The 57,671-nt window shown below is 37.6% G+C and carries 55 protein-coding genes, 1 rRNA gene and 1 pseudogene (1 of these 57 running past the window's edge); 28 read left to right on the top strand and 29 right to left on the bottom strand.

Features of this window, described 5'->3' with window-relative positions; all coding sequences use genetic code 11:
- The first annotated feature begins 107 nt into the window (after positions 1–107).
- Positions 108–222, top strand: a 5S ribosomal RNA gene (rrf, locus tag CXF71_RS04480).
- Positions 223–1,236: 1,014 nt separating this feature from the next.
- On the opposite strand, the gene dusA is transcribed toward rrf, so the two are convergent.
- Positions 1,237–2,202 carry a tRNA dihydrouridine(20/20a) synthase DusA gene (gene dusA / locus CXF71_RS04485; protein WP_101231783.1) on the bottom strand — a complete coding sequence of 322 codons (966 nt, stop codon included), beginning with the start codon at positions 2,200–2,202 and terminating at the stop codon, positions 1,237–1,239.
- A gap of 199 nt (positions 2,203–2,401) precedes the next feature.
- Between dusA and CXF71_RS04490 the strand changes: the two genes are divergently transcribed.
- Positions 2,402–3,325, top strand: coding sequence for a manganese-dependent inorganic pyrophosphatase (locus tag CXF71_RS04490; RefSeq protein WP_101231784.1), 924 nt, complete (start codon positions 2,402–2,404; stop codon positions 3,323–3,325).
- 64 nt (positions 3,326–3,389) lie between these two features.
- On the opposite strand, the gene fadA is transcribed toward CXF71_RS04490, so the two are convergent.
- The 3 genes from fadA to CXF71_RS04505 form a co-directional block, all read right to left on the bottom strand.
- On the bottom strand, positions 3,390–4,550 hold the full coding sequence (fadA, locus tag CXF71_RS04495) for an acetyl-CoA C-acyltransferase FadA (protein ID WP_101231785.1): 1,161 nt from the start codon (positions 4,548–4,550) through the stop codon (positions 3,390–3,392).
- Positions 4,551–4,565: 15 nt separating this feature from the next.
- Positions 4,566–6,734: a fatty acid oxidation complex subunit alpha FadB gene (gene fadB / locus CXF71_RS04500; RefSeq protein ID WP_101231786.1), complete on the bottom strand. Its 2,169-nt coding sequence runs from the start codon at positions 6,732–6,734 to the stop codon at positions 4,566–4,568.
- A 289-nt stretch (positions 6,735–7,023) separates the two neighbouring features.
- Complete coding sequence (locus CXF71_RS04505) at positions 7,024–9,246, bottom strand: bifunctional diguanylate cyclase/phosphodiesterase (RefSeq protein ID WP_101231787.1); 2,223 nt, start codon at positions 9,244–9,246, stop codon at positions 7,024–7,026.
- 292 nt (positions 9,247–9,538) lie between these two features.
- Here CXF71_RS04505 and CXF71_RS04510 point away from each other — a divergent pair, with 292 nt between their 5' ends.
- Positions 9,539–10,438: a TIGR03899 family protein gene (locus CXF71_RS04510; RefSeq protein WP_101231788.1), complete on the top strand. Its 900-nt coding sequence runs from the start codon at positions 9,539–9,541 to the stop codon at positions 10,436–10,438.
- A 169-nt stretch (positions 10,439–10,607) separates the two neighbouring features.
- Positions 10,608–10,994, top strand: coding sequence for a MerC domain-containing protein (locus tag CXF71_RS04515; protein WP_101231789.1), 387 nt, complete (start codon positions 10,608–10,610; stop codon positions 10,992–10,994).
- Between the two features lie 30 nt (positions 10,995–11,024).
- Here the strand turns inward: CXF71_RS04515 and glnG are convergent, their stop codons facing one another.
- The 4 genes from glnG to glnA form a co-directional block, all read right to left on the bottom strand.
- Positions 11,025–12,425, bottom strand: a complete 1,401-nt coding sequence (glnG, locus tag CXF71_RS04520) for a nitrogen regulation protein NR(I) (protein WP_101231790.1) — start codon at positions 12,423–12,425, stop codon at positions 11,025–11,027.
- A complete protein-coding gene (gene glnL, locus CXF71_RS04525) occupies positions 12,422–13,537 on the bottom strand; it encodes a nitrogen regulation protein NR(II) (RefSeq protein WP_101231791.1) in 1,116 nt (371 codons plus the stop codon). Before glnL ends, glnG begins: the two co-directional genes overlap by 4 nt.
- A 159-nt stretch (positions 13,538–13,696) precedes the next feature.
- Positions 13,697–14,215 (bottom strand): DUF4124 domain-containing protein, encoded by a 519-nt coding sequence (locus tag CXF71_RS04530; RefSeq protein WP_101231792.1) that lies wholly within the window; start codon positions 14,213–14,215, stop codon positions 13,697–13,699.
- Positions 14,216–14,439: 224 nt separating this feature from the next.
- Positions 14,440–15,846: a glutamate--ammonia ligase gene (glnA, locus tag CXF71_RS04535; RefSeq protein ID WP_101231793.1), complete on the bottom strand. Its 1,407-nt coding sequence runs from the start codon at positions 15,844–15,846 to the stop codon at positions 14,440–14,442.
- 422 nt (positions 15,847–16,268) lie between these two features.
- Between glnA and CXF71_RS04540 the strand changes: the two genes are divergently transcribed.
- Both CXF71_RS04540 and CXF71_RS04545 read left to right on the top strand, forming a co-directional pair.
- Complete coding sequence (locus tag CXF71_RS04540; RefSeq protein ID WP_101231794.1) at positions 16,269–17,393, top strand: DUF481 domain-containing protein; 1,125 nt, start codon at positions 16,269–16,271, stop codon at positions 17,391–17,393.
- An 87-nt stretch (positions 17,394–17,480) separates the two neighbouring features.
- A complete protein-coding gene (locus CXF71_RS04545; protein WP_232771380.1) occupies positions 17,481–18,575 on the top strand; it encodes a DUF481 domain-containing protein in 1,095 nt (364 codons plus the stop codon).
- A gap of 18 nt (positions 18,576–18,593) precedes the next feature.
- Here the strand turns inward: CXF71_RS04545 and CXF71_RS04550 are convergent, their stop codons facing one another.
- On the bottom strand, positions 18,594–19,706 hold the full coding sequence (locus tag CXF71_RS04550) for a hybrid-cluster NAD(P)-dependent oxidoreductase (protein ID WP_101231796.1): 1,113 nt from the start codon (positions 19,704–19,706) through the stop codon (positions 18,594–18,596).
- Positions 19,707–19,816: 110 nt separating this feature from the next.
- On the opposite strand from CXF71_RS04550, the gene mpl reads away from it, so the two are divergent.
- From mpl to CXF71_RS04565, 3 genes are all read left to right on the top strand, one after another.
- Complete coding sequence (mpl, locus tag CXF71_RS04555) at positions 19,817–21,241, top strand: UDP-N-acetylmuramate:L-alanyl-gamma-D-glutamyl-meso-diaminopimelate ligase (protein WP_101231907.1); 1,425 nt, start codon at positions 19,817–19,819, stop codon at positions 21,239–21,241.
- A gap of 71 nt (positions 21,242–21,312) precedes the next feature.
- Complete coding sequence (gene def, locus CXF71_RS04560; RefSeq protein WP_101231797.1) at positions 21,313–21,813, top strand: peptide deformylase; 501 nt, start codon at positions 21,313–21,315, stop codon at positions 21,811–21,813.
- Between the two features lie 36 nt (positions 21,814–21,849).
- Positions 21,850–22,500, top strand: coding sequence for a flavin prenyltransferase UbiX (locus tag CXF71_RS04565; RefSeq protein ID WP_101231798.1), 651 nt, complete (start codon positions 21,850–21,852; stop codon positions 22,498–22,500).
- 86 nt (positions 22,501–22,586) lie between these two features.
- Here the strand turns inward: CXF71_RS04565 and CXF71_RS04570 are convergent, their stop codons facing one another.
- The 4 genes from CXF71_RS04570 to CXF71_RS04585 form a co-directional block, all read right to left on the bottom strand.
- Positions 22,587–23,051 carry a chemotaxis protein CheX gene (locus CXF71_RS04570; RefSeq protein ID WP_101231799.1) on the bottom strand — a complete coding sequence of 155 codons (465 nt, stop codon included), beginning with the start codon at positions 23,049–23,051 and terminating at the stop codon, positions 22,587–22,589.
- A gap of 122 nt (positions 23,052–23,173) precedes the next feature.
- Positions 23,174–23,701, bottom strand: a complete 528-nt coding sequence (locus CXF71_RS04575; protein WP_101231800.1) for a DUF6702 family protein — start codon at positions 23,699–23,701, stop codon at positions 23,174–23,176.
- Complete coding sequence (locus CXF71_RS04580) at positions 23,701–26,079, bottom strand: M1 family metallopeptidase (protein ID WP_101231801.1); 2,379 nt, start codon at positions 26,077–26,079, stop codon at positions 23,701–23,703. The genes CXF71_RS04575 and CXF71_RS04580 overlap by 1 nt, the downstream gene beginning before the upstream one ends.
- A gap of 172 nt (positions 26,080–26,251) precedes the next feature.
- On the bottom strand, positions 26,252–26,692 hold the full coding sequence (locus CXF71_RS04585) for a transcriptional repressor (RefSeq protein WP_101231802.1): 441 nt from the start codon (positions 26,690–26,692) through the stop codon (positions 26,252–26,254).
- Positions 26,693–26,941: 249 nt separating this feature from the next.
- Between CXF71_RS04585 and CXF71_RS04590 the strand changes: the two genes are divergently transcribed.
- The 6 genes from CXF71_RS04590 to rplI all read left to right on the top strand — a co-directional run bounded on the left by CXF71_RS04590 (position 26,942) and on the right by rplI (position 31,200).
- Positions 26,942–28,018 carry an acyltransferase family protein gene (locus CXF71_RS04590; protein WP_101231803.1) on the top strand — a complete coding sequence of 359 codons (1,077 nt, stop codon included), beginning with the start codon at positions 26,942–26,944 and terminating at the stop codon, positions 28,016–28,018.
- A 140-nt stretch (positions 28,019–28,158) separates the two neighbouring features.
- Positions 28,159–29,514, top strand: coding sequence for a hypothetical protein (locus CXF71_RS04595; RefSeq protein ID WP_101231804.1), 1,356 nt, complete (start codon positions 28,159–28,161; stop codon positions 29,512–29,514).
- 181 nt (positions 29,515–29,695) lie between these two features.
- Positions 29,696–30,127, top strand: a complete 432-nt coding sequence (rpsF, locus tag CXF71_RS04600) for a 30S ribosomal protein S6 (protein ID WP_101231805.1) — start codon at positions 29,696–29,698, stop codon at positions 30,125–30,127.
- Between the two features lie 33 nt (positions 30,128–30,160).
- Positions 30,161–30,448 (top strand): primosomal replication protein N, encoded by a 288-nt coding sequence (gene priB, locus CXF71_RS04605; RefSeq protein ID WP_232771381.1) that lies wholly within the window; start codon positions 30,161–30,163, stop codon positions 30,446–30,448.
- A 54-nt stretch (positions 30,449–30,502) separates the two neighbouring features.
- Positions 30,503–30,730 (top strand): 30S ribosomal protein S18, encoded by a 228-nt coding sequence (gene rpsR, locus CXF71_RS04610; RefSeq protein WP_011041278.1) that lies wholly within the window; start codon positions 30,503–30,505, stop codon positions 30,728–30,730.
- 17 nt (positions 30,731–30,747) lie between these two features.
- Positions 30,748–31,200 carry a 50S ribosomal protein L9 gene (gene rplI / locus CXF71_RS04615; protein WP_101231807.1) on the top strand — a complete coding sequence of 151 codons (453 nt, stop codon included), beginning with the start codon at positions 30,748–30,750 and terminating at the stop codon, positions 31,198–31,200.
- A 411-nt stretch (positions 31,201–31,611) separates the two neighbouring features.
- On the opposite strand, the gene CXF71_RS04620 is transcribed toward rplI, so the two are convergent.
- Both CXF71_RS04620 and CXF71_RS04625 read right to left on the bottom strand, forming a co-directional pair.
- Entirely contained in the window at positions 31,612–32,802 is a 1,191-nt protein-coding gene (locus CXF71_RS04620; protein WP_101231808.1) for a BamA/TamA family outer membrane protein, read from the bottom strand.
- Positions 32,803–32,893: 91 nt separating this feature from the next.
- Complete coding sequence (locus CXF71_RS04625; protein ID WP_101231809.1) at positions 32,894–33,838, bottom strand: LysR family transcriptional regulator; 945 nt, start codon at positions 33,836–33,838, stop codon at positions 32,894–32,896.
- A gap of 168 nt (positions 33,839–34,006) precedes the next feature.
- On the opposite strand from CXF71_RS04625, the gene CXF71_RS04630 reads away from it, so the two are divergent.
- Both CXF71_RS04630 and CXF71_RS04635 read left to right on the top strand, forming a co-directional pair.
- Positions 34,007–34,588 (top strand): DUF4136 domain-containing protein, encoded by a 582-nt coding sequence (locus CXF71_RS04630; RefSeq protein ID WP_101231810.1) that lies wholly within the window; start codon positions 34,007–34,009, stop codon positions 34,586–34,588.
- A 74-nt stretch (positions 34,589–34,662) separates the two neighbouring features.
- Positions 34,663–35,421 (top strand): hypothetical protein, encoded by a 759-nt coding sequence (locus tag CXF71_RS04635; protein ID WP_101231811.1) that lies wholly within the window; start codon positions 34,663–34,665, stop codon positions 35,419–35,421.
- Between the two features lie 95 nt (positions 35,422–35,516).
- Here CXF71_RS04635 and CXF71_RS04640 read toward each other — a convergent pair whose 3' ends face one another.
- Complete coding sequence (locus CXF71_RS04640) at positions 35,517–36,686, bottom strand: BamA/TamA family outer membrane protein (protein ID WP_157826692.1); 1,170 nt, start codon at positions 36,684–36,686, stop codon at positions 35,517–35,519.
- A gap of 116 nt (positions 36,687–36,802) precedes the next feature.
- Between CXF71_RS04640 and CXF71_RS04645 the strand changes: the two genes are divergently transcribed.
- Positions 36,803–37,765, top strand: coding sequence for a phospholipase A (locus CXF71_RS04645; RefSeq protein WP_101231813.1), 963 nt, complete (start codon positions 36,803–36,805; stop codon positions 37,763–37,765).
- A 124-nt stretch (positions 37,766–37,889) separates the two neighbouring features.
- Here the strand turns inward: CXF71_RS04645 and yrfG are convergent, their stop codons facing one another.
- Entirely contained in the window at positions 37,890–38,567 is a 678-nt protein-coding gene (yrfG, locus tag CXF71_RS04650) for a GMP/IMP nucleotidase (RefSeq protein WP_101231814.1), read from the bottom strand.
- A gap of 125 nt (positions 38,568–38,692) precedes the next feature.
- Between yrfG and nudE the strand changes: the two genes are divergently transcribed.
- From nudE to CXF71_RS04665, 3 genes are all read left to right on the top strand, one after another.
- Positions 38,693–39,244: an ADP compounds hydrolase NudE gene (nudE, locus tag CXF71_RS04655; protein WP_101231815.1), complete on the top strand. Its 552-nt coding sequence runs from the start codon at positions 38,693–38,695 to the stop codon at positions 39,242–39,244.
- Between the two features lie 47 nt (positions 39,245–39,291).
- A complete protein-coding gene (gene cysQ, locus CXF71_RS04660; protein ID WP_101231816.1) occupies positions 39,292–40,113 on the top strand; it encodes a 3'(2'),5'-bisphosphate nucleotidase CysQ in 822 nt (273 codons plus the stop codon).
- 462 nt (positions 40,114–40,575) lie between these two features.
- A complete protein-coding gene (locus CXF71_RS04665) occupies positions 40,576–41,376 on the top strand; it encodes a DUF1338 domain-containing protein (protein WP_101231817.1) in 801 nt (266 codons plus the stop codon).
- 102 nt (positions 41,377–41,478) lie between these two features.
- On the opposite strand, the gene CXF71_RS04670 is transcribed toward CXF71_RS04665, so the two are convergent.
- The 6 genes and pseudogenes from CXF71_RS04670 to CXF71_RS04690 all read right to left on the bottom strand — a co-directional run bounded on the left by CXF71_RS04670 (position 41,479) and on the right by CXF71_RS04690 (position 45,522).
- Entirely contained in the window at positions 41,479–41,724 is a 246-nt protein-coding gene (locus tag CXF71_RS04670; protein ID WP_101231908.1) for a YheU family protein, read from the bottom strand.
- 62 nt (positions 41,725–41,786) lie between these two features.
- On the bottom strand, positions 41,787–42,161 hold the full coding sequence (locus tag CXF71_RS21910) for a flagellin (protein WP_442871916.1): 375 nt from the start codon (positions 42,159–42,161) through the stop codon (positions 41,787–41,789).
- A gap of 6 nt (positions 42,162–42,167) precedes the next feature.
- Positions 42,168–42,395: pseudogene (locus CXF71_RS21915) on the bottom strand (flagellin); the annotation flags it as partial.
- Between the two features lie 188 nt (positions 42,396–42,583).
- The gene (locus CXF71_RS04680; RefSeq protein WP_101231819.1) at positions 42,584–42,721 is read right to left on the bottom strand and encodes a DUF3149 domain-containing protein; all 138 of its coding nucleotides are present in this window, start codon (positions 42,719–42,721) and stop codon (positions 42,584–42,586) included.
- 77 nt (positions 42,722–42,798) lie between these two features.
- Positions 42,799–43,539 (bottom strand): tetratricopeptide repeat protein, encoded by a 741-nt coding sequence (locus CXF71_RS04685; RefSeq protein WP_101231820.1) that lies wholly within the window; start codon positions 43,537–43,539, stop codon positions 42,799–42,801.
- Between the two features lie 57 nt (positions 43,540–43,596).
- Positions 43,597–45,522, bottom strand: coding sequence for an ATP-binding cassette domain-containing protein (locus CXF71_RS04690; RefSeq protein ID WP_101231821.1), 1,926 nt, complete (start codon positions 45,520–45,522; stop codon positions 43,597–43,599).
- A gap of 201 nt (positions 45,523–45,723) precedes the next feature.
- Here CXF71_RS04690 and CXF71_RS04695 point away from each other — a divergent pair, with 201 nt between their 5' ends.
- Positions 45,724–45,927 carry a YheV family putative zinc ribbon protein gene (locus CXF71_RS04695; RefSeq protein ID WP_101231822.1) on the top strand — a complete coding sequence of 68 codons (204 nt, stop codon included), beginning with the start codon at positions 45,724–45,726 and terminating at the stop codon, positions 45,925–45,927.
- A gap of 146 nt (positions 45,928–46,073) precedes the next feature.
- On the opposite strand, the gene CXF71_RS04700 is transcribed toward CXF71_RS04695, so the two are convergent.
- Both CXF71_RS04700 and CXF71_RS04705 read right to left on the bottom strand, forming a co-directional pair.
- Positions 46,074–46,343 carry a SlyX family protein gene (locus tag CXF71_RS04700; protein ID WP_101231823.1) on the bottom strand — a complete coding sequence of 90 codons (270 nt, stop codon included), beginning with the start codon at positions 46,341–46,343 and terminating at the stop codon, positions 46,074–46,076.
- The gene (locus tag CXF71_RS04705; RefSeq protein WP_101231824.1) at positions 46,325–47,308 is read right to left on the bottom strand and encodes a WD40 repeat domain-containing protein; all 984 of its coding nucleotides are present in this window, start codon (positions 47,306–47,308) and stop codon (positions 46,325–46,327) included. The genes CXF71_RS04700 and CXF71_RS04705 overlap by 19 nt, the downstream gene beginning before the upstream one ends.
- A gap of 167 nt (positions 47,309–47,475) precedes the next feature.
- On the opposite strand from CXF71_RS04705, the gene CXF71_RS04710 reads away from it, so the two are divergent.
- Both CXF71_RS04710 and CXF71_RS04715 read left to right on the top strand, forming a co-directional pair.
- Positions 47,476–48,243: an FKBP-type peptidyl-prolyl cis-trans isomerase gene (locus CXF71_RS04710; protein ID WP_101231825.1), complete on the top strand. Its 768-nt coding sequence runs from the start codon at positions 47,476–47,478 to the stop codon at positions 48,241–48,243.
- A gap of 152 nt (positions 48,244–48,395) precedes the next feature.
- Entirely contained in the window at positions 48,396–49,655 is a 1,260-nt protein-coding gene (locus CXF71_RS04715; protein ID WP_101231826.1) for a glycosyltransferase, read from the top strand.
- A gap of 343 nt (positions 49,656–49,998) precedes the next feature.
- Here the strand turns inward: CXF71_RS04715 and CXF71_RS04720 are convergent, their stop codons facing one another.
- Positions 49,999–50,475: an acyl-CoA thioesterase gene (locus tag CXF71_RS04720; protein WP_101231827.1), complete on the bottom strand. Its 477-nt coding sequence runs from the start codon at positions 50,473–50,475 to the stop codon at positions 49,999–50,001.
- Positions 50,476–50,847: 372 nt separating this feature from the next.
- Positions 50,848–51,384, bottom strand: a complete 537-nt coding sequence (locus tag CXF71_RS04725) for a DUF2780 domain-containing protein (RefSeq protein WP_232771382.1) — start codon at positions 51,382–51,384, stop codon at positions 50,848–50,850.
- A gap of 671 nt (positions 51,385–52,055) precedes the next feature.
- On the opposite strand from CXF71_RS04725, the gene hemE reads away from it, so the two are divergent.
- From hemE to CXF71_RS04745, 4 genes are all read left to right on the top strand, one after another.
- Positions 52,056–53,123 (top strand): uroporphyrinogen decarboxylase, encoded by a 1,068-nt coding sequence (gene hemE, locus CXF71_RS04730; RefSeq protein ID WP_101231829.1) that lies wholly within the window; start codon positions 52,056–52,058, stop codon positions 53,121–53,123.
- A gap of 526 nt (positions 53,124–53,649) precedes the next feature.
- Positions 53,650–54,009, top strand: a complete 360-nt coding sequence (locus CXF71_RS04735) for a GntR family transcriptional regulator (RefSeq protein ID WP_101231830.1) — start codon at positions 53,650–53,652, stop codon at positions 54,007–54,009.
- A gap of 2 nt (positions 54,010–54,011) precedes the next feature.
- Positions 54,012–54,869, top strand: a complete 858-nt coding sequence (locus CXF71_RS04740; RefSeq protein WP_101231831.1) for an ABC transporter ATP-binding protein — start codon at positions 54,012–54,014, stop codon at positions 54,867–54,869.
- Positions 54,869–55,777 (top strand): ABC transporter permease, encoded by a 909-nt coding sequence (locus CXF71_RS04745; protein ID WP_101231832.1) that lies wholly within the window; start codon positions 54,869–54,871, stop codon positions 55,775–55,777. The genes CXF71_RS04740 and CXF71_RS04745 overlap by 1 nt, the downstream gene beginning before the upstream one ends.
- Before the next feature lie 110 nt (positions 55,778–55,887).
- Here the strand turns inward: CXF71_RS04745 and CXF71_RS04750 are convergent, their stop codons facing one another.
- Together CXF71_RS04750 and metJ are read right to left on the bottom strand one after the other, a co-directional pair.
- On the bottom strand, positions 55,888–57,168 hold the full coding sequence (locus tag CXF71_RS04750) for a sensor domain-containing diguanylate cyclase (RefSeq protein WP_232771383.1): 1,281 nt from the start codon (positions 57,166–57,168) through the stop codon (positions 55,888–55,890).
- A 270-nt stretch (positions 57,169–57,438) separates the two neighbouring features.
- On the bottom strand, positions 57,439–57,671 hold the 3' portion of the coding sequence (metJ, locus tag CXF71_RS04755) for a met regulon transcriptional regulator MetJ (protein WP_101228919.1). 97 nt of this gene lie beyond the right edge of the window; 233 of the gene's 330 nt are visible here — the last part of the coding sequence; its start codon lies off the right edge, out of view — the gene reads right to left on this strand; its stop codon occupies positions 57,439–57,441.

Here is a 57,671-nt window from a genome sequence, read left to right on the forward strand (position 1 = left end):
ACAACAATGTAAAATCACGTACTTACGTGTTACTTGAACCAGAATAAAGAACAAAAAACGATATTTATAGCTCAATAGAGCAAGCTTTCTTGATTGTCCCCTTTTTGTTTAGCGACAATAGCGCTGTGGCCCCACCTGAACCCATTCCGAACTCAGAAGTGAAACGCAGTTGCGCCGATGGTAGTGTGGGAGTTCCCATGTGAGAGTAGGACATTGCTAGACTTCTATCTAGAGAAGCCCGATTCGAAAGAGTCGGGCTTTTTGCTGTCTGGGATTTAATAAGTTTTACGTCTCGTACGTTAAAACACGGAATACAGTGGTAGTGTGACTGTTATTAAACATGCCCATGGAGAGTACGACATTCTCCACTTCAATTTAGGTTAGGCAGGGTTTCTATCTCTGAAATCTATTCATATTCTATTAGGAGAATTAAAGGCAACAAAAAATTGCTTTAAGCTTATGCTAGTGGAAAGTAACAGACGATATACTTTATATAAATAATTGGCAGTTAGGAGTAAGTCGATTTACTTCCTAGATTAGAAAAGTCATCAGAATTAGTTCTGTCAGATAATTCAGGTTAGAGGATAGTTATAACTTTTATCACGGTAAAGAACAATGGGCTATGAATCTTCCAATGTATTGCTTTAGGTTTGTGAAGATCAATCTATAAGTGATTAAGTGATTAAGTGATTAAGTGATTAAGTGATTAAATGGTTCATATACCACAGTTAATGATATAAATTTAATCACTGTCATTGGTGAATCGTATAATCACAACTAATTAGTCATACGACTGTTAAATAGATAAGGATCGGAATTTAGGTTTTAGATTCAAAAGCACCAACAAGCATTGAAATAAGAAGCATAGCTGAAGCCGGTATCATTGTTAAAATAAATAATGTATTTAAATCTAGCATGGTATTTCCTTGTATCTTTCGCAGATGAATGTGCCTAAAAGGGATGCGAAAATGTTTGTAGTTATTACTAAGTTGCAATAAGTGTTACAAAGGTTGTGCCAAAGTTACAATTAATTGTTAAGTTATTGAAATACATATAAATATAGTTTTTCATTATAGTAACTAAACAAAAGTTAGTAAGAGCCTGATAGAATGCTGGCTAGAATGACTATTTTGTGGTTTAAAGTGCACTTAATTAGGTGAAAGTGACAAGGTAGGCAGTTATAAAACTCTCAATATCGGGACAGCTATTCCCGATATTGAGATCATAGATCGATGATTACAACAAGGTGACTTTATTAAAAGCATCAAGCAGTACTTGACCGTCAGCTCCATCTTTACCAGCACACTCACTTAAGTGCTGCCTAAATTTTCGTGCGCCTGATAAACCATTACAGAGGCCAAGCATGTGGCGTAAAATATGCCAGGCTCTACCTCCACTTTTAACCGTTGCGTTAATATAAGGGATCATTAACTCTATAACTTCTGTTCTTGTTAACTTAGCTCCATCTGATTGATATATATCATTGTCTGCATCGCTAAGCATATATGGACTGTTATATATCTCTCTACCTATCATAACCCCGTCAATATATTTGAGATGTTCATTAGCTTCTGTGAAAGTCTTGATACCGCCATTAATTGATATATCTAACTTTTCAAAAGCACTTTTTATTTGATAGACACGTTCATAATCTAAAGGCGGGACATCGCGGTTCTGTTTAGGGCTCAATCCGGTTAACCATGCTTTTCTAGCGTGAATAATGAAGTGTTGGCAGCCAGCTTGTGCAACTTGTTCAATAAATGTATGTAAGAACTCATATGAATCTAGATCATCAATGCCAATGCGTGATTTCACGGTGACAGGGATTTTTGTTGCTGATTGCATTTTATTCACACAATCGGCAACAAGGGAAGGATCAGCCATTAAGCAAGCCCCAAATCTCCCATTTTGTACTCTATCTGATGGACAACCGACATTTATATTCACTTCATCATAACCATGTTGTTCAGCTATTTTGGCACATTCGGTCATTGCATTAACATCACTGCCGCCAAGCTGCAATACTAATGGGTGTTCTGAATTGTTGTAAGCAAGATAATCGCCTTTACCATGTAATATGGCACCAGTAGTTACCATCTCTGTGTATAGGACGGTATGTTTTGACATCAATCGATAGAAATACCGACAGTGCCTGTCAGTCCAATCGAGCATAGGTGCGACTGATAGTTTATGTGAAATCATAATAAAATGTCTTTTAGAAGTTGAAGCTAATGAATTAGTGATATAAACCCAATTATAATTTAATCCAAGCACTTAAACAAAGCTATTGCGTTGTTGTAGCAGTTAGTCATTTATAAGATATTACTAAGCAAAGGTGAACAACATACACAATTGAGTTTTACTTTGGTAGAATATCGATAATTTAAAGGAGAGCACTTTCATGCCAAATTACGTTGTAGGTCACAAGATACCCGATTCAGATTCTATCTGTTCAGCTATCGCATTATCATACTTAAAAACTACCTTAGGCGAACACACTGTTCCGGCACGCTTAGGTGAATTGACACCCGAAACAATGTTTATCCTAGATAAATTTGGTTTTGAGCAACCGGAGCTTAAAACCCGTTATGCTGGAGAGGGGGTATATATTGTAGATCACAGTGATATTGAACTTGCTCCAGATGATATCGCTCAGGCTACAATATTAGGCATTATTGATCATCATAAACTTGGCGATTTAACAACGACATCCCCACTTGAAATATGGGTACGCCCAGTTGGTTGTACAAATACTATCATTAAGATGATGTATGATTTTCACAATGTTGAGATACCAAAAAATATTGCAGGTGCCATGTTATGTGCCATCTTGAGTGATACCGTTATTTTTAAATCACCAACATGTACAACTGCAGATATTAAATGTGTAGAAGCATTAGCAGAGATTGCAGGTATAGAAGATTTTAAAGAACTTGGTATGGACATGTTCAGGGTAAAATCTGCAGTCTCAGGTACTCCAATTAGGGATCTAGTAAAGCGTGACTTTAAAGACTTTAATATGAATGGTCATAAGGTTGGTATTGGTCAGCTTGAAGTCATTGATTTAGCGGTTTTTGATGATATAAAAGATGAGCTATATGCTGATATTGCAGAACTAAAAGCTGAGGGTGGACGTCATAGTGTTTTTTTACTATTGACTGATATCATGAAAGAAGGCTCAGAGTTATTAATAGCTAGTGATAGCGCTACGTTAGCCGAGCAAGCATTTGGTGTTACACCTAAAGGTGGCAAAGCATGGTTAGACGGTGTGTTAAGCCGTAAAAAGCAAGTTGTTCCACCGCTACAAGATATCTTCCTTAAGTAGTTATTAATTGATTTAAATAAAAAACCCAGCAGTTGCTGGGTTTTTTATTGGCGGTAATTAAATCTTACACACGTTCAAATACTGTTGCGATACCCTGGCCTAAGCCAATACACATAGTAGCTAAACCAATGTTAACATCTTGCCCTTCCATTAAGTTAATCAAGGTACCTGATATACGTGAACCAGAACAACCTAAAGGATGACCAAGCGCAATAGCACCGCCATTTAAGTTGATTTGATCCATTTTATCTTCTACTTTTAGCGAGCGAACACAAGATAATGCTTGTGCAGCAAAAGCTTCGTTAAACTCAAATAACTCAATATCTTGAATTGATAGACCAGCACGTTTTAAAGCTTTCTTAGTCGCAGGCACAGGACCAAAGCCCATGGTTGCAGGATCGCAACCAGCAACGGCCATACCACGAATTTTAACGCGAGGTGTTAAGCCTAACTCTTTTGCTTTATTAGCAGACATAACCAGCATTGCTGAAGCGCCATCTGATAATGCTGAAGAAGTCCCAGCAGTTACTGTACCATTTACTGGATCAAACACTGGACGTAGTGCTGATAAGCTTTCTGCCGTTGTTTCAGGACGAATTACTTCATCATGTTCAACTAACGTTAGGGCGCCTGTGGCATCATGACCTTGTGTGGCAACAATTTCATTATCCCAGCGACCGGCTAAATGTGCTTCATGTGCTTTCTGATGCGAGCGTGCACCAAAAGCATCTTGCATTTCACGGGTAATGCCGTGCTGTTTACCTAATAATTCAGCAGTTAAGCCCATATTGCCAGATGCTAGGGCAATATGTTTATTGAGTGCAGGATCGAAATCAACGTCATACATCATGGGTACATGACCCATATGCTCTACACCGCCGATAAGGAATACATCGCCCTGACCAGACATGATGCTAGTACTTGCTTGATGTAACGCTTCCATAGAAGAGCCACATAAGCGGTTAACCGTTACGCCACCAATAGACTTTGGTAAACCAGCAAGTAATGATGCATTACGTGCAATATTAAAACCTTGTTCTTTAGTTTGCTTCACACAGCCCCAAATAACATCTTCAATGTCTTCTGGGTTTAAGGCAGGATTACGTACTAAAATTTGTTTCATTAAGTGTGCTGATAATGCTTCAGCACGTACATTTCTAAACACACCGGCCTTAGAGCGACCCATTGGAGTTCGTATGCAGTCTACAATTACAACTTCGTTCATTTTATTCTCCTCGGCTTAAGCTGATTTAACATCAGTAGTGAAGTAAGATTTACCTGATTTCGCCATTTGACGTAGGCCATCAGTCACTTGATAAATTTCACCTAAATCAGCATATTTATCAGCCATCTCGATGAAGTTATTTAAACCAAGTGTTTCTAAATAGCGAATTGCACCACCTCTAAATGGAGGGAAGCCGACACCATAGATTAAGCCCATATCTGCTTCAGCTGCTGTATCAACTACGCCTTCTTCTAAACAACGAACCACTTCATTAACCATAGGGATCATCATGCGAGCAATAATTTCTTCACTGCTGAAGTCTTTTTTGTCTGCACAATGTTGTCCAAGTAATTCGTAAGCTATAGGAGCTGGAACTTTCATTGGACGACCACGCTTATCTTTGATGTGATCATAAAAGCCTTTACCATTTTTCTGACCTAAACGGTCATTAGCATACAAAGTGCTTACTGGATCATTATCAATTTTTTTCATACGCGTAGGGAAACCTGCTGACATAACACCAGTACAGTGATCTGCAGTATCGACACCAACAACATCAAGTAGATAGGCTGGGCCCATTGGCCAACCAAATTGTTTTTCCATTACTTTATCTATAGCGGTAAAGTCGGCACCTTCAAGTACTAACTGACTAAAGCCAGCAAAGTATGGAAACAAAACACGGTTCACATAAAAACCAGGGCAATCATTAACAACAATTGGAGACTTACCCATTTTCGCGGCATAAGCAACAACAGCCGCGACTGTTTCATCTGAAGTATCTTTACCACGAATTACTTCAACTAATGGCATTTTGTTAACTGGGTTGAAAAAGTGCATGCCACAGAAATTTTGAGGGCGTTTTACACTTTTGGCTAATAAATCAATTGATATAGTTGAAGTATTTGAAGTAAGAATAGCATCTTCACTGATTACACCTTCAACTTCAGCTAAAACCATGCCTTTAATTTTAGGGTTTTCAACAACTGCTTCAACAACAATATCTACATCTTTAACACTGTCATAACTTAAGCTTGGCGTGATGTTGTTTAATACACCAGCCATTTTCTTAGCATTCATACGACCACGTTCAACTTGCTTAGTTAATATGCCCGTCGCTGTAGTTAAACCTAGATCAAGTGCTTGATCATTAATATCTTTCATAATGATCGGTGTGCCCTTATAAGCTGATTGATAGGCAATACCACCGCCCATAATACCAGCACCTAGCACAGCAGCTTTCTTGACAACTTTTGTTGCAAGTTTACCTGCTTTTTTGGCTTTACCTTTAATGACTTGGTCGGCCATAAACAAACCAATTTGTGCCGTTGCCGCATCAGTTTTTGCTAATTTGGCAAAACCTGCATTCTCTGCAGCCATTGCACCAGTGCGATCTAAGCCAGCAGCTGCAATGAGTGTATTTATCATGACCATTGGTGCTGGATAATGCTTGCCTGCTTTAGCGGCAATCATACCCTTACACGTTGTCGATGACATGATCAGTTCTGTTGGAGATAACTTTAATGGTTCTAATTTAGGCTGACGTTTCGCGCGCCAATCTAGCTTGCCACTAATTGCTAATTTAAGCATGCTAATAGCTGCAGTGCGTAAATTTTCAGGATCAACAACTGCATCAAGAAGTCCTTGTGCAAGTGCTGCTGCCGGTTTAAATGCTTTACCTGTAGACATCCAAGTTGCTGCATTATCAAAACCGATAATGCGCGGTAACCTAACAGTACCACCAAAACCAGGCATTAATCCTAGTTTAACTTCAGGTAGGCCGATACTGGTATTAGTATCAGCAACACGATAATCACATGCTAAAGTCATTTCACAACCGCCGCCTAAAGCAATGCCATTAATAGCGGCTATAGTGGGTAGTTGAATATCTTCAAATGAGTCGAAAACATCAGAGGCACTTTTTGCCCAAGAGGCTAATGTGTCTTCTGGTTGATTAAATGAAGATAAAAACTCAGTGATGTCTGCCCCAACAATAAATGTTGATTTAGCAGAAGTAACCATAACGCCTTTAGCATCACTGCAGTTGTTAATTGCTGCAACTACAGCTCTATATTCTTCAAAAGTTGCTTGATCAAACTTGTTTACTGATCCCTGAGCATCGAACTTAAGTTCTACGATGCCGTCTTCGAGTAATTGGGCTGAAAGGCTGTTGCCTTGATATATCATGCCTAGTCTCCTCATCTGGTTGTGGTATATTTGAATAATTATTTACTGTGATTATTTAATGATAAATTATCGCTGTTTATTATTTCACTTATAATAGTAGTCGACTGAGTGTGCCTTGAAAAAAAGTTAAATGCAATAAAATTAAAACAAGTGTTTTAATTGTGTGTTTGTTTTAAGTCGTTGGACATACACAGAACAAATAAAAAAACACTCAACCAATAAATTGGAGGAGTGTTTTAATGAGTAATCAAATGTATGAAACGAGGCAAAAAATTACCTTCTATGATTGTTAACTCTGTTTATTAAGAAAATTGATGAATTCTTCTGACGGCATGGGTTTAGCATAATAGAACCCTTGCACTTCATCACAGCCTAATTCAATTAAGCGCTCTTGCTGCTCAATTTCCTCAATACCTTCAGCAATGACTTTAAGTTGCATTTTCTTACCTAAATTAATGATAGTTTCAGCAATAACTGACTGACCTTCTTGATTAATATCGGTAACAAATGCTCGATCAACTTTTAGTCGATCTAAAGGAAGTTTTTGTAAATAGCTTAATGAAGAGTATCCTGTACCAAAATCATCAAGCGCTATACTTATTCCTTGAGATTTTAACTTGGTTAACGCATCAATGACGATCTGTGGCTCATCCATTAAAATGTTTTCTGTTATTTCTAATTCAAGTTTACTTGGCTTAATTTGATGCTGAGTTATTGTATTTATTATGTTATCGACAAAGTTATCTTGTCTAAATTGTGGGATAGATACATTAACTGAAATACTAAGGTCGGCAAAGTTTGTTTCGAGCATTTTGAGCTGCTTACATGCTTGGTTAATAACCCAATCCCCGATTTCAATAATTAATCCTGAATATTCGGCCAAGGGAATAAAAACAGCAGGAGAAACAAATTTTCCATCTGCAGTACGCCAGCGTAACAAAGCTTCAGCACCAATAACTTTACCTGTAGTTAATGATAATTGTGGCTGATACCAAAGTTCAAGACAGTTATTTGAAAAGTCATTACGCAGTTGGCGAATCATGTTTAGACGCCATTGCATTTGATCTTCTATATCAGAGTGGTAATAGGCAAAATGCTCTAAACGATTCTTTTTGGCTATATTCAACGCAATATTAATTTGATTTAGCACTTGTACGCCACTGCTTTGTGCATGCTCTTTAGTACATAAGCCAAAGCAAGCATTAATGGGAAGATGCTGTTCACCGGCCGCAAAAGGTTGATGAAATAGAGCTATTAAACTTTCAGGGGTTAAACAATCAGCAGGACCTATAATACCGAAAACGTCTGCACCTACACGTGCAAAATGACAGTCAAAATCTATGGTTTGCATTCGCTGACCTACCGCTGAAAGCAGTTTATTCCCAATATCTTGTCCTAATGCATCGTTGATATCACTGAAGTGATTTATATCTATTAAGGCAGCAACTTGGTTTTTAGAATCATTTTGAGCAAAATCATCTAGTAAGCGGACAAACTCTAGACGATTTGGCAAGTTGGTTAACGAATCTTTATAAGCAGCATTAGTGAGCTTTTGAAATAGGTGGACATTTTCATACCCAACAGCGACGCCAGTTAAAAATACATTCAATAGTTGAATTTGTATTTCGGTCAATGGGCTAGCAAGGCGCACATGAATCACAGCACGGTAATCACCCTTAGCAACATAAAGGTTAAGGCTGTCATCGAGATACTGATGTTTTTGCTGTAAGAAGCAAGATTTTACTTGTTTACTTGCTTGGTCATTTTCTAACATATCAAGTTTTTGATTAATTAGGTTATCCTCAAAACCTATTTGCGCTAGTACATAAAAACTCAAGTCATCAATATTATCAATGATGCCTTGACCCCTGGCGCAAAAAACTGCCGATATTTCATCACCTATGAGGGTATTTAATTGTAATAAAACACCTTGGCTGTATGCTGAAAGAGAATGCTGTGATGATAATTCGGTAGCACCGGAAACTATTTTCTCAAGACCTCGGCGGTTTTCATTGACTGTAGCTATTTGTTGAAAAGAACGAATAGCCGCAAAAACAGTGGTCACAAGTTTACGGCGAGTTAGCTCAGTTTTTGTTTTATAATCATTGATGTCATATTCTTTTATAACACTTTCTTCGGGAGCGTAGCCGGGTTGTCCTGTACGTAAAACAATACGAATATCTTTTCGCTGTAATGTCTCTCTTATATATTTGACAACATTTAAACCGGCATCATCAGTTTCCATAACAACGTCGAGTAGAACCAGCACAATATCTTCATGCTCTTCAATTAGTCGACATGCATCCTTACCTGAGTATGCATGCAAGTACTCAAGACGACGGCCTAATACGACAAGATCAGATAATGCTAACTGGGTAACTGAATGAATCTCTGGATCATCATCAACAATTAGCACTTGCCAAGTTTCATTACTGCCACAGGCTAAAATCTCGTCTTCATCACTATCATCGATAAATAAAAAGTCATCGTGTGAATTTTCTGATGCTTGCATACTGCCCTCATAACTAAGTGTATTTTCTATAAATATACATAGTTAAAATTGAAATCTGATTTATTTAATATAACTATAACCTAATACTTCTTTTTTACACCATTGAACGGGATAATAAAAGCCTGTTTAGTAATATTTTATACGATTTATCTAACTGAGTTATACTAAATTGAATTTAATAATGCATTGTTGGCTTTCACGTGCCTTTGGCATAGTGTAATAAAGCGTTTATTCATAAGTACTAGCAACTATTTATGCTTTATTTTAGGGATACTGAAAAGGAGTTAGTAAAGTGAGTAAAGATAAATCAGAAGTGTTAATACTTGAAAAGGATGTTCAAAAAGCAGGTGACGAGACGGCAATTGTTAAGAGTAATAAATCAAGTCAACACTCAGCAGAGATAGGTGTCTCACAACAGTTTATGAAGCTTGCTAAAAGGTTCGTAATAGATGGTGCTTTGTTACCAGAAGAAAAACAAATGCTAATTGAAGACCGAACCGTGAAGCGAGCTAGGTTGAGTCAATTACGAAAACAGCAAAATATAGAAAATATTATGCAAAAAACGCTTGGGTACTGTGCCAATTTTGATATCGGACAAAGAACAGATCATGACTGGTTAAGTCGATATATTGCCTTGTCGGAGGATGTAAGTAACCCTACGATGCAAGATTTGTGGGCAAAAATCCTAGCGGGAGAACTTACCAAACCGGGCTCTTTCTCATTTAAAGCGTTACAAATTTTTCGAGATATGAGTATTTATGATGCGAAACTATTAGCAAAAGCTTGCTCATTAGCAATAAAGGACCCAAACAAAAAAGGGATTCGTCTTGTTTGTGGTGTATATCAACAGCCAGGTCTACTTAATTTTTTTTCAAAGGAGCGTCAGCAATATTGTAACTTAAGTCATTTTGGTCTGAATTATGCTGATTTGTTAGCTTTAGCTGAAAATCATCTTATTTATATCCAGGAAAGTGAATCTAGTTTAATAAGTAAGGGAGAAGTTCTTCAGTTCACTTATAACAGTTTACCTTTAAAGTTAACGGCTAAAAAAGCTAATATCAGTCTGCAATTTTATAAATTTACCCCTCTAGGGACTGAACTTGCTCATTTGATAAGTGATAAAAGTAATGAGGAGTTTTTTGACTATTTAAAAAATAAACTGAGTTATTACTTTTTAATAGATAGTGACTAATGAAAAGTCTATTCAGATGAACAGTATCAAAAAATGAATCTGTTTTAGGGGATTTGCAAGTAATCATAAAATTTACTAATGTTATATTATATCAATTGTGATATTATCTCATTTTACAGGTTGTAGCTAACCCGTTAATCGTAAATTAACCCACAATCACGGAATTATCATGTTAGATAGAATAGGTATCACCGCAACTTCTTTATGTGCATTACACTGCATCTTACTGCCTATTTTATTACCTATGCTACCATTGTTGGGTTTAAGTTTTTTAGCCGACCACGCTTGGGAACATGTTTTTCTTTTAATGACGGCTGCTCTTGGTACCATTGCTTTATTCTCTGGGTTTAAACGTTACCACAAACGCATTTACCCTTTTTATTTACTTTATTTAGGTGTTGCCCTGTACTGGATAAAGCATGACTTTTCTCCGGAATTAGAAATGTACTTTATCATTGGTGGCGCGAGCCTCATTATTGCGGCCCACTTCATTAACATTAAACTGTGTAATAACTGCAAGCAATGTGATGATGACCTTTGTGCTAGCGAAGCTTAGTAACTAGTTCAGCGTTAAATACTGAGTTTATTAGTTACCAAACTCTTTTAATTTTCTCGTTAAGGTATTCCTTCCCCAGCCTAATTTCTTTGCAGCCTCTTGCTTATGGCCTTGAGTAAATATTAGTGCCCGATCCAGCATTATTTTTTCAAACTCAATTTGAGCGTAATCTAAAATAGCTTCTTTACCCTTTATTAATTCTTGATCCATCCAAGTACTGAGTACTTCTTGCCAAGCATTGGTATCATGATGTAAAGGTACAGATTTCTCTGTTAATTCATTAGGTAAATCTTCAATAAGAATTTCTTGACCACTTGCCATTACCGTTAAAAAACGACAAATATTCTCTAATTGCCTTACGTTGCCAGGCCAATGGCAGTTATTCAGGAAATTACTGGCCTTTTTGCTTAATGTTTTAACCTCAACACTGAGTTCATTAGCTGCTTGTGCTAAAAAATGTTGACTCAGTTGTGCTATATCCTCTTTACGCTCTCGAAGACTAGGTAGATGGATACGAATAACATTAAGACGATGAAATAAATCTTCTCTAAACTCCCCTTTATTAACACGTTCTTCGAGGTGTTGATGAGTAGCTGCAATAATACGCACGTCAACTTGAACCGGTAGATGCCCACCAACACGATAAACCTGGCCATCAGAAAGTACGCGTAACAGGCGTGTTTGAATATCTAATGGCATATCACCGATTTCATCTAAAAACAAAGTACCGCCATGCGCTTGTTCAAACCTTCCTTGTCGAACAGCATTTGCACCGGTAAAAGCACCTTTTTCATGACCAAACAACTCAGATTCAATAAGGTCTTTTGGAATAGCTGCCATATTTAAGGGAATAAAAGGCTCATTAACTCGAGGGCTATGAGAATGCAGTGCTTGGGCAACCAACTCTTTTCCGGTACCCGATTCACCATTAATTAACACACTAATACTAGAGCGTGAGAGACGACCAATCGCTCGAAAGACTTCCTGCATGGCAGGAGCTTCACCAATCAAACCAACAGCTAAGGGAGCATTAGGTTGCTGCTTATTTTTCTCATTTTGCTCTCTTGCATGAGTGAGAGCACGCTTGCTCAGATTGATGGCTTCATCAATATCAAATGGCTTAGGCAAGTATTCAAATGCGCCTCCTTGGTACGCATTAACAGCGCTATCTAAATCTGAATGAGCTGTCATGATAATCACAGGGATATGATTATGGTGTTTTCTTAATTTCTTTAATAGCTCCATCCCTCCAATATTCGGCATACGAATATCAGAAATAATTATTTCTGGTTTTCCATGGTCTAATGCAATTAATAAGTTTTCAGCGCTTTCAAAAGCAGCACAGCTTATATTTGCATTGGCAAAGGCTTTCTCAAGTACCCATCTAATTGAGCTATCGTCGTCAACTATCCACACTTGTTCGGTGATCATAATTCATTCTCTTGTGATAAAGGTGCTTGATGTAAGGGTTGTTGTGTTAATGGTAATAGAATTGTAAATTTAGTATGACCAGGTCTGCTATGGCACGATAGTTTACCGTGGTGTTGGTTTATCAATGTTTGTGAAATAGATAATCCCAAACCTGTGCCGTTAGATCGTCCAGATACCATAGGATAAAAAAGAGTATCCTGAATTTTGCTTGGGATACCAGGGCCGTTATCAATAATACTAATTTGAACAGCTAATTTTATTCGCTTGCCATGAATCGTCTTATTACTAGCAATTCGAGTTCTTAGGGTAATACTATGACTTTCATCAATGGCTTGAATCGCATTGTTGACAATATTAAGCACTGCTTGTTGCAGTTTTTCTTGATCACATTCCACTGCGGGCAGGGAAGGGTCATAATCGCGTAATAAATTAATTTTTTGATCATTTGAATAACTGACCAATTGGCATACTTTTTCGAGTATCCCATGAATATTTTGTGCTTGTATTTGGGGCAGTTGGTTGGGACCAAGTAGACGATCAACTAAATTAGTTAGCCTGTCAGCTTGTTCAATGATCATGCTGGTATATTCTTGTTGATCATTACTCAATTCTTTACTGAGTAATTGTGCTGCACCTCGGAGACCGCCAAGAGGATTTTTTATTTCGTGAGCCAACCCTTTAATAAGGTCACGTGCAGCAAGCCATTGCTGGTGCTGAAAAACCTCTAAGCTAATTTGTTTTTGTTGGTCTATCTGTTTAAACTCAAGTAATACATGTGGCGTTCTTTCAAACTCGACAGAAGATGCAGTTACTTCAGCAGTAAATCGATGACTTTCATTTAGCTCGATTACAATGTCGCTGTCAGTAAACTCTTGACCTGTGGCAAGAAGCTGTTTTAAACGCGAGCTATTAATACTAGTACTAGCAAAAATTATTTCAGATTCTGTATTATATAAACGGTATAAACTTTTATTTAATAATGCTTCAGCAGCAGGGTTTAAATAAACGATAGCGAGTTTTTCATTGAGAATAATTACCGCAGTCACCAACTGGTTAGCGAGTGATTGCTGGTAAGATAATTTTTGATCTTGTATGTAACTACGGCTGTGCATAAAAATCCTTAGGAAGATAAACTCTACGCACTGTTTTGGTGCGCACAGTGCAAGTTTACTAAAGAAAGGTTTTATCTGCAGTGATATTTTTTTTGGCAAAAACGTATTAACTCTTCTATACCTCTTTAATAATAAGGGTAAGAAGTGATTTGTGCTAAGTTAGTGCGTTGAAGCTCTATGCATATAAAACGTAACTGATTCTGATGATGCAATAACCTTGCCTTCTTCATCAAGTAGTAACATTTTTATTTTATGCTCGCCTCGCTCAATATCTCTAAGAGAAAACATTGAATGTTTCTGTGGCTTTTTGTGGGGTTTACCATCAAGTAGTAATTGCACTTCTAGTCCAGGCTTAAATCTGGGCTTGATACCACCAGCAATATATATAGAACCGGTATTATCACGGATAGTGGCATTGTTTTTAGGTGTATTTATAACTACTTCGTATTTTTCTATCATTTCTTGAGGAGTTATATCGAGTACTTCGGTATCAATAGAGGTACTTGATTGAATGATATTTCCAGGCTTAGTCTTTACTTCTTCAGCACTAGCCCTGGGAGAGTCAGAAAAAACCAACACACCTTTTTCATTACGCCATACATAAATTTTGGCCGTTTGGGGGTGCACAGGAGCAGCTAACGTGATACCTAATAGTGTAAGTAGTAATAACTTGATCATAATTCCTTATATTTTCCTGTGCTTTGGGTATTCAACATCCGCATTATTCCATAGCGTGCGCTCATTTGAGTATATATCTATAATATATACAAAAAAATGTTTTTTATTATTTTTCTATCAATAAGTGATTATTTGGACTGAAATGTAAATAACTTGTGTTTTTATTTGGGCTGAACGCATAAAAAAGCTCACCGGAGTGAGCTTTTGATAAAACAGTGGTTTAATTAAACGCTGTAGTACAATTCAAACTCTACAGGATGAGTTGTCATGTTTACACGTTGTGATTCAGCACGTTTGATAGCAATGTATGCATCAATCATATCTTTATCCATAACACCACCAGCTGTTAAGAATTCATAATCAGCTTCTAAACTTTCAAGCGCATCATCAAGTGATGTAGCTACTTGTGGAATAGAGGCAGCTTCTTCTGCTGGTAAGTCATATAAATCTTTATCCATCGCATCACCAGGATGGATTTTGTTTTTAATACCATCAAGACCAGCCATTAATAATGCAGTGAAAGCAAAGTAAGGGTTTGCCGCAGGATCAGGGAAACGAGCTTCAATACGCATTGCTTTTGGTGATGGAACAATCGGAATACGAATTGATGCAGAGCGGTTACGTGCAGAATATGCAAGCATTACCGGCGCTTCAAAATGTGGAACTAAACGTTTGTAAGAGTTAGTTGCTGGGTTAGTAAAAGCATTTAATGCCTTAGCATGCTTGATAATACCGCCAATATAGTAAAGCGCCATTTCAGATAGACCGCCGTATTTGTCACCAGCGAATAAGTTTACACCGTCTTTAGCAAGAGATTGGTGTACGTGCATACCTGAACCGTTATCACCGACTAATGGTTTCGGCATAAAAGTCGCTGTTTTACCATAAGCGTGAGCAACGTTATGGACAACATATTTGTATATTTGTACTTCATCAGCTTTTTTAACCAGGGTGTTAAAGCGACAAGCAATTTCGTTTTGACCAGCGGTTGCTACTTCATGGTGATGTGCTTCAACAACTAAGCCCATCTCTTCCATAACTAAACACATAGCTGAACGTATGTCTTGTGATGAATCTACCGGTGACGTTGGGAAGTATCCGCCTTTAACGCCTGGACGATGACCCATATTGCCTTCTTCGTATTCAGTACCTGAATTCCAAGCAGCTTCTTTATCGTCAATTTTGTAGAAAGAACCACTCATATCAGTACTAAAGCGTACGTCATCGAATAAGAAAAATTCTGGCTCAGGACCAATTAATACCGTATCAGCAATACCAGTGCTACGTAAATACTCTTCAGCGCGTTTAGCAACTGAACGAGGATCACGGCTGTAACCTTGCATTGTGCTCGGCTCTAAAATATCACAACGAATATTTAATGTTACAGCATCTGTAAAGGGGTCTAAAACTGCAGAGTCAGCGTCTGGCATCATCACCATGTCAGATTCGTTAATGCCTTTCCAGCCTTCAATTGAAGAGCCATCGAACATTTTACCATCTTCAAAAAAGTCTTCATTTACTTGGTGATGAGGAATTGAAACGTGTTGCTCTTTACCTTTTGAATCGGTAAAGCGAAGGTCAACAAATTTGACATCAAATTCTTTTATTAAGTCGAATACTGCTTGTGACATTTTGTGTCTCCTGTGAGGTTAATTTTATAAAAATTTATACATTATTGAGTAAATTGTAAAATGGATGAGGTTATAAAGGTTGGTTATTACCATTATTCATCTATTATTGTTCGTTTAATTAGCTAAAATCGTGCCAATATAAAGCCCTTTGATTAATAAGCTTTTTTATTATTTCTATAATTATGGTTGCACCTATGTAGTGCTTTTGTGCCTTATATTGGTGCGTTTGATAGTGTTACAAGAAACCTACTATAGAATATATTAAGCGGCTTGCCCTTAATAATGTATATTTTTTTTGTATTATTATGTTTAAAATATCTACGAGGATAAATTTCTACTCTTTTTTAGGTAAACCCGCTCATGTTAGTTTTATCTATATTTATAAGTTTCTGTTAAAGAAACATCTGAAAGGTGACGTTTTTATGAAAAAATTGATAGCTACTACGTTAGCTAAAGCTTTTATTATCCTCGTTTCTCTAGCGCTACCAATAATTGGTTATGCTACGGAAGATAAGAGTAAGTGGCAGAAACCAACCCCCGTTTTTAAGCAAGATTTTGACTGGGTAAAGCTAAAGTCTGATGAATGGCTCAAAGGCGATATCGTATCTATGTATGATGAGAAGCTAGAGTTCGAAAGTGATGAACTGGATATGCAAACAATCGATTTGGAGGATGTTGCTGAGTTACGTAGTAAACAATGGCAAAGTATTCGAATGTTTGATGGAACCATTGCTGAAGGTTATTTAGTAATAAAAGAGGGGCAATTATCTTTAGTCAAACATGGTGTGACCACCCACTTCGAATTGAGTCAACTTTTATCTATTGCATCATCGGGAAAAAATGAACGAGATTTATGGGACGGCTACTTTAATATAGGTATTAATTTACGTGAAGGCAATACAGTACAATTCGATTATACATTGTCGGCTGGCGTGCAGCGACGAAGCTCGAGTAGTCGATTTAAAGCCGATTATACAGCAGATTATAGTCGCTATGAAGACCAAGACACTGAAGAAATGAAAGTTACCGCCGACAGTGAGCGATTAACATCCTCTTATGATTGGTTTTTCAATCCTAAAATTTACTTTAGAGCTGCAGATTTAGAATACATAACTGATGAATTTTTGAACCTCGATTACCGTATCCATTACGGTATCGCATTAGGCTATCATATTATCGATACTGGTCGAACTAGTTGGGATGTAAATCTCGGTCCAAGCTATCAAATGAGTAAATTTATTGATGTTCAAGAAAATGAAAGTGACAATGAAAACTCTGTGGGGCTAACACTAGGAACAGATTTTACCTTTGAAGTTACGGGTGATATTGACTATGATGCTTCATATAATGTGCAGGTAATTGATGAAGCATCAGGTGGTAATATTCACCACTTTCAAACAGGCTTAGAAATTGAGCTTACCAATGACTTCGATCTTGATATGACCTTGTATGCCGATCGCACTGAAAACCCAAAAGCTGATAGTGGGGGTAATATTCCAGAGAAAAATGATTATCGTTTAGTCGTCAGTTTTGGCTATGACTTTTAATTAATGCGGGTTAGTTTTATAGTTTGTATTTCATCTAGTACAAGCATTTTTTATTGTTAGTTTTGTTTGAGTAGCCACGATCATATTGTGAATAAGTATTTATTATTAATTATCGCCTCAATTAGCTTTTCGAGCTACGGGCAGCAAAGCTTGGAGCAGACTGATATCTGGAGTCCTCCACTCCCTGTTTTTTCACAGCAATTTGATTGGCTGAAATTACGATCAGGGGAATGGCTCAAAGGTGATATTGTTTCCATGTATGACGACGAGTTGGAATTTGAAAGCGAAGAATTTAATACCATTATTTTTGATTGGGAAAATGTAACAGAGTTGCGTAGCCGTTTTGACCAACAAATACGTTTTGCTAATGGAGAAGTAAAACAAGGATTCCTTATTGTTAAAGACAATCACCTAGTTTTAATCAGTGGTGGCACAGAGCAACATTATCCCTTATCAGAACTTTTATCGATAACTTCTTCTTCTGATGACAGAAAAGAACTATGGGATGGTAAAGTTAGCTTAGGTATTGATGTTAATAAAGGGAACGTAAATCAATTAGATTATTTGGCTAGTGCAAAAGTTCAACGAAGAACGCCTTTTACTCGCTTTAGAATCGACTTTAGTTATTACTATAGTAAGTCTACTGCCGATGAAAATGAGCAAGTTATTACCGATACTAGTCGTTTAACTTCCAACCTGGATTGGTTCTATAGCAGTAAAGTCTTTTTTCGAGTATTTGACTATGAACACTTCTCTGATCTTCAGCAAAATATTAAGTACAGAGATACTCTAGGACTCAGTTTAGGTTATCACTTAATGCAAAATAAACGCCTGCAATGGGATGTAACCCTCGGGCCTAGTTATCAACAAACCGTGTATTACAATACGACTGACGAAAGTGACCAAAGTAGTGGTGTTGTCGCCTTAGGTACTTTATTTGATTATAGTATTTCAAGTCGCATAGATTATATTTTTGATTATCAATTACAATTTGTTGAAGAAAACTCAGGTAAACGCAATTCACATTTAAAAACAGGATTAGAATTTGAATTTATAGACGATTTTGAGTTAGATTTTACATTTTATATAGACCGAGTGGCTAAGCCTGTTGCTTCAGCGGATTCGGTACCACCAGAATCGAATGATTATAGATTAATACTTAGTATCGGATATGACTTCTAGGAGAAGTAAACGTAGCCATTACTCATGACTAATTTCAACATCAGTTAGCGCAATACAACTACAAAGTAAAATATAGCCTTGTTGCTGTTCACTTGCAGATAAGCCATCGGTTGAATTTTGATGAACCTGTCCGCTGATCAATTTGGCTTTGCAACTACCGCAACAGCCGCCGCGACATGAGTAAGGTAAAATTAAACCCGCAGCTTCGCCTTGCTCAAGCAGTGAATCTTGCTTATTACCTTGGTACTGCTTATTCCAGCGACTAAAGTGAATCGATATTTTTGTTTTACTATTTTGAGGTCTCACGGGTTGGCTTTCTATCACCGGAGTAGCTATTTTATTATCTTCTTTCATACCAGGGGATTTTTCCTTTGAATACTCATGATCGCCGAAGCTCTCATAATGGTAATTTTTTTGTTGTAAACCTAGTTTACATAACAACACTTGGACTGTTTTTCTAAATGATTTTGGGCCACAGACAAAGGTTTGGTAATCGCTAAGTTGCTCTATACTATGAAGCATCTGTTCATTTAAACGCCCTTTAAACCCAAGCCAGTGTGAACTGCTACTTTGAGTGAGAGTGTACATTACTTGGCAATCACCATGCTTTCTCGCTAGCTTACTAATTTCAGCTTGTGCAATCAAATCCTTTTCCTGCTTTGCACTATGGACAAATATCACTTGGTTTGAACAGTTCTTAGCCACCATAAAACGTAACATAGAAAGCATCGGTGTAATGCCACTACCCGCACTTATCAGTAATACTTTGTCAGGTACAGACTCACTTAAGTAAAAACTACCGGCTACCTGTTGGACAACAATAGATTGACCTACCTTAAAGTCATCATGAAAATAGTTAGAGACTGTTCCTTGTGGAATACGCTTTATAGTGATGCTGACATAATCAGGGGTTGCAGGTGAAGAGGATAGGGTATAACAACAGTTTTTCATTTCACCGGCAATATCAAGAGTAAAATTTAGGTGCTGGCCAGCGCAGTAATTAAAATAGCCTTGTGTTTGTGAGCTAGGAATAGAGAAAATGAAAGTCTTTACATCATGAGTCTCTGTTTCTATTTTTTGACAAACCAATTGAAATGTTTGTTTAGTTGACGTTGTGCTAGAGAGCGCCATTTATTACTTTACTCAACTAAGTTTTAAGAGTCTGTTTACAGATAAATCTTAGTTATTAAGGTATGATATCGCCAATTATAGCGCTTCTTTATGTTTTGATTATTATATTTATGACTAATAAAATTCAACATCTTCATATCTTGGGCATTTGTGGCACCTTCATGGGAGGAATTGCTGCAATTGCTAAACAACTCGGCTTTAAAATCAGTGGCTCTGATGCCAATGTTTATCCGCCAATGAGTACTCAATTAGAGCAATTAGGCATTGAATTAATGTCAGGTTACCACGTTGAAAACTTCTCTGATGATATCGATTTAGTTATTGTTGGTAATGCCATGTCTCGGGGCAATACTATGGTGGAATATATGCTTGATCGCAATATTCCCTATACATCTGGTCCCCAATGGTTACTCGACAATGTGTTAAAAGATCGCTGGGTTCTCGCTGTATCAGGTACGCATGGTAAAACCACAACAAGTAGCATGCTGGCGTGGATTTTAGAATATGCCCATATGTCTCCTGGTTTTCTTATTGGTGGGGTGCCGCAAAACTTCTCTAGCTCTGCTCGTTTAGGTGATGCACCTTTCTTTGTTATTGAAGCAGATGAATATGACAGTGCATTTTTTGATAAACGCTCTAAATTTGTGCATTATCGACCACGTACTCTAGTCATTAATAATTTAGAATTTGATCATGCAGATATTTTTGATGATCTCAGTGATATTCAAAAACAATTTCACCACCTCATTCGCATGGTACCCAGTAATGGTTTGATTTTATCGCCCGCCAATGAGGAGGCTATTAGTGAAACGTTAGCCATGGGGTGTTGGACACCTACGGAATTTTCTAATAAAGAGTCTCAACAACACACAGACCTAGAAATGGGCTGGCAAGTTGAAAAATTAAATGCGCAAGGTAGTGAGTTTATCGTTAAATTTAACGGTAAAAAGCAAGGTGTTGTTAAGTGGGATCTTATTGGTGATTTCAATATTGATAATGCGGTGATGGCAATAGCTGCTGCACGTCATGCCGGTGTGCCAAGTTCTGTTTCTACGGAAGCCTTGGCCGAATTTATCAATACTAAGCGCCGTTTTGAACTGCGTGGCACAGTTAATAATATTAGTGTCTATGATGATTTTGCTCATCACCCAACAGCCATTGCAAAAACATTAGCAGGTGTACGTGCTAAACTTTCACAAAAAGATAATGAACAAGCACAAGTTGGGCGTATTTTTGCGGTATTAGAGCTTAGATCGAATACCATGAAGTCAGGAATACATAAAGAATCACTACCTCAATCCTTTATTGACGCGGATCAAGTCTTTATTTATCAAGATGAGCAAATAACTTGGTCAGTGAGTGATTTAATTCATCAATGTAAACCAACTTGTCAAGTTGAAGAAAATTTTGAAAAATTAGTTAAGGATATAGCTCAACAAGCCCATGCGGGCGATATAATTGTTGTTATGAGTAATGGTAGTTTTGCCGGCATACATGACAAGTTATTGAACCGTTTGGCGAATATAACCGTATAAAATAAAGCCTGTTTAAATAAAATAGTTTTACCAATTTAGCTTAATCAAAATAGTAAAGAGAACTTAGCATAATGACTGTATTAACAATACTTACCGCACCAAATGATAAACTTATAGACCAAGCAGTACCTGTATCTGATGTAAGTCAAATTCAGGTGTTAATCGATGACCTACTTGAAACTCTGTACGATACTGAAGATGGGATCGGTTTAGCCGCAACACAAGTTGGACGTAGTGAAGCCGTAGTGGTTATTGATATTTCTGAGGATCGTGATGAACCACTTGTCTTAGTAAATCCGGTGATAACTCACGGTGAAGCAACAGCGAAAGGGCAAGAAGGCTGTTTATCTATACCTGGCTACTATGCGGATGTTGAGCGTTTCACCCACGTTACGGTAGAAGCATTAGACCGTAACGGGAAAGAACTTACTATCACGAGTGATGAGTTTCTGGCCATTGTGATGCAACATGAAATAGACCATTTGAAAGGTAAGTTATTTATTGACTATTTATCGCCGTTAAAACAACAAATGGCACTTAAAAAAGTTAAGAAAACGATTAAAAATGGTTAGGAATAGTCACAGACTAAACCGTGAGTGTGCGAACTAATGATACGAAATTCGAATAAGGAGGGTAAGGTGAAAAATGAATTTAATGGTAAAATAACCCTCGCCATAACCGGTGCCTCAGGTGCTTCTTATGCCTTACGTCTAATTGAATGTTTAATCTCAGCAAACTATCAACTCTATATTTTGTGCTCAAGTGCTGGTCGTATTGTCTTGGATACGGAAGTGGGGGTAAAAATCCCTGGAGCTCCTGAAGCTGCCAGTAAGTTTCTTACTGAAAAGTATCAGGCAAAAGATAAACAAATAACGGTTTTTGGTAAGGAGCAATGGTTCTCTCCCGTTGCTTCGGGCTCTTCAGCACCAAAAAAAATGGTTGTTTGTCCGTGTTCTACCGGAACTATGGCTGCTATTTGCCATGGCATGAGCGACAATTTAATTGAACGTGCAGCCGATGTAGTAATAAAAGAACGAGGTCAGTTAATTTTAATGGTAAGGGAAACCCCTTATTCAACCTTACATTTACAGAACATGTTAAGTCTCTCTCAGCAAGGAGTCACTATTATGCCAGCCTCCCCTGGGTTTTATCATAAGGCTGAGACTATTGAAGACCTCATTGATTTTATGGTAGGTCGTGTATTAGATCACCTTGGTATTGAACAAGATATAATGCCACGCTGGGGTTATAACATTTAAAGGTAATATTTTGGACATAAAAAAAGCGACGTCAGTCGCTTTTTTTATGCGTTAATTACGGGTGTAATGCACACGGTTATTTTTATCTACTCATCAAAACTGAATTCAATATAAGCTCGGCCTAATTCACTTTTAAGTGGAATAATAACGATAGGTCCTTTAGCTTTATGATGAATAGAATGGTTTTTTCCAGAAACAACAATAGGGGTAGCCATATCAAATTCAATGCCTTTTTCACTGAGCATACGCTTTGCGCCGCCAGTAACCATATTTGTTATTTCACCGACTAAATCAATAATTTCTTCATTAACTACATCAGGTGCTTCACCGACCATCTTTTTCATGGTGGCTAATGCTAAGCCTCCTTCAAAAGTTATTGATAATGAACCCTTTGCTTGATCACTGACCATACCAATTAGACCTGAAACATCCCCTAAGGCGACTTCATTTTTTTTAAGTCGCGGTTTTTCTGGAATTAATTCCATTTGAGCCATCGTTGACATGACATTAAGCATTGAAGATAAAAATGGATTGATAAACTCTACATTCATGAAGGTTCCGAATCTTAACTGTTTAGATAAAGTGCTTAATCTGATTCTGCATGCTTATTTTACAAATGTAAATCAAATAGCGTGATAGTTGTATAATTTGTGTAGTAAATAGCTAGGCGACTTTACTCGTGAACCAATTGGGAAGTAATTTTTTCTTCTTTACTCCTGTGGTCAAAAGTTAAGCTCCCAAAAAAAGCTTTACCTTGAAGATCTACACCTTGAAAATTAACTGTATTGACTTGCTTAGGGTAAGTATCGGTGAGTATTGCATTTTTTACCACCATTTGTGATAAAAAAGTTTGCTGTGTACTTTCTTGGTAGGCTATTATTTTTCCTGAAATGACTTCAAAACCAAGCCAATTGAGTGGTACTTTTATCTTATTTTGCGTTAAGGTAAATTGTTGTTCAAAATACTGCTGAATATATAAGTCATAATTTTTATGCTCTGCTGAAAAGTGAATCTGTTTACCCTCAGCAATAGCATTTTCAATGTCATGGCCAGTATATTGATGAATTATTTCAATACGTTGAGTTTTTGGGTTGACATTTAGGTCGCTCACCCCAAAAAAATAGGTGTGACCTGTAGCTGAAGCTACAAGTCCCACATAAAAGTAGATAGCAATGATGTACTTGCTAAACACTTTACTCATTATTGGCCTTCTTCTTTATGTTCTTTCTCATCGTTGATTTTCTCAACTGAAATATCTTTAAGCTTCTTATTATAATCACGCATCATATCTTTCTTCTTTTCTTTATAAAGTTCAAAACGAGATTGAATAGGGCGTGCAGGCCAGTAGTTATTATTTACGTTCACGTCAGCAGTTTCCCAATTGGCATCTAGCGCAATTGCGGTAATTTCTTTCTGACGTATTAATAGCTTAGATACATTTTTACTATCTCTACGCCAAATTTCAGCGGGAATATACACATGCTCTGTTGTGCTATCAGCATAAGTAATATCAAGTAAAATTGGCATGACTAAACCACCATGATTGGAAAAGTCTATTACATAGAATTTACTGTCATTAACTAACAAGTCTTTTTGCCAAGGTTTTAACTCTGCGTGTGCTTTATTATATTTATTGCGATCAGCATTGGTGGCGGTAAACTTGTCATGCTCATTGTAAAAGTCTAATAATTCTGGCTTATCTTGCGTACGAACCCATTGGTCTTTGTTGCGTAAATCACTGATGAATTCAGGCTGTTCGTTATCTAACGCACGTTCCCAAGCTTCTTCCACATCAGGGTTTTGGCTATTTGGGCGATATAAATAAACATTATCAATCGCTAAATCAACGTGATCAGTGGTGTAGAACCAGCCACGCCAGAACCAATCTAAATCAACTGCTGAGGCATCTTCCATAGTACGGAAAAAATCAGCTGGCGTAGGGCGTTTAAACTTCCAACGTTGAGCATATTCTTTAAAAGCAAAATCAAACAGCTCACGACCCATAATGGTTTCACGCAAAATATTTAATGCCGTTGCGGGTTTGCCATACGCGTTATTGCCAAATTGTAAAATAGACTCAGAATTGGTCATGATAGGTACTTGGTTGGTGCTTTTCATATAGCTGGTAATCTTTGACGCATGGCCACGACGAGATGGATAACCTTCTTCCCATGATTGCTCAGCAAGGAATTGTAAAAAGGTATTCAAGCCCTCATCCATCCATGTCCACTGACGTTCATCAGAATTAACAATCATAGGGAAGTAGTTGTGACCAACTTCATGAATAATAACGCCAACTAAGCTGTATTTAGTTCGACGAGAATAGGTTTTATCACCCGTTTTTTTATCTACAGTAGGACGAGGACCATTGAAGGTGATCATTGGGTATTCCATGCCACCTACAGGACCGTTAACTGAAATAGAAACAGGGTAAGGGTAATCAAAAGTATATTTACTGTATTGCTCCATTGTATGAATTATGGCTTCAGTAGAATATTTCTCCCAAAGAGGGTTACCTTCGTTAGGGTAAAACGACATGGCCATAGTATCGCTACTACCTTGTTGATAACCTTGCGCGTCCCAAATGAACTTTCGGCTTGAAGCAAAGGCAAAATCACGAATGTTTTTAGCTTTAAAGTGCCATGTTTTTGTTTTACTACTGCGTGATTTTTCATTCGCTAATGCTTCTGCAGGCGTAATGATTAATACAGGTTTTTTAGCTTTTTTAGCTTGCTCCAAACGTTTTATTTGCGTGCTAGTGAGGACTTTATTTTCATTTTGTAAAACACCTGTAGCTGCCACAACATGATCGGCAGGTACGGTAATTTTTACATCGTAGTCACCAAACTCTAAGGTGAACTCACCACTGCCCAAAAATTGTTTGTTTTGCCAGCCCATTGCATCGTAGTATGCCGCTGCTCTTGGAAACCAACTCGCAATTTCATAAAGGTAGTTATCATCTTCTTTAAAGTATTCATAACCAGAACGACCACCTAGCACTTTTTGCTCATGTAGTTGGTAATGCCAATTAATCTTTATTTCGACACTGGCACCAGACTTTAATGGTTTAGGTAGATCAATACGCATCATAGTGCCATTGATTACATAATTTATCGGTTTATCATTACTTGCCGTTACTTTAGTGATCCCATAACCACCATCGAAAGCAGGTGTTTCAACCAAGGCGCGAAAACTATTAAAAGTGACTTTATCCTTGCTTGGCGCAGTATTTGTCATTTTGTAAGCTGAATCACGCTTCATCCGATTTTGGTCAAGCTGTAACCATAAATAGCGCAAGGTGTCAGGAGAATTGTTTTGATAGTCCATTACTTGTGCGCCAGTTAAACGCTGATTTTTATCATCTATGGCAATGGAAATGTCATAATCAACTTTTTGCTGCCAATACTGATGACCGGGTGCACCTGAAGCAGTACGATAAATATTTGGTGTCGGTAAAACTTCTTCTAATTGACGAAATTTATCGTCGAAGGCAGCTTTACTTGCCTGGCTATCTGCTGACAGTAAGCCAGAACAAGCCAGTACTAAGCCAATTAAGGCAGTAGAGGTTGAATATTTCATAATTTTCCAAAGTGAGAGTGACACACGCTTTTAACGTTTTTTGTAGAATGTATACAATATTTAATACTGATATGGGTTTTATACCATAATCAGAAACACCTTGTTACTTGTAAGGGAAATATTTGCGATAAAAAGTAGCATTAATAAGATTAACGGCGGGACTTGAGGGCGATTAAGCTTTATTACAGTTTTTACAACGACCGTGTGCTTCAACAATTTGATGACTGATGGTAAAGCCATTAGCGTCTGCCATTGTGCGTAGAGCTAAATCAAAGTTGTTAGATTGTATTTCTTCAACATGACCACATTCATCGCAAATTAAGAGTTGTACAGGGTGATTACATTCACCGAAATGGTGACACATGATAAAGGCATTAATTGATTCTATTTTATGGACGAAACCTTGCTTAGATAAGAAATCTAAAGCACGATAAATAGTCGCAGGTTTTGCAGCAGCATCTAACTCTTTCAGCTCGGCTAATAAATCATAGGCGCCAACGGCTCCTTGACGATTGGCCAACAACAAAAAAACTTGTTCTCTAACTTTAGTAAAACGCGCGCCTTTTTTTTGGCAAACGAGTTGTGCTTGTTGTAGTAAGGATTCTGCCGTCATGGTGCTATTCGTTATTTCTAGTCTAAGAACGTATCAGTTTTCCAGTGTATCATAGCTATTTATCGGGGCGTAAATATTTTTAACTTAGAGTATTCATATAGCTAGTATAGTTTGCTAGGTCGTGTTTAAGCATCTAGTTATAAACAATTCGCCATTTATTTAACCTTACCTTACAATGACGCATATTTACCAGAAAGACAGCGCTGTCTTTCTGGTTTTTCTAATAATAGAATTTGGTAGGAAATTAACATGACTCGTTACCTCGCGCTCGATGCTTTTAGAGGCATTACCATAGCTTTAATGATTTTAGTGAATACGCCAGGAACATGGTCGCATGTATATACTCCCTTATTACACGCAGAGTGGAATGGTGCAACACCTACAGATTTAGTTTTCCCGTTTTTCCTATTTATTATTGGCTCCGCCATGTTTTTTTCCTTCAAGAAAAGTAACTTCGCTGCCAGTTCTGAGCAATTTAGTAAAATAATTAAACGTGGCTTTATCATGTTTCTTATTGGCTTTATGCTCAATGTTATTCCATTTACCACTAATGTTGAAGATTGGCGCATTATGGGCGTCTTGCAACGTATCGGTATTGCTTACGCGGTAGCAGCCTGTTTAGTTTTAATCTTTAACCGTACAGGTATACTTATTGCATCAGCTATCATTTTGTTAGCTTATTGGGCATTACTGCTTAGTGTTGGAGACGGAGCCTTAACCATTGATGGTAATATTATTCGCCAATTTGATTTAGCTGTATTTGGTGCTAACCACATGTATACCATGCGTGGTGTTGCTTTTGAGCCAGAAGGGTTATTAAGTACTATTCCAGCCATAGTGAATATGCTGCTTGGTTTTGAATTGACGCGTTATTTAACCAGTATTGAAGATAAAAGAAGTAGCGTTATTAAGTTAACGCTTATTGGGGGATTAGCGATAGGCTTTGGTGTATTATGGGGTTTAGTCTTACCGATTAATAAGTCGTTATGGACACCGTCTTATGTCATTTATACCACCGGTTTTGCTTGTCTATTACTGGCAGCATTTATCTGGTTAATTGATATCATGAAGCAAGTGACATTAGCAGAGCCTTTACTGGTTTATGGCACCAACCCTCTATTTGTCTATGTGTTGTCATTTTTAGTGGTAACAGTGTACTTGAACATTAATATTGGCGATGTCTCCATGTATGCATGGTTATATCAACAACTGAGTGAAGTGTTTGCACCTAAATTAGCCTCTTTTATTTTTGCTTTTTCGCATGTGGCATTTTTCTGGTATGTTTCGTTAAAGCTTTATCAACGCAAAATATTTATCAAAATATAATGGTAATATTCAACTATTAAGATTAATTTTTTACCTAAATTAAGGGCTGAAAAAAACTATCAAAAAACCTTATTTTTGTTATGCTTATCATATGATTTTTAATTATGAATCATCATAAAAATAAGGAGTCGTTTTTAAGAGTGAATAAAGCTAAACTCAGCCAAGATGAAAACTTGTCTTTTAAAGTTAGTCACCGATTATTACCGCAAGCCTATCAGCGTATTGATTTGTACTTCTCACTGCCGGTTGAAATGGGTATAAACCCCAGCACCCTAAACGAAGAAGAATTTTTCTACTCGAATATTAAAAACCATAGCGCCTATTACGCTGCTCAATTACACTTGCCATTAGTGAGAAGTCGCTTTATTAGCCAAAATAAAGGTGGACAAAGTGACTATCGATTAAACCTTAACTTATATTCCTATCAGGTTAAGAAGGCACTCGATGCAGATATCAAACAAACATTAAAATTAAAAGCGGCAGAAGAATTTTATCCTGCGGCGATTGAATTAGCAGAACAAACTATCACGCTGACCAAAAAATTAAGGCGATATACCCCTTCAGATAAAAAACTGAATTCATTTTTTGAGAATGCAGATAACTATTTAAGTTGGCACATAGAGCAGTCTTTCTTAAAATTACTGACCAAGGGCCCGAAAAGTGCGGAATTTACCGCGGAAAGAGAGCTGCTGTTAAATTTATGTCGAAGTGAAAATGAATATCGCATTGACAATAAATATAACTCACAAGTTACTCTTGATGATGCTAATCGTATCACTAATAAAATGCGCCTTTTACAACGTTTAATAGAATATGGAGTGGTTTTTCAACGGAAAACTCGCTACTTAAATGTTAATTTGAAACGTTTTGTCCGCGGCATTGTTACTGCCGTCATCATGGCTTTTGTCATGCTATTAGTATTAAATGCACGCACTAACTTTACCGAAGTCACGGTTGCTCTAGTGGCTTTTTTAGGGCTTATTTATGGACTACGAGAAACCTTTAAAGAAGACTTAACCAGCTTGATATGGCGTAAAATTCAAAAAGGTCGACCAAAATGGCAAAATCTCTTTACTCATAGCGTCACTAAAAAACGTATTTTGAGTCAAATACTTTGGTTGGAATATATAAAAAACAAAGACTTACCGGAAAAAGTTAATGATATGTTTCAGCTGCGCGGACAGCAAAATAAACAGGATGCCCAATTATTGCATTTTCGCTGCGATAATAAGGTAATGGCTAAAGAGTTCTTACCTGGCTATGATGAAATTCAGCAACAAACATTTTTTAATTTAACGCCCTTTGTTCGTTTTCTGAAAAAAGGGGCGGGTCGACTATATAGCTTAGAAGGGCAAAAAATATCAAATCAAGCGGTAGAACGACGTTATCAAATTAACCTTATTTTACGCCATAGCTGTCAGGGTGAAGAATCTTTACAGCGTTTTAAAATTACTTTAAATCGCTCAGAAATAGTCAATATCGAACCAATAAAATAGCTGAACTGCTAGGGTGCAGTCTATTGTTCCCTATGCAAGTCAGTATCACTTAGTTATTGCTTGCTTTTACTGGCCACTTTCCCTACAATACGCCTCCTTAATTCAGCCTGAACTTTTGTTCCTTGTCTCAACTGGTGTTGGCTGAGCCAGATTATGAGACTACAACCGTAAGGAGCTCGTAATGCGTCATTACGAAATCGTATTTATGGTTCACCCTGATCAGAGTGAACAAGTGTCTGGTATGATCCAGCGCTACACAGACTTGATCAATGCTGCTGAAGGCAAAATCCACCGTCTTGAAGACTGGGGTCGTCGCCAATTAGCATACCCAATCAATAAACTACATAAAGCACACTATGTTCTTATGAACATTGAAGCGCCACAAGTAGTTATTGATGAGCTTGAAACTGCTTTCCGTTATAACGATGTTGTTATCCGTAACATGATTATGCGTACTAAAGATGCAGTAACTGAAGCATCGCCAATGGCTGCTGCTAAAGAAGAGCGTCGTGACGATCGCCGCGAAGTTAAGAATGATGTTGCTGCTACGCCAGTTGAAGCTAACGAAGACTCTGTTGAAGAGAATTCTGAAGAAGCTGCTAGCGAAGAATAGTCATCTGTGATTGTCTCGCAAGAGAATTGCCTAGTGTTGATCGGTGAGGTGGTGAGAACCCCTAAACAGTCAACCAGCCCTGCAGGTATTAGTCATAGTCAGTTTTCAATAGACCACAAGTCTATACAAAATGAAGCTGGCATGAATCGACAAGCTTTTGTTCGAATACAGGTAGTTGCCACAGGTGATTTATCACACTTAACTCGTGAATTGGTTGCGGGTAATGTAATAAAAGTGACAGGTTTTATAAATCGTCACGAATCTAGAAACGGGAATCCGCTTTTAGCATTACATGCTCAGCAAATTGAAATGATTAATTAGGCTTTATTAACTAACGAAATCGTTAATTAAATAAAACCGCATTAGGAGAACTCCATGTCTCGTTTTTTTAGACGTCGTAAGTTTTGTCGCTTCACAGCGGAAGGCGCAACATCTATAGATTATAAAGATATTGCAACTTTAAAAAATTATATCACTGAAAGTGGTAAAATTGTTCCTAGCCGTATCACTGGTACTGCTGCTAAATATCAACGTCAATTAACTCGTGCGATCAAACGCGCTCGTTACTTGTCATTGTTACCATACACCGACTTACATAAGTAAGCTAATAGGGGTTTAAAATGGAAGTAATACTTCTTGATAAAATCGCCAAATTAGGCGGCCTTGGTGACAAGGTATCTGTTAAATCAGGTTATGCACGTAACTACTTATTACCACAAGGTAAAGCAGTATTTGCATCACAAGCTAACGTTGAGCACTTTGAAGCTCGTCGTGCTGATATCGAAGCTAAATTAGCTGAAACATTAGCTACAGCGCAAACTCGTGCAGCGAAAATTGTTGAGTTAGCTGAAGTTACAATCGCATCAAAATCTGGTGACGAAGGTAAATTATTCGGTTCTATTGGTACTCGTGATATCGCTGATGCGATCACTGAAGCTGGCGTTGAAGTTGCAAAAGCTGAAGTACGTTTACCATTAGGTGCTATCCGTGAAACAGGTGAATTCGAAATCGCAATTCACTTACATCACGATGTTGATACTAGCATCAAAGTTGTAGTTATCGCTGCAGCATAATTTATAGCTAAGCAATTGCTTAGGTTATAAAACAAAATACCGCATTCTCCTAGAGGCTGCGGTATTTTTTTATCTGTATTTTTATATAAATCGTTATTGATAGTTAATGCGCCGCAAGCGCTTGTGTTTATTCTAATACCAATTTGATTAAATTTCTTCCCAACTCAGAGCTCTGCTCGATGTTCAATAACAAGGCAAATTTGTTTCGGTTTAGTCATTCTAAATCAAATAAACTTAACGATGTTAGTGAACATCGAGAAAGCTCCCAGAGGGCGAGTTTAAAAGGTTTACATGCTGCGTTATTGATTTTGATAAGGGAATAACCATTATCTTCAATCAATGCCTTGCCTCTAAGCCTTTTAATTCTCGCTGAATGGGAAAGAACTTAATCAACTTGGTATAACCAGTTATTTACCAAGCAGAGCCAGCTTGGATATAAAAAACTGTATCTTCAGGTCCTTTGGCAATATCTATCCCCATATTAAAATCGTAACGCCTAGCAATTAGGTAGCGAAATCCCGCGCCTTTACTAACACGGCTTTCACTGTCGGCGAAATCAGAAAAATTATCGCTAGCTTTTCCTATTCCTGCAAATGCACTCACTTCCCAACGTAAATTTATTCGATAGGCTACTTCAAGTTCAGACATGGCAACCGATTGGCCTTGGTATCGCGCGGCTGGAATACCACGCATGGAAATATACGGTGTTGCATAAGGCGGTAATACCTGTTCAGAGTCTACATAGTTAGCTTCAATTCTAATTGAGGTACGCCACTGTTCTGTAAATTTAAAATAGTTCAAGGCGGTCAATTCAGTTAGCGTGTAATCTATATCAGAGCCAATAGCGTCATCAAACCAAAGGTAATTAAGCTCATATTTAAAGCCGTCTGTTGGCGAAAAGAAATTATCTCTTGAATCATATTCTAATGTTAAGCCCGCACCGGAAGTCACTATGTTGGTCGAAAGCACTTTAGCGAAGTCGTCTTGATATTCTATGGGCAAAAGCTCATCAAGGTTACCAATACTGACTTGTGCATCAATGTAGCGATGCAGTGGTCCTAAATAAAAGGCACTATCACCGAGTTTAAATTTCAATGTTTGCATGATGGCTGTTGCTTTAGTATTTATTTCTATCGGCCTAGGTAAGGTAACGTCACCAAAACCATAAAAATCAATATTTACATCGCCGTAACCACCACCACCCATATAGCGAATTGCACCCTTATTGAAAAAACCAAGATGACCACCACCGACAAAGTAAGAGTCATTGCCTGTATAAGCGGCTAATGCAGCAGAAATACTTGGCGGCATTAAACTGTGCGATGCTTTATCATTGCTTTCATCCTGCATTGCTTTTAATCGTGTAGCTTGTTCTTCTTCGGATTCATGAAAAAACAAGCCCATCATGCCCAAACCCCCTTCTACTGAAGGATCGGTAATGATAATAGGCACAGGTAAAAAACCATAAGCATTTTCTGAAAGGTAACGTGAAGCATCAAGATTTCCATCCAGCTGATCGGTAAAAATCCCAGAAGCCGCAAGCGAACTTGCTGATAAAAGTGAGAGACAAATAGACGTGGCAATTTTTTTTAATAGGGTCATGGCTTACTCTTTGATAATATTACTGTTATCTCTAATGCTAAGACAGAGCGAGATGCTTGTTGTTACAATGAGATGTATTGTAAATCATTGATTAACAAATGATTGATTGCAAGGTGTACTGCTGTATTTTATCTCTCAACCATTGATGTGCGACACTATTTAAGGTGCGCTTATGCTGCAACAAAAATAGCTCCACCATATTATTCTCTGCTTGGTCGAATTGATAAACACTGACGAGGTCGTCTTTATAAACAGAAGAATTGGCAAAGAAACTGGGGGCTATCAGTAAGGTATCAGATGATTTTAATAATTCAACTAAGATACTTAACTGGCTTGTTTTCAATTGTATATCTCGCTTAAAGCCTTGTTTAAGTAAAATGCTATCAATAGGATTAGTAAATATAACTCCCGAGTCTTCATTTACATTTAATTCAACAAAGCGATAAGCTAAACAGTCAGCTAAGGTCGTTTTTTGTTGTATAGCTAAAGGATGAGTTTGTCGCGCAAAAATCGATAATGATACTTTTCCTAATGAAGTAGCGATAAAAGCAGTATCGTTGGGCTTTTCAACATGAATAGCAAAATCTAAAAAACCTGATTCAAGTGATTTATTTGAACTCACCTTTGCTGAGTATTCAGATAATTGCACTGCAGGTGCTTCATTGTTGATAGCCTGAACTAAGGGTAAGAAAATAGCATGACTGGTCAGCGAAGGTAATGATATAGAAAAATGTTTATCACACGTCTGCGGTGAAAATTCTTCATCATGCAGTATTGATTCAAGTTTCTGTAATAAATCAGGTAATAACACTTCAATGTTAAGTGCCTTTTCTGTTGGTACTATACCCGTTGAGGTTCGATGAAAGAGTGGATCCTCGAAAAGATCTCTTAAGCGTTGCAAGGTTCTACTCATGGCTGATTGTGATAAATAAAGACGCTCAGCAGCTCTACTGACATTTTTTTCTTTTAATAATACACTCAGTGAGACCAATAAATTGAGGTCGACCCGTGCTAACTTCTGCTCTAATAAAGCCATATATTTATTACCCCATACCCTGTAGTAGTAAGAGTATACATCATTACATTAAATATGCGTATTGCGCATAATTATCATGATTATAAGTTGTTTGAACACATAGGTGGATGGTCATATACTTTTTCCATGGTCTAGTCATTAGACATTCTTTGCAAGCAAGAGGTTATTATGAAAAATTTGACAGCAGTGAACAAAATGAATAGCAATATTACTAAATTAGTTACTTTATCATCCATATTATTACTTGGCGCATGCTCGAGTAGTTATACACCAGAGACAGACCAAAGTAACTCATATGATTTTTCAACAGTTGATACTTATAGCGTTATTGGTGATGAACAACTTAAAAACCCTATGTTCAGTGATATCGACAGAGGGCGATTCGATGCAGCAATAGATATATCAATGCAGCAGCATAATGTTAAAGAAGTTAGTGCAGAAAAAGCTGATGTACTAGTAAGCTACTTTGTTGTCACTAAAGATAAAGTCAAAGTGAATGCTAGTTACAGTGGTAGCTATAGTAATTGTTATCGTTGCGGATACGGTAATGGCAGTGGAGTTACCCATATTACTACCCGTAACTATGTAGAAGGTACTTTGGTGGTAGATATCATTGATAATGACACCAATAAAAGCGTTTATCGTAGCATGTTAACCAAGCCACTAAAATCATATGAAACAGCGACGGAGCGTGAACAAGCTATAAATAAGGTCGTTAGCGATATGATGAAACAATTACCTTTAGGTTAAATAGCAATGTACAGCGGTTGGTCTACTCTTATCTACACAGCGGTAAATAAATTGTTATCTAGAAAGGACTTTGCATGAATAAACTATCCATAATATCTACAGCCCTCGCTGTTTCATTTTCTGTAAGTGTAAGTGCGAGTGACTGGGCGTTTCAGTTTGAGCCTTACCTGATGGCAACTCAAATACAAGGTAATGCCAGCATAGGTCGAGTGGTAGGTGCCCCTGTTGATGTTGATTTCAGCACCATTCTAGATAATTTAGATATGGCTGCTATGTTACATTTCGAAGCTCACCATAAAGCCGGGTGGGGTGTTGTTATGGATTACGGCTTTATGGACTTAAGTAACAAAGTCACTAATAATCGTGATGGCATGGTACATATTGCTCTGAGACAAGGAGTATTGGAATCACTTGGCTTATATCGAATGCAGTATGGGGGATATACGGTAGATTATTTTGCGGGTGTACGTTGGTGGGATAATGATATCAGTTTAACTATGGATGCTAATATTACACCGGATAGAAGTACGAACGTTAGCGTTAAGGAAGATTGGCTTGATGTCGTTGTAGGTATGAGAGTTACCGGTAAAATTAACAATAGCTGGAACTATATTGCCAGGGCTGATCTTGGTGGTTTTGGTTTGTCTGCGGACTTTACTTCTACTGTTGAAGCGGGTATTACTTACGAAATAAGTAAACTAATGACTTTAGATATGAAGTATAAAGCCACATGGGTTGATTATGAAAATGTAAATAACATGGCAACAATAGGGTATTTTCAATATGACACTACCACTCATGGTCCAATTATTGGACTAACTTTTAATTTTTAACTTTTATTTCAACTTCAGTGTGTAAGCTTGTCCTTCAAATTAGGTGCTCAAAATCATTATATAACAATGATAATACCTTCGTTTTATTATCCTTTTTAAAATGCCTCCGCAACTGAAACATATAAGGCATTGTCATCACCAGAACGAGCATAATCGACACGAAAATTTATGCGTTGAGACTCTAGTAACATATAACGTAGGCCTAAACCATAGCTATTAACGCTGTTATTGTCGCCTAATTGGGCAATAGAACGGGCGTTATAACCAATGCCAGCAAAAGCGACTAAACCAAGGTCGTGCCATGCGCGCCACCTAAGTTCGCTTTGCGCTGAAAATGATGTTTTGTCGAGGTAACTGGTTGCTGAAAATCCTCGTAAACCAATAGTACAATAATCCCAAAGAGGTGCGTGCCCTGACTTAGCACAACCCTTCGTTTCTAAAGAGAGTACAAGGGGGTTGGCGAGTTGATGGTAATAACGATAACGTAAGTTAAATGATTGATAGGTTTTTGTACTGCCAATAGATGTGCTGTTAAGTAAGGCATCGAACTCAAATCGTTGCCCTTTATAAGGATTGGTTTGGCTATCTCGGCTATCATATTGCACTAGTAAACCTAAACCATTGGCCTTTGCAATATCAGAATCTTCTTTAGTGTCAGGATCATTGGCTTGATCAAACGCTTCGCCTTCAACTTTACCTGAAAAGGTTTGTTTATTGTTAATTAACCTAATTTGGCCGCCAAGGTACCAATTTTCATCAAACCTGCGCAATAATTCGGATTTAATTAATGTACCTTCAATATTCCAATCCAGCTGGCTACCATCTTCTGAGTATTGGCTATCAATTAACGTTAACTTTAGCGCTACGTAGGCAGCAGTGCTAACAAACCGCCATGTATCTTGTTGCCAGTAATTCTTCTGAATTAAACCGTAGGCATAACTATCATTGTTAGTGTAAGCAGCAACCACTTGTGTGGCCGAGGCAGGTTGGCTCGCTCGCTCGCCTGCACTTTGACTATGGTAATAAGCGCCAGCGACTACCAGACCCGTTCCAATAGTTGGATCAACTACCGGAATGGGCACCGCAATGAAGTCACCTTTTTGTGCTTTTAATTTGATTTCTTCGTCTCGTAGATCTGGCGTCCATTCAGGAATAATATTACTTACGCCATAAGAGGCGCTGCTGGTGCTACTTTTTCTTTGTTCATTATCGGCGTGAACAAAAAAAGATAGCAAAGAAACTATTAATAAGAAGAGTTTAATCATAATGATTTTTAGCGGTATTGTAGTCAATGGCATATAAAATAATGCTATAAGTTTCCAAACAGTTTAAAATTGTAAACAACTTTAAACAACTATGTACCTTGAACCAAACCTTGTCTATGAAAAAATCATACCTTGTTAACTTATTAGCCACCTGTTTATTATTCTCCAGCCTTTTAACTCATGCCAATGAGGAAAAAAATAAAGCGGTTGAAGTAACAAATAAAGTAAAAGTTGAAGAAACATCAACGAGTAATGAATCAATTCCAACATCTGCTTATTTTCAGAAGTTAGCCTCAGAAAAAGAATCTGGATTTAACCCTTATGTGTTGACACCACATAAAATGACTTACTTATTGCCGCTGAGCGTATCAGATAACATGAATAGAGAAGTCTATGATGGTATAGGTCAGTGGGGTGAAGATATACAAAGTTTTGAAGCAAAATTTCAATTCAGTGTAAAAGTCCCTTTAACAAAAGACGATTTATTTACGTCAGGTGATAGTTTTTATTTCGGCTTCACCTTGCAATCGTGGTGGCAACTGTATAACCAAGAATTATCACGCCCGTTTAGAGAGACTAACTATCAACCAGAGTTGTTTTATACTGCACCATTATCATGGCAGCCTCTAGGTGGGCAAACAAATATGGTCATTGGTTTTGAACACCAATCTAATGGCCGTACACAAATGTTATCGCGTAGCTGGAATCGTTTGTATTACACTTTTACTTTTGCCAAAGATAATTATGCGGTATCACTTCGCCCTTGGTGGAAAATTCCTGAAGGAAGTAAAGAAACCACACCGACTGAATCTGGCAATGACAATATTGATATTTCTGATTATATGGGACACTTTGATTTGACTGTTCTATATCAATGGGAAAGTGTTGAATTTTCTTTTGTTGGTCGTCAAAATTTTAAAACCCATAACGGTGGCATGGAGTTAGGCATTACTTTCCCCTTATCAGGTAAGTTAAAAGGTTACTTTCAATACACCAAAGGTTATGGCGAAAGTTTAATTGATTATAACCATTCACAGCAAACCTTTGGTATTGGCATAGCATTAACCGAAATGTTTTAAGAAAAATTTTGATATTGGAACGATAAAGGCTGTTACTCATTGAGTAACAGCCTTTTTTGTATCATTTTTTAGCGTAAAAAAAGCTAAAGAAGTTCTTGAAAAACGATAGTTACTTTACTTTACTTTACTTTCTATGTGCGTCCAGCTGATCAACTAATAAGTTAAAGTTAGTCACCGCAGGGAAATCATTAATAACATTAACTGCTTTTTTACTGTCTGGATTAGCAACAGCTAATAAATGTTTAATCCCGAATTTTTGGGCAGACTTGAGTATCTCTAAACTATCATCGATAAAGAGTGTTTTATCACACTCAAAGCCATGTTTAGCTTGTAGACGTTGCCATAATAACTGGGACTCTTTGCTGACGCCAAATTCATGGGTAGAGTATAGCGTATCAAAATATTGATCTAATTGAGTGCGTTCAATTTTAAGTGACAGAGCATCAGGGTGAGCATTTGTCACCATAACAATATCTCGACCACTTTCTTTTAGCGCTAATAAAAAGTTTTTGGCATCGCTGCGTAATTGGATGAGGTGTTGTATTTCACGTTTAAGCGCTTTGATGGGCATTTTTGTTTGTGCAGACCAGTAATCGAGACAATACCATTCAATAGTACCCACAACAGCTAAGTAATCAGTTTTAAGCTTGGCTTTTGCAGCTTCAAGTGAGATCGACATTTTTTCACTGTAACGTAAAGGTAGGTGTTCTAACCAAAAGTGATTATCAAAATGTAAATCTAAAATTGTTCCATCCATATCAATTAAAACGGTAGAAATTTCCGACCAATTAATGTCTGCCATATTAGTCTTTCCTCAATATATATTTCAGTGCAATAAATATTAACATTTAGCTATTCCAAAAGTATTGTTTATCGTGTCATTATAGTGATATATAAAGATAAATAATTAACGAATGTAGTTATATTATGGCTGATAAAAATCAATTACCTATCATAACAAACCGCCGACAAGTTGCTAAAAGTGCACTCTTTGGTATTGAACAAATTGATCTCACCTTTAATAATGGTGAACAAAGGCAATATGAGCGCATGATGGGCTCTGGTCGTGGGGCTGTGATGATAGTGCCTATGATTGATGATGAGACCTTATTATTGGTACGTGAATATTGTGCAGGTACACATAGTTATTTATTAGGTTTCCCTAAAGGGCTTATTGACCAAGGTGAGCTTGCTGAGCAGGCTGCCAATAGAGAGCTGCAAGAAGAGATTGGTTATGGTAGTGAGCAGTTGCTTCGAATGACAGAACTGATGATGGCACCCGCTTTTTTTGATGCCAAAATGACTATTTTTTTAGCTAAACAGCTTTATAGCTCAAAGCTTGAAGGTGATGAGCCAGAGCCATTAGAAGTGGTTTATTGGCCAATTAAAGACTATAAAGAACTACTACAGCAAACAGATTTTACCGAAGCTCGTAGTATTGCAGCATTAATGTTAGTACGAGATCTTCTTGAAAATTAACATTCAATAAATTGAAAGTACCAAAGCACGATGAAAGAGGTATAACGATGAGCCAAGATAAATTACTGAACATTGCTTTAGAAAGCGCAAAAAAAGCTGGCGTAGAAGTAATGAAATATTATCGTCAGGGAAACTATACTGAAGAAACCAAAGCGGATGAAAGTCCTGTAACCAGTGCTGATATAGCATCAAACGATATATTAATGGACCAGCTTAAAACACTGACACCCGATATACCTATTATTTCAGAAGAAGTTGGCACGGTGCCGTTTAGTGAGCGAAAAAATTGGTCTCGTTACTGGTTACTTGATCCCATTGATGGCACGGGTGAATTTATTATTGGTAGTGGTGATTTTGCAGTAAATATTGCCCTTGTTGAAAATGGTTGGCCTACACTGGGTGTTATTCACGCTCCAGATCACTGCCTCACTTATTATGGGCAAAAGAATCTTGGTGCTTTCAAAGATAACAGTCAGGCCAGTCATGCAATTCGTGTGGCGGAATATCAAGAAAAACGACGTATTAAAGTCGCAATAAGTCGTCGTCAAGAACTTGCACTCATGGGGCAATATTTAAATGAGGATTACGATTATGATTATGTTGCCTTGGGAAGTTGCTCTTTAAAAAATTGTCTTATTGCAGAAGGTGGGGCCGATTGTTATTTACGTATAGGCGCTACAGGTGAGTGGGATACGGGGGCTAGCCAATGTATTTTAGAGCTAGCCGGTGGTGATATTATCGACAGTGAGTTTAACCCGTTAAGTTACAATAAACGTGAAAGTTTAGTTAATCCCGATTTTCTGAGTTTAGGTTCAAGAGACTTCACTTGGCAAAAAATAATTAAAGCACACAGAAAAACATATGAATAACAATTAGCTAAACTCAAAGCTCTCACCCTAATTAACGTTAAGAAATGTTAATTAATGAGCGGTTAAACTACCGTGACACGAAGTAGTTCGTTTTGCATAAGATTTGTGCTAAATTAGCACTATTCATCGAAGTGAGCTGAACGGCAACTTCCCGTACTATCATGATTAGGTAATTGTGTTTAGCTATGTTATCAAACGTATTAAAAAATCATATATCTCACCATCAAGCAGGGCATCGTCCTTGCTTCTTTAAAAGTATCGATCAAATCTAAATTCTTGGTAGATAGCTTATGCTGTCAGCCAAAATATCTCTTTGCTATTTTTCCGACCATTTTGCTATCTGCTGTTTTTTCAGCTATTAATTTTACCAGTACCTGTAATGTTAATAGCCTGAGCAATAAACCATAAATATTCAATTAGTATTATTTTATTCAAACTACTCAATAAGTAAGAGGAAAAACCATGGCAGCGCAAGTAACCACACTTTTCAATGAGATCTGGCAACAATATCTCAGTGTGACTCCGTCAGCAAAAAAAATTCACCAATTGTTAGGTAATGGCAATGATGTTATTAATGATCATGTTGCTTACCGTACCTTTAATCACCCTAAAATTAACTTAGCGCAATTAGCTAAAGGACTTTTGGCTTTAGGTTATACAGAATGTGGTCAATACGATTTCTCGGCAAAAAAACTTGACGCGAAACATTTTGAGCACACAGATAGTACTATGCCTAAGGTGTTTATTAGTGAGCTGCGTGTTGAAGAATTCTCTAGTGAAGTACAAGAAATCATCGCGGGTTTAATTGCTCAATTACCTGAAGATGTTAGTGATCGTGCCGATTTTCTTTACTCAGGCCGTCTTTGGGAAATTAGTTCACAAGACTATGAAACGCTATTAAATGTTAGTGAATATGCAGCATGGTTAGCAGCATGGGGTTACCGTGCAAATCACTTTACTGTGAGCATTAATCACTTAGCTAACTACGACGATATAGAAGTAGTTAATGCTACGCTAAAAGAAGCGGGTTACGCACTTAATACCAATGGTGGTGAAATCAAAGGTGATGAAGTTGTGAAATTAGAGCAATCATCGACACTTGCTGATAAAGCGCCGGTAGATTTTTCTGATAAAACGATGGAAATCCCAAGTTGTTTCTATGAGTTTGCTAAACGTTATCCATTGGCTAACGGTGAACTATACACTGGCTTTGTAGCGGCATCAGCAGATAAGATTTTTGATAGCACAAATGCTAAAGGGTAGAGGTTTCTACTATTCATTAGACTTTTAATAGTAGAGTGATTGTTGTATTAAATTATTAAGCCAGTGCTAAGTCACTGGCTTTTTTAATGATGGGCTATTCGTCTATATAAATTGAAGTTGCTCTTCCATTCCAGCTTGAAATTGATCACTAGGCAATATATTGATACTTTCATGAAGTTCAGAATAAACCAAGACTGCATTACCTTGTTCAAGTTGTTTTTTTACTTGTGCAATTTTAGCCTCTTTACTCACCTCTTCAGCGCCATATTCAGTCCCTTCACGTAAAATAAAGTCTTCAATAATCGCGGTTAATGTTTCATGTGATAGTTGTTCTAAAGGGATAATCATAAAGGGATCTTCAGGCATTTAAATAATGAACAGCCATTGTAACGTTGAATGACATTATTACTCTAAACTAATTTATTAAAGAGTAAGCCTTTACGGTCTTCATCATTCTTTTTAGTGATGATAGCGCTCTGTAAAAGCACTTCATTTTGTTCTTGTTTGCTTGAGGCTATAGCATAGTCAGTATCTTCAATACGTGATCGAGAAGCACTAACATTGATAACACTGGTTTGGTAGGTGGCTACTTGACTAGCAAGGGCATTGGATTCTGCCCCTAAAGCACTGGCACTATCATTGACTAACGTTGAGGTATCTTGAAGTATTGCTTGAGTAGCGCTTGGGTCACTAGCACCTAGACCACTAATAAAGTTGTCTTGTCCGAGAACATCACTAGCAAGAGTATTTATTTGTTCGGTAATTTGGTCTAATTCACCTTGAATGACCTCATTACTATAGAGGGGATTACCTGATTGAATTGATAGTTCTTGAGCCCGCAATAAACCTTCATTAATTGCGGATAAAGCACCCGCTTCAACATTATTGGTATTCGCTTGGTCTTGTGCATTAAAGCTGAGTTGTTGATTTTGATTAATGTCACTGGTAAGTCGATTCGAAATCTGTAGGCCTGCGGCATCATCTGCGGCTTTATTGATACGTTTTCCAGACGCGAGTTTTTCAGCTTGTTCTTCACGTTGATGACTGAGCTTATCAATAAAGCTTAAATTGGCTGAGGGCTGATTTATCGACAACATAACGAGACCTTAACAGACTAAATTGGAATATTACTATTAGAAGTATAGCAATATATCACTATTTAGCCGTTATAAGGAGAGTACAATTTAGTCGATATAAGCGTACTTATTTAATGTTTTTTGCTATCCTCTTGAATGTGCGTAATAAAATAATAAAGATAAAAGGCACAAATTCCCAGCATAATGGCTATACCGCCAAAAGAAAACATCACAACAGGGTCATTGATTAACATTGATAATAAGTTCATATTGAGCTCCATAATTTACTAAGTCATTTTTATATACCTAGTGTAATTAAGTCGCTCAATGACTAAACTGATTTAGATCAATAGAAGCGCTGCTTTTCTGCCATTTTTGCTTTGTTCTCTTGTTGATCTATAATTTTTTGATAGATTTTATTGGCCTTTTCTGTATTTTCTTCAATCATTCTCTGAGACAAGTCACGGGCGTCCATTGTCAGACTCTTTTCTGCGTTGGCATAACCATTCCATGCAGCAATGGTATTCCATATATAAGACAAGTCTGTGCTTTTCTCTACCCCTTTACCTTCACTATACAGTAACGCTAAATTAAATTGAGCAAGTGCATAGTTTTGATTTGCCGCATTTTTGTACCAGCGTGAAGCTTTAAAGTCATCTTGCTTTACACCTGTGCCGTTTGCGTACATCACTGCTAAATTAAATTGTGCACTGGCTAAATCTTTGTTCGCCGCTTTATGGGTCAGGTCAAACGCTTTGTTTAGGTCTTGTTTTACTAACTTACCTTCTGAGTAAATTAAGGCCAGTTCAAATTGTGCATCGGGATAACTTTGATCAGCGGCAAGTTTAAATAACTCGAATGCTTTCATCCCATCCTTACTTACCGAATAACCGTGCTGATAGATCAAAGCCATTTGATACTGAGCAGGAGCGTAACCTTCAATCACTAGTGGGCGAAATTGCTCAATGGCTGCTTTGAATTCTCCTCTATTTAATTCATAAATCCCCTGTTCAAGGTCAGTACCTTGGCTCAATACTGAGAAACTGCTTAGCAGTGCTAGGGTAAACAGTAATATTTTAGTAGGCATAATATTTCCTCTTCTGGCGGTAACTATCGATTAGTCGATCTAAGTGTAGGTGAAAAATCAATCAGTGGCTGACATCATCTCTTCAATTTGCTCTGCTAGTTCAAGCCAAAGCATTTCATTTTCTTCAATATCACCTTTTAATTTAGCTTGTTTTTTTAGTAAGTCAGTTAATTCAGCTTTACGTTCTGCTTGGTAAATATCACTGTCACTTAATAAAGCTTCAAGTATAGTTAGTTGTTCTTGCCACTGATGCACCTTTTTCTCTAATTTATCAGCTTCTTTACGTAAAGGGCCAGATTTTTTTCTTAGTTCAGCTTGCTGTTGGCGAAGTTGTTTTTTGTCTAAACCTTTATCACCACTTTGCTGATCGGTTTTGATTGATTTTACCGCTTGTTTTTTATCATCATTAAGCCATTGCTGGTAATCATCAATATCGCCGCTAAAATCACTCACTCGGCCGTTGGCAACAAGATAAAACTCATCAACACATGACTCTAATAAGAACCTATCATGAGCAATCAAAATGATAGCGCCGCCAAAGTCTTGTAATGCCATCACCAATGCTTGGCGCATTTCTAAATCTAAATGGTTGGTTGGTTCGTCAAGTAGTAATAACTGTGGTTTTTCTAACACAATTAAAGCCAGTACTAAACGCGCTTTTTCACCACCGGACATGGTCGAAACTTTTGATAACGCTTGGTCACCACTAAAACCAAATTTTCCTAAGAAGGTACGGGCTTGTGGTTCACCTAAAGCAGGTTTAGCACGTAAAATATGATCTACAGGGCTTGATGGAGCATGCAATTGCTCTAATTGATGCTGAGAAAAATAACCTACGGTTAAATCTTGTGCGCAGTAACGTTGACCACTAAGTAAAGCAAGCTCTCCTGCAAGAGATTTAATTAACGTTGATTTACCGGCACCATTTCTTCCTAACAAACCAATGCGACTACCAGGTATTAACGTTAAACCAACGTCATCTAAAATAATAGCCTGTTCACCATGGTCAGATTTAGGATAACCACACTGACTTTCATTCAGTGATAACAGCGGATAAGGTAAACTTTCAGGCTCTGCAAAGGTGAAGGTAAATTGGCTATCAACATGCGCAGGTGCTAAATCAGGTAATTTTTCTAAACGCTTCAATCGACTTTGTGCTTGTTTAGCTTTACTTGCTTTCGCGCGAAAGCGATCAACAAAAGCGGTTAGATGCGCTGCTTCTTTTTGCTGTTTTTGATATTGTGCGTCTTGCTGCGCTAAATGTTCGCGGCGTTGACGTTCAAAAGCGGTATAGTTGCCGCTATACAATTTAGCGCGCTGGTGCTCAATATGTAATATTTGACCAATAACCGTATCCAGAAAGTCACGATCATGTGAAATGAGTACTAAAGTGCCAGTGAAGCGCTTTAACCAGCGTTGTAGCCAAATAACCGCATCTAAATCTAAATGGTTGGTTGGTTCATCGAGTAATAACAAGTCTGCACGAGATATTAGTGCTTGGGCTAAGTTTAAGCGCATGCGCCAACCACCAGAAAAGTCTTTCACTGGGTTATCAAGTTGTGACTGTAAAAAACCTAAACCATGCAATAACTCGCCAGCGCGAGCCGGTAAACTGTAGCCACTGATGGTATCTATTTTATTGATAATGGTGGCTTCAAGGTTACCGTTATCAGCAATACGTGCTTGCTCAAGCTGTTGCTCTAACTGGCGAAACTCTTTATCGCCATCCATCACGTAATCAAGGGCGGTTTGTTCTAACGAAGGGGTTTCTTGTTTTACCGTGGCAATATCCCAGCTTGACGGTAAAGCTAAATCGCCCGAGTCAGGAGATAAATCACCTAATAGAGCGGCGAAAAGAGATGATTTCCCACAGCCATTACTGCCTACTAAGCCAACCTTATGGTTAGGATGTATGGTAAAGCTAGATGATTTTATAAGGTTTTTAGCCCCTCTATCTAAACTTAAGTCTGTGGCGATAATCAATGGTATTTCCTCGGGAAAATGGCATAGTGAGACAGAGATAATACCCACTAAAAAAATGCTGATGCATTGTCGCTTTTCCTATGACCACTATTCAAGGTAAAATAACGATAATTCTGGATTTAATGTCGAGCCTGTAGACCTTTCCTGTTGAAAAAACAATCAACAAAGAACAACAGAGCCTAATAATAAGTAGTAAAAACTATGAACAAAGCCCTAAAAAAGAGATTTATCGCTGGCGCAGTCTGCCCTAAATGTAAAGCAATGGACACTATGGCACTGACCAAAGAGAACGGTGTTGAAAAAGCGACCTGTGTGAGCTGTGGAGAGCAAATGGTACAAACGGAAGCACATGTTGAAAAGGTTGTTCGTGAGAATGAGCAGGTTATAGGTGTATTTAAACCTTGATAACATGAGTTTTTTTAAGGTATTACCTAATTAGCGTATTAAAAGCACTCATTGATAGTCATCAACTGCGTGCTCTTTATTTCTAGTTAAACCAGACCGCCTCAAATCACATTATTGTGATTTATGCTTAATAGAATGGGTATCAGTTAGTAGTGCGGCGGTGGTGGCTCAATATTGTCATTCTCATTGTCACTCGATAAGCTACCAACATCTTTGATACGATTAGCGACTAATTGAATTTGATGTTTTAGCTCGGAAATTTCATGCTGATGTGCTGCTAATTCTTCACTTAATTGATCAATCACATCGTCTTGAAAAACATTACGTGATTCTAAATCATCAACACGCTCTTCGAGCCGTTGAACATAGTTGGCATTGATGCTGTGAGCACTTAAAGTTATTTCGTTATTGGCCATGATTCAACATATCCTGATGAGCTTATCGTTAATAGATCGTTATTATCGCCAAATGCGACACTATACACAACTGCTCCTGTAGGTCTTTTTGCTTCTTTAGGCGTAACAAACCAGTGTGACAGGCGTTTACCGGAGGCAATATCCCAAACGCTGACCTTTCTGGTCGCAGCGCCAGTGATTAATGTTTTTCCATCAGGAGAAAAACGGACAGTACTGAAAACCTCATGACGTTTTGTACCTTGCAGGCTACTAATTCGTTTACCAGTTTTTAAGTCCCAAATATACGCAGCTTTCATACTGTCGGCAGAGAAGGCATAACGACCTTTGGCATCTAGTGCCACTTTCGACACGCGTGAACTATGGTTAAATTGATAAACTACTTGCCCTGATTGAGTATCCCAAACATAGGCAGTAAAATCATTACCACCAGAGATAGCAACACGGCCATTAGGTAGCATATCTACCGAATTTATTTTCTCTTTGTGGCCCAAAAATTCTAGTCGTCTTCCGGTATCAACGGCAACATGTACCACGGTACCGTTGCTTTTTCCAATAAGTAAGTAATCACCACCATTACTTATTGCTATATCTCTAATGTGGGATTCGCGCACTTGCCAATAACCTTCCGATTTACCTGATTGCAAGTTCCATAGGGCAAAGTTATCTCTATTAGCCGTCAGTACATGACTAGCATTGTCACTTATATCAATGGAGAGTACTAAATTGTCGCTGGTATTTTGTTCTTGTGCCCAGTTATAAATACGCTCATTTTTAGTTAAATCCCAAACACTCAAACCATGATGGATAGACGAGACTACTGAGAATTTGGCGTCGCTAGAAATCTGACCAGCATAAGCGCCTTGTGCAGACTGTTGCCAGCGCTGTAATGGCTCTTGCGTAATCGGCTTACAAGCCGCGAGTGTGGTCAATAAAATGACTGGAAAAATCCAATTACAATTTAACAAAATATTAATACTTTTTTATTTGCGCATTTATCGTTAGTATAAGTTCTTTTTTGAAATTGTTTACTGTTATCTTCTAAATTTTGAAAGTAAAATTAAAAGGATAACAACACAGTTTTTAAGTTTTAATTGGGGATTGCTCCAATTGTATTGTTTAAGTGGAGATATTAATGAAATTGTTTAAGCCTACCCTAATAGCCCTTGCGCTAGTTGCCGTTGTTGGTTGTAACGAAAAAGTGGTTGAAGAAGTTAAAGCACCAGTATTAGATACTGAAGTGCAAAAACAAGCCTACGGCTTAGGTGCCTCAATTGGTATGTACATGCAACGTAACTTAGAAGAGCATGACAAACTAGGTTTAACATTAAATAAAGACCTTATCGTACGCGGTTTTGTAGACAGCATTGACGGTAAAGCTGTTATCGAAAAAGAAGAAATTCAAGCGTTATTGATGAATCTTGATGCTAGCATGAAAGAAAAGCAGCAAGCAGCAGCAATTGCCGCTTCTGAATCTAGCCTAGCTGACGGCGCTAAGTTTCTTGCAGACAACGCTAAAAAAGAAGGCGTAACAGTCACTGAATCAGGTATTCAATACGAAGTACTAACTGCTGCCGAAGGTGATACACCTTTAGCAACTGATACTGTTAAAGTACACTATAAAGGTACTTTCTTAAACGGCGAAACGTTTGATAGTTCATATAAACGTGGCGAACCAGCAGTGTTCCCACTTAACCGTGTAATAAAAGGTTGGACTGAGGGCGTACAATTAATGCCTGTAGGCGCTAAGTATAAATTTACTATCCCTTCAGATTTAGCTTATGGTCCGAATGGTAACCCACCAAGCATTCCTGGCAACTCAGTACTACAGTTTGAAATTGAATTATTAGAAATTCAAAAAGCAGAAGAAGCGCCAAAAGCTGATGACCACGCTGCTCACTAGTTAATTTGCTTGTGTTAGTTAATAATTTTTAGCTTACTACAGCCCGCATACTAGAAAAATATAAAGCCACTGGTAATTTTTTACTGGTGGCTTTTTTGTTTAGGCTATTGAAAATGATCACTTCGTTAGCCTAATTGATATAAAATACTCTAATGAAAAAACTTCTTATTATTGGCTATGTTTGGCCTGAACCTAATTCTTCTGCGGCAGGTAGCCGTATGATGCAGTTAATCCACTTCTTTCAAGCGCAAAGTTACCAGATTACCTTTGCCAGCCCAGCGCAACAAACAGAGCACATGGTTGATTTACGTGCTTTAAATATAGCCGTTGAAAATATCAGTCTCAATTGCACCAGCTTTGATAATTTCATTAAGGAATTACAACCTAATACAGTGATGTTTGATCGTTTTATGATGGAAGAACAGTTTGGCTGGCGTGTTAGTGAACAATGCCCACAAGCACTGCGTATTCTAGATACCGAAGATTTATTCTCTTTACGTAATGGGCGTCATCAAGCTTATAAAGAAAAACGTCACATCACCGATGAAGATTTACTGACTAGTGATATGGCTAAACGTGAAGTCGCTGCAATATTTCGCTCAGACATTAGTTTGATGATCTCAAGTATTGAAGTTGAATTATTGCAGCGTTTATTTAAAGTTGATGCCTGTTTACTTCACTATTGCCCTTTTATGTTAAGCCAAGCCCAGTTAATTCAGCAAAATCCAAGTTATCAACAGCGTAATGATTTTATGGCGATAGGTAATTTTCGCCATGCGCCAAACTGGGACGCTGTGTTGTGGCTCAAACAGCAAATCTGGCCACTGATACGCAAACAATTACCGAATGCGAAACTGAATATTTATGGCGCATACCCGCCACCGAAAGCGACTGACTTACATGATGATAAATCAGGGTTTTTGGTAAAAGGTTGGGTTGATGATGCAGTACTTGCTATGCAAAGTGCCAAAGTCTGTTTAGCACCACTACGTTTTGGCGCAGGTATTAAAGGCAAACTAGCTGAAGCTATGTATTGCAGTACACCATCAGTAACCACTGATATTGGCGCAGAAAGTATGCAAACTGATTTACCTTGGGCGGGCGAAATAGCCAATGAGCCACAAGCTATTGCCGATGCTGCGGTAAAGCTCTATCAAGATGAAAGCACTTGGCAAGTTGCTAGTGATTTAGGGCAACAAAATGCTCAGTTAATGTATCAAGAAGAAAGCATTCTAACAGAGCTAGCCAATTGCTTATCAAAGCTTTCAGCTAATCTTGAGCAACATAGACAATTGAATTTTATTGGCAGTATGCTTAATCATCACCACCATAAAAGTACCCAATACATGTCGCAATGGATTGATGTTAAAACGCAGTTGAAAGTTTTTGCTGAAGGGGATGAGGATAAATAGAGAGAGTGGCTAGCTTTGGTTAATCAGCTAGCCGACTTTTTGTTCTTTCAGTTATTCATTAGGCAGGAATTCAGTTTTTAGTGTGTGATAAAGACAATACAATGGATTCCTAACAAGATACTGGGGGAATGACAGCGAATCTAAGGTAGATAATCGCAAGGCCAGCGAATAGCTATCACCTCGTTTTCGTCACTCCGGTTGTTTCTTAAGCTGGAATCCAGTTTTATGTTAAAGGTGAACTTCACTCTGATCGCTATTGTTAGGGCAAAGCTCTGTTGACTAAAGAGTCAAATATGATTGAATAATAGCGTTCAGAGCCTTATTTTACATGGCGACTATAATGCTAATCGACAAAGATTTGCATCTCTTCACCAATTTGCTTGCGCATTTCCATCAGTTTAACGGCAGAAGCATGTTGTTTCTTATCGGCTTCACTTTCGGGGATCCACTGCGGTACACGTTCAGATTGACCATTTTGATCAACGGCAACCATGATAACAATACAGTGCGTAGTTAAGCGGCGGTTTAATGATTTAGGATCGCAGGCGTTAACTTCTAGGGCAATATGTATTGAAGAATTACCGGTAAAGATTACTTTAGCTTCTACCTCAACTAAACTACCAACATGAATAGGAGCAACAAACCGAATACCACCAGCATAAGCCGTAACACAGTAACGACCACTCCAACCAGCAGCACAGGCATAAGCGGCTAAATCGATCCACTTCATCACAGCGCCACCATGCACTTTACCACCAAAATTCACATCTTGTGGTTCGGCTAAAAATCTTAAAGTAATGTCGCGTTGTGGTGCATTCATAAATGAGCTCTTTATCGTTAATGACTTGTATTCAGGAGATTCTGAAGGAGATTGCTAAAAATATAGTGTTCACTACTAATTAGCAAATAATATCTGTTAGGGAATTTGACAAGGTGAGTATATACATAGCGTTGCCCTTTGGAATTAATTGATAAGTGTTAAGTTATTAGCCAGTGGGTATAACGGCTTTGTGTTGGTTTTAATGGCATCAAAATTACTGTGCCAAAATATAAAATAGGCCCAAGGGTGAATTTCAACTGTAAAATAATGTGCTTTGGGTATTGCCGTCTATTAATAGCAAATAGGTTTTTTTGAGGGGAAAGTAGAATAGCCAACGACTTCTCAGTCGTTGCTATTATTACTGATACGCTATTATAAGAAGCTTAAGCCCTGTTTTAATACTGCAGCCGCATCTTTATAACCGCTGTTGTCTAAATAAGCAGTAAAGCTATTGATTAAACCGGGAACTTGCTCGCTAGAAACCCCTAGTTTGCTAAAGGCCGAATTTAAATAATCGACACTTTCGGCTTTCTTTCCGGCATCGCCAGCATTAGAAAATAAAGAGCTCATTGATGATTTAGTTACTTTAGGCGCTTTATCTAAATAGCTTTGTGTATCGGGTACCGCTTTACTGATTAGAGCAAAATTTTCCTGGCTTAAATTATCTTGTGCTACTTTAAGTATTGAGCCAAAACTTGCAGCGACTGTACCCTCAGATAAGTTTAACTGTTTCGCTGCATATTCTATCATAGCATTAGTTTCTAATGGCACTCCGGCATCCTTAGCCGCAGCTTTAAGCTGGTCAGTTGACGATTTAGTGATAGCGCCTAAGTCGATAGCAGAAGCTGTCATTGAGATTAAGCTAGTTAGAGCCAATGAGGCAGATAGACATATAATTGATAATTTCACGGTTAACTCCATGTTAAATTTTTGTAATTAATTACTTTAACATGCTTAATGAAATTATTGATGAGAATTGTTTAGTAGAATTAAATAGCGTTGCACAAATAAAAAGGCCTTTCTCAAAAGAGAAAGGCCTGAAATGCTCGCATTATGGTCTTGTTACCAAGCTTCTTATTATTAATTTTTAGCTACTATTTTTTTATTATTTTTAGTTTGTAGCTATTTTTGTTTTTGTTTTTATTATTGTTTTTCTTTAGCGCAGGCATTTTATACCAAAGCCTTTTTACCATCGCAAGAACTTTAGTAGAGCATAAACTCGACGAGTTTTTTCGTAGTAAACAAGTTGAACAAACATATACTGCTAAGTTATTGATTCGAAGTTCATTGGTAAAAATCAAGCATAAATGTATCTCTTTAAAATATAGTTAAATAAATTGAACTTTTATTTTTAGCGTGTATTTAATTGTTGTTTCAATGTCATTGTATTTTTCAGGAGTGTTGATTTAGCGCATAGATCAAAAGACTGGTCGATGCTAAACTGCGCAGTATAAAATACATTGGCGAGTTACTTTTAAACAACCGCCACTAAATAACTAAATTAAATGAGTCATAGTGCATTATTACGAAGAAGTAATTGTTCAATGTGACTACTAAAGCAAAAATAAGAGGAACTATTGGTGACAGAATTAAAAAATGATACCTATTTACGTGCGCTATTAAAGCAACCAGTAGATTACACGCCTGTATGGATGATGCGTCAAGCGGGTCGCTATTTACCAGAGTATCGTGCGGTACGTAAAGAAGCCGGCGACTTTATGTCGGTATGTAAAAATGCTGAATTGGCTTGTGAAGTAACCATTCAACCGTTACGTCGATTTCCTTTAGATGCAGCCATTTTGTTTAGTGATATTTTAACTATTCCAGATGCAATGGGCTTAGGTTTATACTTTGAAACAGGTGAGGGACCAAAATTCGAACGTCCTATTACCTGTAAAGCTGATGTTGATAAAATTGCCGTACCTGATCCAGAAGATGAATTAGGTTATGTAATGAATGCCGTTCGTACTATTCGCAAAGAACTAAAAGGTGAGGTACCGCTTATTGGTTTTTCAGGTAGCCCTTGGACATTAGCAACTTATATGATTGAAGGTGGCAGCTCTAAAGCGTTCACTAAAATTAAAAAGATGATGTTTTCTGAACCACAAACATTACATTTGTTACTTGATAAGTTAGCTGATTCAGTCATCAGTTACTTAAATGCTCAAATTGCTGCAGGCGCACAATCAGTCATGGTATTTGATACTTGGGGCGGCGTATTATCGCCACGTGATTATAAAGACTTTTCTTTACAATATATGGCGAAAATCGTAGATGGTTTAACACGTCATAATGAAGGCCGTAAAGTGCCAGTGACGTTATTCACTAAAAATTCGGGCATGTGGTTAGAGTCTATTGCGGCAACAGGTTGTGATGCTGTTGGCTTAGATTGGACCATCGACATTGAAAACGCAAAAGCACGCATTGGTGATAAAGTTGCGCTACAAGGCAATATGGATCCATCCATGTTATACGCACCATTACCACGTATTGAACAAGAAGTTTCAAAAATACTTGCTGGTTTTGGTGACGGCGGGACAGGTCACGTATTTAACTTAGGTCATGGTATTCACCCTGACGTGAACCCTGATCATGCGGGTCACTTTATCGAGTCTGTGCATCGTTTAAGTAAGCCTTATCATAAATAAAAAGCTTTAGTTATCGCGGGTGTTAACTCGCTTTATAGTAAAGACAATTAAGCCGCTGTTAACAGCGGCTTTTTTATGGGCTAAGTTTATCTCTACTTTTTGCAAACTTTCTAACGTCTTTCGTTCAAGACCTCTTTTTTATCAACCTCTGGATTTATATGTAATACCAATCTATTAAATTTATTCCCACCTCAGGGCTATGTCAGAGAAGCTAGAACAAATAAAATTTGTGTTGATATATACCCGTTACCAATCAAAGTGCAGGGTTTTAGCGGGAATTATGAGCTAGGATTTTGTCGATAGAGACTTGCGGACATACTCTGTTACATTGCTACAAATCGTTATGGTCAAAGTGTTGTTTTCTTGCATTTATTGTTATTTTTCAATTTGTTACCTTGTTGTACTGAGTGTTTATACCGTGTTTTTACATTAGTTATCAAAAATTAATAACAAACTGTACTTGTGTTGTGGTGTGCTGGTGGTGTATAACACTACTATCTTTTTGGTATTATTCAAGGAACAGGGCATGACACCTCAATGGGATCCAGAAAAACCGATATACCTACAACTGTATCAGCAAGTAGTGACTCGCATATTAGATGGCTATATTAAGGAAGGCGAAGCTTTACCTTCTGTGAGAAAAGTAGCAGCTGAATATCAACTTAATCCAATTACTATTTCAAAGGCGTATCAGATGTTACAGGACGAAGAAGTTGTAGAAAAGCAACGTGGTAAGGGTTTGTTTGTTATGCCAGGAGCACAAGTGTTGATGTTAGATAGAGAGCGTGAAAGCTTTTTGTCACACCAGTGGCCTGAAGTATTGAAACAAATTACCCGACTTAAACTTTCGCCAGAACAGCTATTAACCAGCAGTATGGAGGGTTAATTATGAGCGCATTAATTTCAGTAAATAACGTCAGTAAATCCTTTGGTAAAAAGAAGGTGCTTTCGTCAGTAAATTTCTCGGTGAATGCAGGACAAATCGTTGGTTTGGTTGGGCCGAATGGCGCAGGAAAAACTACCTGCTTACAAGCTATTTTAGGTTTAACGGACTTTGAGGGCGATATTAGTGTTTTAGGCTTTCACCCTAAAAAAGATCGCGTTAGCATGCTAAACGATGTGACCTATATAGCCGACGTTGCTATTTTACCAAAATGGTTAAAAGTGTCACAAGCATTAACTTACATGCAAGATATCCATAAAAACTTTAATATTGAAAAAGCAAAAGGGTTCTTAGCCAAAACCAACATTACCTTAACAGATAAAGTAAAGACCTTATCAAAAGGTATGGTTGCGCAGTTACACTTAGCACTTATTTTAGCGGTTGACGCCAAAGTACTTGTGTTAGATGAGCCTACCTTAGGTTTAGATATATTAACGCGTCGTCAATTTTATAATCACTTACTTGAAGACTTTTACACCGAAGAAAAGTGTATCGTCATTACCACTCACCAAATAGAAGAGATAGAGCACATTCTTACCGATGTTGCCTTTATTAAACAAGGTGAGATTGTCTTAGCACAAAGTACAGATGAAATTAGAGAACGCTTTAATCTTGTCGCAGTGAGCAATGAGCAAGTTGATAACGCTGATGCATTAACGCCGTTATTTAAAAATAGCATGATGGGATTAACCACGATGTTATTTGATAATCAAGATAAAGAAAAACTACAGGGTTTAGGGAAAGTGACAGTACCTAGCTTGGCCGATGTGTTTGTCGGTATCATGAATAAGGAGATGTGCTAATGAATGTTTCTATAATGAAAGCCTCAGTTAAAAAAGAGCTGTGGGAATTTAGTGGCATGCTAACTTGGGTGCCAGTGGCGCTAGCGGGTATTTTCATTGTTATCCCGTTATTAATTATGCTGCTTAATGGCGTAGATATGAATGCAATACTTGAAGGGTTTAAACACTTGAGTGAAGCACAATACGGTGATGAGGTTGAGAAAGTATTTTTTGTATCAACTATTGCGTTATTTGTGCCGTTTGTATTAGTCGGTTTTATTGTGCAATTATATTACTTTATTACCTGTTTATATGATGAGAGACGTGACCAATCAGTGATGTTTTGGCGTTCGTTACCTGTGTCAGATACCATGACTATTGCAAGCAAAGCATTAACGGGTGCGATTGTTATCCCGGCAATATTTTACTCTGCAGCGACTGTCCTATTTTTTATAGGTTTAGTGTTAGCCTTTGTCGTTTGTGCCATTTTATCGCTAGGTTTTGATATTTCTCTGTGGGCTCTATGGTCAAGTACCAACATAGTAAGTGTTTTAGCTTCTATTTGGTTAACATTATTACCAACAGCTGTATGGTTATTACCACTGTATGCTTGGTTAATGTTGATGTCTATTTATGCGAAGAAAGCGCCATTTTTATGGGCGGTGTTACCGATCGTAGTGTTGCTAATTATTGAAGGTATTGTGGTACATTATTTACATTTATCACAGCCATTCTTTGGTCACTTTATCGCAGACTACTTTTCTATTGTCCCAGAAAACAGCACCTCGTTTGACATTGGTGATGAAAACGCTTCAATATTTTCGCCGGTACTGGCTGTACTTGCTAAGATTGATTATCGTACCGTAATCGTCTCAGCTGCTTTATTATTCGCAACGTATTGGTTTAGAGTGAATAAACAAGAATCGTAATGTTAAACTAGGTGACTAACCCATTGATTGGTTAGTCACTTTACTAATGTTAAGTGTTAAGTAAAGCGTGAAGTACTAAGGAAATGCTAATATTAAAATATTGGCATTTTTTATAAGTAGAAAACCTTATTTCTCCCCGAATTTTTAGCTTGATATAAAGCCTTATCCGCGCGAGAAAATAAGGCATCAAAAGCCTCATCACTGGGGAGAAAGCTTGAAACACCAATGCTTACTGAAAGTTTTATCTCACCTTGCCAGTCACCGATAATTTTTAATTTGCTTTGCTCTTCTCTAATACGCTCTGCAAATGCCATAGCAGATTGCGATGATGTTTCAGGTAAAAGAATAGAAAACTCCTCACCACCGATACGCGCTAGAATATCAGTTTGTCTTAAATTCGCTTGAAGTTGCTTGGCAACCTCTATTAAAACTTGATCGCCAACAGGGTGACCATATTGGTCATTGATACTTTTGAAATGATCAATATCAATAGAAATAAGTGTCATAGATAATGAGTAGCGCTTTGCGCGTTGATATTCTTTTCCTGCCTGCTCGGTGAAAAAACGTCGATTATATAAATTGGTTAATGGATCCGTATTGGCCAATTGCTTGAATTTTTCTTTTAGGTTGAACAATTCGGTGACGTCAGTTGAAAAGCCAATGAGTGCAGGTAATTTATCCGGTTGATTAAAGGGGACTTTAGTACTGATGTAATGACAGATATCCCCCGCTTCCGTTTGAGTGCTTTCTTCAATTACTTGTTTTTTATTTGTTTCAAAAACCTGTTGATCGGATTGGTAAAAGTGTTCAGCCATTTCTTTAGGTAAAACATCAGTATCCTTTTTACCTATAATATTCTCGGCCCTATCGCCAAATAACTCGGCCACACGACTATTTACGTATAAAAAGGTCCGTTCGCAATCTTTGACATAAATATGGGCATCGATATTATTTAACATGGTATCAAGTAAATAACTTTGCTCATTGAGTTGTTCCTGAAGTTTTTTTTCTGCGGTGATATCAGTCGATATACCACACATGCCATTGACAATACCTTTACTGTTATAAAGTGGTTTTTTGACCACTTTATAAATATGCATTTCATTTTTTGCTTTAATAAAGTTGCTTTCTTCACTCTCAATCCTGATGGCTTGGTCCATGACTAGCCTATCATTTATTTGTAATTGTTTAGAAAGCGCTAAATCAAAAAAATGACTGTCATCAAAACCGACAACGTCAGCCAAGCTTTTCTCAAACAAGTCTAAAACCGCTTGGTTGGCATAGGTATACTTACCCGATAAATCTTTGGTATAAATAAAGGAATCTATACTATCCAACACTTGATTTTTGATGCTATCAAAGGCGGTAGTTGTATTTTTTTCTTTACTCAAAGTAATCGCCTAGGGTGAAAGGAATAGAAAAATCATTAATATGTGGCTATTGGCATCTAATTAAAATATTAGCACAGCTAGCTAATAATAAAATAATCTGACCGTGAACTTGGCGATCTTTTAAGCTTAGCTAATATAAGTGATTCTTACTTTTGATGTCTTTTCAAAAAGCGTTATCGATATTACTCGGATATTTTTTAATAACAGGCGCAATAAAAAAGGTACTTTACTAAGTACCTTTTTGGGATTGCTTAATGTAACGTTCGAAAGTTACTCATCTTCAACTTCGTAAGCACTAAAGTCAGTAATACCTTTTGCTTCGAGCAAACGTCTAACACTGGCAGGTAATTTTTCATTATTATCTTTTGCTAAATCTTCATCGTCAGGCAGGGGCTGTCCAGTAAAGGCATGTAAAAACGCTTCACATAACAATTCACTGTTAGTGGCATGGCGAAGGTTATTAACTTGACGTCTGGTGCGTTCATCGGTCAACACTTTTAAGA

The organism is Colwellia sp. 12G3 (assembly GCF_002836775.1).
GTDB lineage: Bacteria > Pseudomonadota > Gammaproteobacteria > Enterobacterales > Alteromonadaceae > Colwellia.

Bases quoted from the DNA above. Each gene is read 5' to 3' on its own strand.
- dusA (WP_101231783.1), bottom strand. From the start codon at position 2,202: ATGATTTCACATAAACTATCAGTCGCACCTATGCTCGATTGGACTGAC.
- CXF71_RS04490 (WP_101231784.1), top strand. From the start codon at position 2,402: ATGCCAAATTACGTTGTAGGTCACAAGATACCCGATTCAGATTCTATC.
- fadA (WP_101231785.1), bottom strand. From the start codon at position 4,550: ATGAACGAAGTTGTAATTGTAGACTGCATACGAACTCCAATGGGTCGC.
- fadB (WP_101231786.1), bottom strand. From the start codon at position 6,734: ATGATATATCAAGGCAACAGCCTTTCAGCCCAATTACTCGAAGACGGC.
- CXF71_RS04505 (WP_101231787.1), bottom strand. From the start codon at position 9,246: ATGCAAGCATCAGAAAATTCACACGATGACTTTTTATTTATCGATGAT.
- CXF71_RS04515 (WP_101231789.1), top strand. From the start codon at position 10,608: ATGTTAGATAGAATAGGTATCACCGCAACTTCTTTATGTGCATTACAC.
- glnG (WP_101231790.1), bottom strand. From the start codon at position 12,425: ATGATCACCGAACAAGTGTGGATAGTTGACGACGATAGCTCAATTAGA.
- glnL (WP_101231791.1), bottom strand. From the start codon at position 13,537: ATGCACAGCCGTAGTTACATACAAGATCAAAAATTATCTTACCAGCAA.
- CXF71_RS04530 (WP_101231792.1), bottom strand. From the start codon at position 14,215: ATGATCAAGTTATTACTACTTACACTATTAGGTATCACGTTAGCTGCT.
- glnA (WP_101231793.1), bottom strand. From the start codon at position 15,846: ATGTCACAAGCAGTATTCGACTTAATAAAAGAATTTGATGTCAAATTT.
- CXF71_RS04540 (WP_101231794.1), top strand. From the start codon at position 16,269: ATGAAAAAATTGATAGCTACTACGTTAGCTAAAGCTTTTATTATCCTC.
- CXF71_RS04550 (WP_101231796.1), bottom strand. From the start codon at position 19,706: ATGGCGCTCTCTAGCACAACGTCAACTAAACAAACATTTCAATTGGTT.
- mpl (WP_101231907.1), top strand. From the start codon at position 19,817: ATGACTAATAAAATTCAACATCTTCATATCTTGGGCATTTGTGGCACC.
- def (WP_101231797.1), top strand. From the start codon at position 21,313: ATGACTGTATTAACAATACTTACCGCACCAAATGATAAACTTATAGAC.
- CXF71_RS04565 (WP_101231798.1), top strand. From the start codon at position 21,850: ATGATACGAAATTCGAATAAGGAGGGTAAGGTGAAAAATGAATTTAAT.
- CXF71_RS04570 (WP_101231799.1), bottom strand. From the start codon at position 23,051: ATGAATGTAGAGTTTATCAATCCATTTTTATCTTCAATGCTTAATGTC.
- CXF71_RS04575 (WP_101231800.1), bottom strand. From the start codon at position 23,701: ATGAGTAAAGTGTTTAGCAAGTACATCATTGCTATCTACTTTTATGTG.
- CXF71_RS04580 (WP_101231801.1), bottom strand. From the start codon at position 26,079: ATGAAATATTCAACCTCTACTGCCTTAATTGGCTTAGTACTGGCTTGT.
- CXF71_RS04585 (WP_101231802.1), bottom strand. From the start codon at position 26,692: ATGACGGCAGAATCCTTACTACAACAAGCACAACTCGTTTGCCAAAAA.
- CXF71_RS04590 (WP_101231803.1), top strand. From the start codon at position 26,942: ATGACTCGTTACCTCGCGCTCGATGCTTTTAGAGGCATTACCATAGCT.
- rpsF (WP_101231805.1), top strand. From the start codon at position 29,696: ATGCGTCATTACGAAATCGTATTTATGGTTCACCCTGATCAGAGTGAA.
- rpsR (WP_011041278.1), top strand. From the start codon at position 30,503: ATGTCTCGTTTTTTTAGACGTCGTAAGTTTTGTCGCTTCACAGCGGAA.
- rplI (WP_101231807.1), top strand. From the start codon at position 30,748: ATGGAAGTAATACTTCTTGATAAAATCGCCAAATTAGGCGGCCTTGGT.
- CXF71_RS04620 (WP_101231808.1), bottom strand. From the start codon at position 32,802: ATGACCCTATTAAAAAAAATTGCCACGTCTATTTGTCTCTCACTTTTA.
- CXF71_RS04625 (WP_101231809.1), bottom strand. From the start codon at position 33,838: ATGGCTTTATTAGAGCAGAAGTTAGCACGGGTCGACCTCAATTTATTG.
- CXF71_RS04630 (WP_101231810.1), top strand. From the start codon at position 34,007: ATGAAAAATTTGACAGCAGTGAACAAAATGAATAGCAATATTACTAAA.
- CXF71_RS04635 (WP_101231811.1), top strand. From the start codon at position 34,663: ATGAATAAACTATCCATAATATCTACAGCCCTCGCTGTTTCATTTTCT.
- CXF71_RS04640 (WP_157826692.1), bottom strand. From the start codon at position 36,686: ATGATTAAACTCTTCTTATTAATAGTTTCTTTGCTATCTTTTTTTGTT.
- CXF71_RS04645 (WP_101231813.1), top strand. From the start codon at position 36,803: ATGAAAAAATCATACCTTGTTAACTTATTAGCCACCTGTTTATTATTC.
- yrfG (WP_101231814.1), bottom strand. From the start codon at position 38,567: ATGGCAGACATTAATTGGTCGGAAATTTCTACCGTTTTAATTGATATG.
- nudE (WP_101231815.1), top strand. From the start codon at position 38,693: ATGGCTGATAAAAATCAATTACCTATCATAACAAACCGCCGACAAGTT.
- cysQ (WP_101231816.1), top strand. From the start codon at position 39,292: ATGAGCCAAGATAAATTACTGAACATTGCTTTAGAAAGCGCAAAAAAA.
- CXF71_RS04665 (WP_101231817.1), top strand. From the start codon at position 40,576: ATGGCAGCGCAAGTAACCACACTTTTCAATGAGATCTGGCAACAATAT.
- CXF71_RS04670 (WP_101231908.1), bottom strand. From the start codon at position 41,724: ATGATTATCCCTTTAGAACAACTATCACATGAAACATTAACCGCGATT.
- CXF71_RS04680 (WP_101231819.1), bottom strand. From the start codon at position 42,721: ATGAACTTATTATCAATGTTAATCAATGACCCTGTTGTGATGTTTTCT.
- CXF71_RS04685 (WP_101231820.1), bottom strand. From the start codon at position 43,539: ATGCCTACTAAAATATTACTGTTTACCCTAGCACTGCTAAGCAGTTTC.
- CXF71_RS04695 (WP_101231822.1), top strand. From the start codon at position 45,724: ATGAACAAAGCCCTAAAAAAGAGATTTATCGCTGGCGCAGTCTGCCCT.
- CXF71_RS04700 (WP_101231823.1), bottom strand. From the start codon at position 46,343: ATGGCCAATAACGAAATAACTTTAAGTGCTCACAGCATCAATGCCAAC.
- CXF71_RS04710 (WP_101231825.1), top strand. From the start codon at position 47,476: ATGAAATTGTTTAAGCCTACCCTAATAGCCCTTGCGCTAGTTGCCGTT.
- CXF71_RS04715 (WP_101231826.1), top strand. From the start codon at position 48,396: ATGAAAAAACTTCTTATTATTGGCTATGTTTGGCCTGAACCTAATTCT.
- CXF71_RS04720 (WP_101231827.1), bottom strand. From the start codon at position 50,475: ATGAATGCACCACAACGCGACATTACTTTAAGATTTTTAGCCGAACCA.
- CXF71_RS04735 (WP_101231830.1), top strand. From the start codon at position 53,650: ATGACACCTCAATGGGATCCAGAAAAACCGATATACCTACAACTGTAT.
- CXF71_RS04740 (WP_101231831.1), top strand. From the start codon at position 54,012: ATGAGCGCATTAATTTCAGTAAATAACGTCAGTAAATCCTTTGGTAAA.
- CXF71_RS04745 (WP_101231832.1), top strand. From the start codon at position 54,869: ATGAATGTTTCTATAATGAAAGCCTCAGTTAAAAAAGAGCTGTGGGAA.